Here is a 57,671-nt window from a genome sequence, read left to right on the forward strand (position 1 = left end):
TTTGCTTTGTCATTTCTTTCCTCGATAGGTGAATTATCCACCTATCTTGGTGTCCGTTTTTATTAGACCACTACAATACTCCGGTCGGGGCTAAAGCTAAAAAGCCTCGGTAGTCCTCCACGGAGTTCCCTCCTAGTTCCGCTCTGGACTTGGTTAAGCCTTATCAGATCAGGGCAAGCAAGGCTTTTCAAAAAATGCTTGCGCGGAACACGAGTTCCGCCCGGATCATCTATCACATACGGCACAAGCCGGACCAAGGTGGGCAACGCTTGTAGCGTCGCTTGCCATAATTTGTGATGGAAAACTCATGACTACTCATACACTCAAGAAGGCGGAAGTTCTGCCAAAATTGAATTCGACCTGCAGTATTTCGGATGACTCGACACTTATCCTCCGCCAGCTAGGTAAGGCTCTCCAAATTCTTCGCATGAAGCAACTGGTTCAGCGCACGCAATTGTCGCGCGCTACCCTGTACGTGCTGATGTCGACAGACAAAACTTTCCCGCAGAAAATCAAATTGTCGGCGCGCACGGTGGGCTATCTCGAATCTGATGTCGATGCATGGATCGCTGCGCGTGCAGAATCGTGCCTCAACGTGCAGTAAGGGGAGCGAGATGAACAAAAATGCAAAATTTCAGTTTACCTCCCTTACGAGCACAATTGGCGATTCGACGCGTTTTCCATTGGTCAAGCTGACAGTGCCACAAAAGCTCGCGCTTTTGGTTGCCATTTCAGCTACCTTTGCTTCACTCGGCATCGCCACCTACACTGGTTGGCAGTCAGGCGGCTTTCTCATTGAGAGGCTCATACGCATTGCGCTGATCGGCGTTGCCGTTTTGTTCGTGCATTGGCTGCCAGCGGGTGCTCATGAACTACGCGGCTTAGTTCGAGTTGCCGCTTTCACGTTGTGGCTTGTCGCGACCTTGGTCGTGTTGCACGGACAAATCACATTCTTTATGTTTTCGCAACGACATGCTGGCGATTTGCGCGTAGCGATGGTCCAGACACCCTCAGTGCCTTTAATGACCAGTTCTCCCTCTGGGCGCTCACGAGCTGATATTGCTAAAGAGAAAACGAAGGTCATCGCTGATCTAGCTCGCGCCCAAGTACAACGTTGTTTAGGCGATTGTCCAACCCTCAACGTTCGTCGGGCACGTTTGACCGCAGAGACCATGGCATTAGATGCAGAAGCTGACGAGGCGAAGCGCTATGAGGCAATGGACGACAGGCGCAATTCGCAGGTCGATCGCGTTGACGAGTTGCGCGCGTCATTACGTGCCGACCCAGTCGCTTTCTCGGTCGCGACTTGGATCGGAGTTACCGAACAATGTCTTGTAATGATGATAGGTCTCGCCTACGCGGTCGTGCTCGAAGGTACTGCAGTTTTGGGGTGGATTATGGTACCAGTGGCCTTGGGTCGTGCTGCAGGTCGCAATGAAGTCATATCCGACAGCACACTCGGGGTACTTGAACACGAGCCTGCTGCAGAGATTGATTCAAATCGCGGGGTTATATCTAACGATGACAAACTTGTCGAACGAGTGCGTGCGGCAGTTGTAGCTGGTGATCTTCAACCAACGCAATATTCAATTCGCGAGTTTCTGGGTTGCGGACAGCCTAAAGCAGGGAGGGTGAATCGTCTCTATGTCGCCCGATACTGCTCGGTGAATGTTTAAGGAGAATCGATCGTGCCAATTATTGAATATGAAAACGGATCTGCCGCTTATCAACCGCCGGCCTACCAAGGTATCTATCCGACAGACTCATTTCCGGCCTTGCTTCGCGAGCCTATCCTTGAAACCAGCGCGATTCACCGGACGCCAGTTGAATTGGCCGCACATGCCGCTCTTGGGGTTGCGTCGCTAGCATGTCAACATTTTGTCAACGTCCAGTGCCCATCCTACGATCCTGCGCCGGTGTCGCTTTTTTTGATGGGGGTTAGCAAGACCAGTGGCGGAAAGTCCGTCGTAGAACAACGCTATTTGAGAGGAGTATTGGCTTTTGAACGCAAGCAAAAAGCAGAGGTCGCAGTCATGATGTCAAAGTTCCGCGCCGAAATGAAAATTTGGGAAGATGATGGCCGCCGGTTGGCTAGAGAGTACCGTGATGCGACTCCAGATTCGGTCGGCTCAGTGGCTATCCGAGCGAAGCGCCTACAGCACGAAAAAGAATGTCCAATAGAGCCAAAAGAATGGGAATTACGCTACGGAGATATGACTCCACAAGGGCTGCGGGACGCGTTGGTCGCGAACCATGCAGTTGGCATCTTGTCACCGGAAGCGGGGCCAGCGCTACTTGGTTTGCCCCTTAGCCAGCCTGCTATCCTTAGCGGCTATTGGAGTGGAGAGGATCGACCGGCCGGTCTGGTTGGCGGTAACCGCCGTCCTGTCGATCCGCGTTTAACTATGTCACTTACGACCCAAGACAAACAATTCACTCTCTACATGAAAAACCGCGGCGCTGACGCGTTTAGTACGGGTCTGTTAGCACGTTTCCTGGTAGCATTCCCTAAAACCTTTGAACGGTTTGATCAACAGACGCAGATCGATGATTTGCCGGAGCCTATGCTTGATAAGTTCAATCTAAGGGTGGCGGAAATTTTGAATCAGCCTTTGTTGGCACCAGATAAACGCACCACTTTAAAACTTTCGAGCACCGCAAAGCAGTATTGGAAGTCGTTCAAAGAGGCAGTGCAAAAAAATCTGATTTGTGGAAGTTTCTCAGAAGATTTGAAGTCTTTCTTCCGTAAAATTGGACAACAAGCGGCGCGACTTGCTGCATTATTCCATTATTTCGATGGTGCGGTAGGAGATATTTCATCGGATGCTATGAGGGGTGCGATCGCTTTATGCGAGTGGTATCTGTGGGAGTGTATTCGTATTTTCGCGCCGTATGCGCCATCGGAACAGCAACAAGATGCCGAAGCTGAAAAAAAATTACTGCAATGGCTACAAGAAGCAACGGTTGAGCCATGGCGATATTTAAAGCTAACTCGTGGTCGATATACGGAGCGCGATTTGCGCAATTATGCAAATTTTCGCGGAAATACTAAGGTACTGGAAAAAGCCATTACGACACTGACAAGGCAGGGAAGCATTGCCGTACGGATAGGTCCAAAAGGTGGTCGGACAATTTTTTATCCTGCTTGGACGGCACCCAATCCGGCCTATGTTAAGCCTGCATTCGATAGCCCGCCAATACATTCAAATTTTAATGTGCCATTTAATGGCGTTGCCAATATGACAGAACATAATACAATTTTTCCATCACCATCTTCGCGGTTGCACTTTGCCGTCCCCCTTCACGGTACTTTAAACCAATGTGTGCAGGAAGTTCCACATCCGGTAAATACCACCAATCCAACATCAAGTTCGAAAGCTATCGACTGCGATTCAGAACAAATGCGTGCGGTTAAGCAGCACATTGAGAAAATCGCCACCGAAGCGGGTATAGGCCCCACAGAGTTCACCGTACGATTTAGCAGTAGCTGATTGCGGTTTCCGCGCATTATTGATCCGATGTGTCTGACACCACACACTTTCTTCGATTTGGCTTACCAGCCTATGTCCAAACTCTTCCTATTTGTGCGAGACAAGTCGGCTGCGTCGGATCGAGCGCGGCACCCGCTTTTTTAACAAAAATGTAATAGAAATTGGTTCAGGGATAGGTCAATTTTTTCCGATTCGGTACTGCTACATTGCTACCGTAGCATTTGTAGCGACGTAGCGCCGGAGGACTTCTACCTGTTAAAAGATAACTGTGACGTTTTGTTCAGCATGTTGGTGCTGGAGCAGGATACTGCCAAAGCAAACGCGCTGACGCCGCTGGCCGCGCAGTGTTTATGTCCGATTATGAAATATGAGTTGCCAACTAGAGGTGAAAAGTTTAAGACATCGTTGGTTGAGCACAACCAGCATCGGCGTTGATGTTTGTTATCAATTTTTTTGCACCCTAGTGCGCTCTATTTTTTACTCACCGCGCTTGAGAAGACTACTATTCATGCCACAAGAAACATAAATAGCTCTGTTATATAACGCTAAAGTTAAATTTTGTCTTTAGCTCACTATGGCAGTGGGCAGAATCCGCATACTCCCGCAAGTCAGCCTTAGAATGCCAAGCATTTGTTTTTCTTCAGCAGACAATTTTTTGACATACAAGAATCCAAGATGTTTTTCTGACACACGTTCTATGCCTCGGTCTTGGTTGCCGCGATGATTAACGTTTGTCAGATGTTTTGATTCTTCTAATGTGGAGCTTTGTCTCCCGACGAATGTGGCATCGGGTTGCGTGAGACCTTTTTTCAAGGCGATCCAATTTTTTTCACCATTGTCTTTTTGCCTCCCCCAATTCTAGGTCACAAGGATCGCACCGTAAAATGTTGGTTAGGCGGTCGATCAATGCGATCTTCTGACCGATCAGAGAACATAGCTAGCTCATTCGATTGTTGAGTTTTCTCAAAATCGACAATTGGTGCGGGTACTGCAAATTGATACTTTTTTCCCCGACTTCTGATGTAATACATTTTTTGACAAGTGCCAGTTTATGGTCTTTACATAATTCTTTTAGCAAATCCAGAATGTATTCAAGATAGATGGCGTCATTGATATACTCCCTTTTGATCAGATGATTCTTGCCACGATTGTCGTCATAATTCTCCAGAGTGAACGATTTGCTTTACACCCATGCAAACGATCATTTTTGATGGTTAATTGCGCTATTTCAGAGAAGATGAGTTTCGGTATTGGTAGTATACTTTATATAAAGTATTGCTCTATCGATACGCTTGGTACATGTTTTTATATACGAAGAATTTATCTCTAATCCAATGAGTGAGTAACACTTTCTCAATAACTGTTTGATCGTTAAGCAATGTAAGTTATCGATCGGATATGCAGCTACTTAAACAGAACAATAGGTCTGACAACTTATGTTTAGCTAGCCAGTTAGCCATAAACTGATAACAGCATTAGCTTGATTGCTAATCGGCCTATTCCTACGTTTTACTTGAATGGTAAATTAGGCCAAATCTCCTTTATATAATTCTCTCAAGGCATCTAAGTCTTTATTTGAGATTCATAGCGAGGTATTTCCAACCCAACTCAGTTGAGCTAGTAACTCGATCATGAGATACCACACAATCGTGAACTATTTCGCCTACCAATAGGCGCTACACCTCAAAGGTAAAAAAATACTCCAGATCATACCTATATGAGTCTCACTACTGGAGTATAGAAATGATCCGTCATCCTTTGAATTCAAACCTCTCTCTTCACCACGACAACCACTTTCTCGGTTTACCAGTACAAATAGATAAAGGGCCTTTGATAATTGAATATCTTGATCGACTTTATCAAACGATGTCTCGTACACTTGGCCAATATCGACGTGTATTCGCATTCAGATTTGATCTGCGTCTACCCGCCACTTTAAACTTATACGACCTCTCTTATGAGAATGAATTTATTGATCGCTTCATTGAATCATTTAAAGCAAAGATCAGACACAACCGTCAAATGGCGTTCAGAGAAAATAAGTATGCACATGACAGCGTCGTGAGGTATGTTTGGACAAGAGAGGTTGGGCAGCATGGGCGCCCTCATTACCATTTTGTAATCTTTCTAAATTACGATGCATTTTGCTCACTTGGCAAATATTCTTCAGGGAGGAATAACATGTATAACCGACTTCAAGATGCTTGGGCAAGTGCGTTACGATTGACAACCAATGATAGCAAGGGTTTGGTAGAGATTCCGTTGAATCCTTATTACCATATGCAGCGTGATGAGCACCAGACCATCGCAAAGTTTTTCTATCGAGCGAGTTATCTTTGTAAGGCAGCCACAAAGTCTTTCGGAAATGGTGCCCATGGATTTGGTGCAAGCAGAATTTAAATACCTACAGTCACTTCGACCGCTTTTTGTAGTTAATCAATAACGATCCAATTTCCGGACTACGTAAAGATTTTACTGCCAATGTGTTTGCAGCATAATTCTCGATCCATCGCGCTAAAGGCTGTTTTACTCGGAAAGTGAAAGTAGTCAATCTGAAGGAGAGCTTTGATGCTTTCAATACTGAGGCAGATGACGGGGCGCGGACAATAACTTGAATTGCTTGTCAGAAAATAAAATTTTCAAAAAGATTAAAGTTAAAACTCAGTTATGACTATTACCGCAGCCTATATAGATTCCTCGTAAGCAATGATTTTTTCTACATCTTTAGGATGTAGCAACACGGATATGGTTGCCAGCAAGATCAGTTAACAACAGTTTGTATATGTGCTAGAGAAACTAACAAGAGGAATATGTCACAGTAGGTCGCTTGGCTAACAATGCTCGTGACGTAAAAACATCATGATGTCCTGTTGTTTTAAAGATACATAACGTTGATAGCAAAATTAGCCATGGCGATACCGAGAGAGGGAAGCCTCTCATGTGCTAGGACCGAGATGCGATCTATGCGAGATGTAGCGTGATTGATACTGCAGTGAGACATAATGTATCTTCTGAGAATTGCTGATTAAGATAATATTTATGGGACTTCTAGCTCGGCCTTGCTGCTACTAATCCATCAAGGAAATCTGCCCATGCTTGCATCATTCGGCGCCTTTCTGGTAAATGTTCAGCGTAGTTATATGCAGCCCTAATGGAATCTCGCTCTGCATGAGCAAGTTGGCGCTCGATAGCGTCTCGATTCCATCCTTGTTCATTCAACAGTGTGGATGCCATACTACGAAATCCATGTCCTGTCATTTCGTCATTGGAATATCCTAAGCGTCGAAGTCCGGCATTGACCGTGTTTTCACTCATTGGACGTCCGTTGGTTCTTGCTCCAGGGAAAACATATTTTCCATGCCCGGTTAAATTGTGTAACTCCTTTAAGTACACTAACGCTTGCGCCGATAGTGGGACAATGTGTTTTTCGCGCATTTTCATTCGCTCTGCAGGGATGCGCCATTCCGCTTCATCAAAGTTGAATTCGCACCATTCAGCCTTTCTTAGCTCGCCTGGCCGAACAAAAGTTAGAGGGGCTATCTGCAGTGCGCATTTTGTTACGAGAGAGCCTTCGTAGCCTTTTATTGCGCGAAGTAGTGCACCGATCAATTTGGGATCGGTAATCGATGCGTGATGCTTTGCTTTGGCTGGTGGTAGGGCACCCCGTAAATCTGCAGCTGGATCTCGAGTTGCACGTCCTGTAGCGATTGAGTATCTAAATATTTGACTACAATTTTGCAGAGCTCTATGGGCCGTTTCTAGTGCACCACGTTCCTCGACTCTGCGCATTACTACGAGAATTTCTGGAGCTGTGATTTCCTCAATAGGGCGTTTTCCTATCCAAGGAAAAACATCTCTTTCAAGGCGACGAATGATTTTGTCAGAGTGGGTAGCAACCCAATTTGGTGCAAATTTTATAAACCATTCGCGGGCTATTGACTCAAACCCACTACTTCCATCTTCAACATTAGCTAATTTGACCGCCTTCCGATGTTCTCCTGGATCAATGTCACTTGCAAGCTGTTTTCTGGCGATATCGCGTTTCTCACGTGCTTCTTTCAGAGAAACTTCGGGATAAACCCCAAGGGAAATTCTTTTTTCTTTCCCAGTTATTCGGTATTTAAGGCGCCACCATTTACCACCCGATGGTGCGATTTCTAGGTATAAGCCTCCAGCGTCGTATAGCCGGATAGGTCTTTCGCCAGGCTTGGCATTTCGTATTGTTGTGTCAGATAAGGGCATGGGGGCAACTGATTTAGAGTCTGAGTAACTTGCCCCCAATGTTGCCCCCGTTTGATGCTGGATGTCAATGGTGTTAATTGGACGTCATAAAACAAAAAAGCCCCAACCTCGTATATGAAGTCAGGGCTTTTTGGACATCTTTGGAACTCTTAAAACATGTTAATGGTGGAGACGGCGGGAATCGAACCCGCGTCCAGAAGCACTCTACAGACAGTTCTACATACTTAGTGCTGCCATTTAATTTAATCCATACGACGCGGACGCACACGCTTCGGCTGGACGAGTTACCTATTATTTAGCTATTAGCCAAGTAACCCGGCTTATAGCGATTCCCTATGAATGACTCTACTGCTGTTGCCAGCCCGCCCTAGGGAAGAGACGGTGTAGAGTTAGCAAGCAATTAAGCTGCTAATGCGTACGAGTTATCGTTTGCAGTTATATAGTTCTGATTGTATTTACGAGGTAGTCAGGCCTCGGTATGCCCTGCGCTGCTTTGCAACCCCTGTCGAAGCCAGGTCGTCCCCAAACAGGTTAATATTGTAACGCGTAACTAGCTTATGCGGTGATAATGCGTAATTTAACTCACTGTTTGAGCATGCTTGGCACGAATCAGCTCTAATAATTCTAGAGGGGAATCGACTATGCCACCAGCTTTCCAGTGAGTAGGTTCTATTGCGCCACAATATCCCCACGCAGCCGCAACTGTGTACATACCTGCGGCGTTTCCTGCTTGGATATCACGCAAATCGTCCCCAACGTACCAACAATTCTGAGGCTTGATATTGATGCGACGCGCAGCCTCAAAAAGTGGGGCGGGGTGTGGTTTGGGGTGCGCTGTGGTATCTCCAGAAATGATGCACGCTGCATTTTGTAAGCCAATCAACGGGATTAGCAAATCGGTAAGCCGAGCTGCTTTATTCGTCACAACTCCCCAAACGATACCTAACTCTTCTAATCCTTTTAACAAATTTTGGACGTTTGGAAAAAGCTTGCTTTGATCAGCGATGTTATTTGCGTAGTTTTCTAAAAACTCTACACGCATTGCGTCGTACTCTGGGTGGTCTGGAATCACGTCAAATCCGGCTTTGAGGAGACCGCGTGCTCCGGCCGAGGCAAAAGGGCGCAGGCTTACGTATGGACTTGGTAATAATTGACGTTTACTGCGCATTATATTGACTGCTGCCGCTAGATCGGGAGCTGTATCAGCTAATGTACCATCGAGGTCGAACAAAACTGCCAGGGGAGTTTGCATAGATTAATTTACTGTTATATCCGTCACATTGTATTAATTTGCTGTCGAGGATCGTAAGTCTGGACTTGATAGCCGGAAGTGACCATCCGCTAAGCAGGACGAGTGCAGGCTACGAGATAGTTGACGCTAGTGTCAAGATTAAGGGAGTAAATTTTTGTCAGCGGGTTGTAACCCATGCCTCTGAATGTATCGACTTGCAGGCCAGCGTTGCGAATGGCTTGCGACAGCTCTGCCGGAGTAATAAACTTGGCATAGTCATGCGTTCCTTTTGGAAGCAGCTGCAATAAATATTCTGCACCGATGATCGCAAACAGATACGATTTAAGATTGCGGTTAAGTGTGGAGAAGAAAACTTGCCCACCTGGTTTTACTAACGCAGTACAAGCTTGGATGACGGATGCAGGATTAGGGACATGTTCCAGCATTTCCATACAGGTGACTACATCATATTGTGCAGGTTCACGAGCAGCAATGTCTTCCGCAGCAATCTTCTCATAACGTACGCTGACGCCAGATTCTAGTCCGTGCAAGTCTGCGACCTTTAATGCTTTCTCAGACAAATCGATGCCTGTTACGTTAGCACCTTTTTTAGCCATCGATTCCGCTAATATTCCACCGCCACAGCCGATATCAATGACTTTTTTTCCGATGAGCGGGATTCGATTATTAATCCATTCAAGACGAAGTGGATTTATTTCATGCAAAGGACGAAATTCAGATGTGGGATCCCACCAGCGATGAGCTAAGTCACTAAATTTTTGAATTTCTGCTGGATCGACGTTTTGAGTTGACATAATATTGGGCAAATGACTTTGCCACCTTACTTATAAAAGCACTATTGTAGGGCATATTTCGTCAGCGCATATAAGCTGCAGCAGCAATGAAAAAACCCTGCCTAAGCAGGGTTTTGAGTAATTAGCCGACCTGAGGGCAAACAAATTATTTTACGTTACGTGTACCAACAACTTCGATTTCTACGCGACGATTTTGTGCACGGCCTTCAGCTGTTTTGTTGTCAGCAACAGGTTGTTTTTTGCCTTTGCCTTCAGTGTAAACACGATTAGCTTCAATACCTTTGCTCACCAAATAAGCTTTGACAGCTTCTGCGCGTCTTACCGACAGTTTTTGGTTGTATGCATCGGAACCAACAGAGTCAGTGTGACCAACAGCAATAACTACTTCGAGGTTAATACCTTGAAGCTTCGATGCCATGTCATCCAATTTTGTTTTTGCTTCAGATTTCAACACTGCTTTGTCGAAATCAAAGAACGCATCAGCCGCGAAAGTGACTTTCTCAGAAGTTGGTGCAGGTGGCACGGCTACTGCAGGAGCAGGCGCTGCTACTGCCGCAGGAGTTGGTGCTGCTGCAATCGCTGGTGCTGGTTTGACTAGAGGTGCATCGCAACCTGGAACAGCATCTGCTGGTGTCCAGTAACCTGTACGCCAGCACAAACCAAATGGATCCCGAACAATAACACCACGACCATCTTGAACATAAGCACTGTTTGGTGTACTTGCTTTGATGTCCGTCATATCTTGCGCGGATGCTGAAAAAGCGGCTACTGAGGAAGCTGCGATAACGAGTTTTACTAAATTTTTCATATTTCTCCTCTCGGGTGAGATTTCTATCGCAGAATTAACTGCGCGAATTGCTGCATAAAATCGGATACTACCACGTGCTTGATTACAATACTATTTCAGTATCAATTTCTGACAATGAATTCATACTCTTACTTTGATTATTCTGCCACAAGACAGGTTGGCGAGCCAAAATTGTTAAATTAAGAAAGTAACATTTTGTTTGCGTGTCGTCTTTTAACAACCGACCTCGCCGCACGAATACGCTTAGACTTCATATCATTCATTATTTTAACACCTAGATGCTTGTCTTGAAATCGCTTGATCTTGGATGCTTAGCTTAAGCGCAAAATTAAGTCGTGGTAAATATTTATACATATTCATAGCGCAAATAAGTTCAAGTGGAGTCGTTACTATTTTTGTATTATTCATTGATGATGCTTAGAAAGTGTTCAATGTATAAAAAAGCACTCTAAGCGATTCGCTAATGCTCATGTAATATGGAATCTTGCGTATGGGCTTGCTTAGCAACTATCAATATTTACTGTGACATAACTGATTATCACCTTGTTAGCTCAGTTCAAAAACCACATGAATAGCAGGATTGGCATGTTAAAATCGGTAGTTAAGCATTGAAAATAGATGGCTAAATTTTCATATTCGAAGGTCTTTTAAGTTGTAGTTTTTAGGCGCGAGTTTGATTGCAAGTCATTTTCAACCCATCGTTATTTAACCAAGCTCTAAATTGCCGGCCCGCCAATGGATCAATTCGCTAAAGAAACACTCCCGATTTCCCTTGAAGAAGAAATGCGCAAGAGCTACCTCGATTACGCCATGAGCGTGATTGTTGGTCGTGCCTTGCCGGATGTACGTGATGGTTTGAAGCCTGTGCACAGACGCGTGTTATTCGCCATGCACGAAATGAACAACGTTTATAACCGTCCATTTGTAAAATGTGCACGTGTAGTCGGTGAAGTCATGGGTAAGTATCACCCCCACGGCGATGCATCGATTTACGATACCTTGGTGCGGATGGCACAGGACTTTTCCTTGCGCTACACTTTAGTGGATGGTCAGGGTAACTTTGGCTCGGTGGATGGCGATAATGCTGCTGCGATGCGTTATACCGAGTGCCGGCTAGATAAAATTGCTAATGAAATTCTGGCTGATATCGAAAAAGAAACCGTCGATTTTGTTCCTAACTATGATGGTAAAGAGCGCGAGCCGTCAGTATTGCCGACGCGTATTCCTAACTTGCTGATCAATGGTGCTTCCGGTATTGCGGTTGGTATGGCGACCAATATTCCGCCGCATAATATTACTGAAATCATTAATGGTGCCTTGCATGTGTTGCGCAATGCGGATTGCACAATTGACGAGCTGATCGAAATTATTCCTGCGCCAGATTTCCCTACTGGAGGAATTATTTATGGCGTCTCTGGCGTGCGTGATGGTTACCGCACGGGACGAGGACGAGTAGTAATGCGTGCTAAAACGCATTTTGAAGAATTTGGTAAAGAAAATCGTACTGCTCTGATCGTCGATGAGTTGCCTTACCAAGTAAATAAAAAATCTTTGCTAGAACGAATCGCTGAGTTGGTAAGGGATAAAAAACTCGACGGCATCTCTGATATTCGTGATGAGTCAGATAAATCCGGTATGCGCGTTGTCGTTGAATTGAAGCGCGGTGAAGTGCCGGAAGTTGTGCTCAATAATTTGTACAAGCAAACCCAATTACAAGATACCTTCGGTATGAACATGGTGTCTTTGGTAAATGGTCAGCCAAAGTTATTGAACTTGAAGCAGATGCTGGATTGCTTCCTGTCACATCGTCGTGAAGTTGTAACGCGTCGCACTGTATTTGAGCTTCGTAAAGCTCGTGAGCGCGGCCATGTGCTGGAAGGTCTGGCAGTTGCGTTAGCAAATATCGATGACTTCATTGCCATCATCAAAGCTGCGCCGACACCGCCATTGGCTAAGTTGGAATTGATGAATCGTGCTTGGGATAGCTCTATGGTGCGCGAGATGTTGATACGCACCGCTGCTGACAATCCTGCCGGTATCGACGCATTCCGTCCAGAGAATTTACCTAAACATTACGGTATTCAAAAAGACGGTTTGTATAAACTGTCCGATGATCAAGCGCAAGAAATTTTACAAATGCGTTTGCAACGCTTGACTGGTCTGGAACAAGATAAGATCGTTAACGAATACAAAGACGTTATGTCTGTAATCGCTGACTTGCTGGATATTTTGTCCAAGCCCGAGCGCGTTACCGTCATCATCACTGATGAGTTGACGGCAGCACGTAATGAATACGGCGAAGGCAACAAAGACGTACGCCGCTCCGAGATTACACACAATGCCACTGATTTAGAAACAGAAGATCTGATCACGCCAGTCGATATGGTGGTCACGCTCTCACACACCGGTTACATGAAGTCGCAGCCATTATCGGAATATCGTGCGCAAAAACGCGGTGGTCGTGGCAAGCAAGCGACAGCGACAAAAGATGATGACTGGATCGAACAATTGTTCGTGGCAAACACGCATGATTACATCTTGTGCTTCTCGAACCGCGGCCGTCTCTATTGGTTAAAAGTATGGGAAGTGCCGCAAGGTTCTCGCAACTCACGCGGTAAGCCTATTGTGAACATGTTCCCATTGCAGGACGGCGAAAAAATTACAGTGATCTTGCCACTATCCGGTGACAACCGCAGCTTCCCTGAAGATCACTACATTTTCATGGCGACCAGTCTTGGTACCGTGAAAAAGACACCGCTGAACGATTTTAGTAATCCGCGTAAAGCAGGCATTATTGCAGTCGATTTGGATGAAGGCGATTTCCTGATCGGTGCTGCACTGACTGACGGCAAGCACGATGTGATGCTATTTTCAGATTCCGGTAAAGCGGTGCGCTTTGACGAGAACGACGTACGTCCTATGGGTCGCACTGCACGTGGTGTGCGTGGTATGAATTTGGAAGAGGGTCAACAAGTCATCGCATTGTTAGTTGCTGAGAATGAGCAACAGTCAGTCTTGACGGCTACTGAAAACGGCTTTGGTAAACGCACACCAATCTTGGAATACACCCGTCATGGTCGCGGCACTAAAGGCATGATTGCGATTCAAACTTCTGAACGTAACGGTAAAGTTGTGGCAGCAACCTTGGTCGACACTAATGACGAAATCATGTTGATCACTACGGGCGGCGTATTGATCCGTACACGGGTATCTGAAATCCGTGAAATGGGACGTGCAACGCAAGGTGTTACTTTGATCGCTGTTGAAGATGGTACCAAGCTGTCTGGTTTGCAACGCATTGTTGAAACTGATGTCGATGTCGATGTCGATGCGATTATTGAGTCAGATATAGACAATGGCGCCGAAGGTGAACAAGCCGCAACGGAATAAGTTTTGACGACGATGATTGCCAGTTCTACTTCCAAAGTGATTGATAAAGTGACCGAAAACGTGAACAACATCGTGACAGCGATTTACAATTTTTCTGCCGGACCTGCCGTATTACCTATAGAGGTGTTGCAGCAGGCAGCAGCAGAAATGTTGAACTGGCATGGTAGCGGCATGTCGGTCATGGAAATGAGTCATCGCGGACCAGAATTTATGTCGATTATTGCAGCAGCGCAAAGTGATCTGCGCGAGCTGCTGGCAGTGCCGAATAATTACAAAATTCTGTTTCTGCAAGGTGGTGGTTTAGGTGAAAACGCGATTGTCCCCATGAATCTGATGGGGCGAAAGCCGCAGCCGGCAACTGCGGATTTTATTCACACGGGCTCATGGACCGCGAAGTCGATCAAAGAAGCGCATAAGTACGGTAATGTGAACGTTGCCGCTTCAGCAGAAGACAATGGACATACTGCAATCCCGGCACGTGAAAGCTGGAAGTTGTCTCAAGACGCAGCTTACGTGCATATCTGTACCAACGAAACGATCGATGGCGTTGAATACCAGTTCGCACCGGATGTGAATGCCGACACGGGCGGCGCGCCGATTGTGGCTGATATGTCCTCACATATTCTGTCGCGCGTGATTGATGTTGCTAAATATGGTGTGATTTTTGGCGGCGCACAAAAAAATATTGGCCCCGCCGGTTTGACGATTGTTATTGTGCGTGACGATTTACTTGGCGATGCGTTACCAATTTGCCCGTCAGCATTTAACTGGAAAATTGTTGCAGACAATGATTCCATGTACAACACGCCGCCCACGTATGCGATCTATATTGCAGGCTTGGTATTCCAGTGGCTAAAACGCCAGGGTGGTGTCGCAGCGATGGAGCAAAAAAATATCGCCAAAGCGCAACTGTTGTACGACTATCTGGACGATTCAGATTTTTACGTCAATCGGGTTGCCAAGGATTGCCGTTCACGTATGAACGTGCCGTTCTTTTTGAATGACGAAAGTTTAAATACAGAGTTTTTAGCGCAAGCCAAGCAACACGGGTTGTTGCAATTAAAAGGACATAAATCAGTCGGCGGTATGCGCGCCTCGATTTATAACGCGATGCCGATAGAAGGCGTACAAGCCTTGGTCAGTTTTATGAAAGAATTTGCCCGCGCTCATGCATGAGCGGTGAGCAACCAGATAGCTTCTTCTCTTTAGCCCTTTCTTTGCATGGCACTCACCATCACCTGGAAACCGTGGCGCTAAGGACAACGACCAAAAGTCGGAAGAGAGGCGAGCATCATTGCCATCACGCTACGCTAACCAGCGAGAATGGCGTGAGTGTGACTCGTACAAGTGTGAAGTATACAGCGACGTTTTCAACAACTCGCTAAACGGTTTTTAGGTTTCTTATGAGCGATAACAAATTATTCCCTCTGCGTCAGAAAATTGACGCCATCGATACACAAATCCTCTCGTTATTAAATGAGCGCGCACGTGTTGCGGAAGAGGTCGGTCATGTTAAGGCAGAGACCAATGCCCCCGTGTTCCGGCCAGAGCGCGAGGCGCAAGTTTTACGCAGCGTCGCTGAACGTAATCCCGGCCCTTTAGCGAGTCAGGATATTCAACTGATTTTCCGTGAAATTATGTCGGCTTGCCGGGCACTGGAACGTCGCGTAGTGGTGGCATTTTTGGGGCCGGTCGGTACTTTTAGTGAGCAAGCGGTGTATCAGCAATTTGGGCATGCGATTCAAGCTTTACCCTGCGTATCGATTGACGAAGTGTTCCGTGCAACCGAGGCGGGTACCGCAGATTTCGGCGTCGTGCCGATTGAAAATTCAACGGAGGGCGCGATCAACCGCACCCTCGATTTACTACTCCAGACCAGCCTTGCAATCAGTGGTGAACTAGCAATTCCGGTACAGCATAGTTTGATGACTAAAACGGGCACGATGGATGGTGTGACGCGGATTTGCGCGCACTCGCAAGCGTTAGCGCAGTGTCAGGCCTGGTTGAATCAGCATTATCCTCATATCGAACGTCAAGCCATGGCATCCAATGCAGAAGCCGCCCGTATGGCCAGCGGTGACGCGACGATGGCAGCGATTGCCAGTGAAATCGCGGGACAGCAATATCAGCTTGGCGTAGTTAGTGCGCACATTCAGGATGATCCTCATAACCGTACGCGTTTTGCTGTGATTGGCCGTTTACAAACAACGCCGAGCGGTAAGGATCAGACCTCCTTGGTATTGGCCGTACCAAATAAAGCCGGCGCAGTTTACAACTTGCTTGCCCCATTATCCAAGCATGGCGTGTCAATGACGCGCTTCGAGTCGCGGCCAGCGCGCACTGGCAATTGGGAATATTATTTTTACGTCGATGTAGAAGGCCATGTAATGGATGAGAAGGTGGCTAAAGCCATGACGGATTTGAATAACAATGCGGCCTTCTTTAAGATACTAGGTTCTTATCCTTGCACTGTTTGATGAAATAAAGCTCGGTAAAAAGTTTTTTAGAATCTCTATTGTTAGATGTCCAGTATAAATAAGCCTCTCAAGCCAAAAGTGCTCCAAGAGCCGCACAAACAATGGACGACTAATTTTGAAGGATTTCTAAAATCTCATTCTTGAGCGAATCGAGGCGCAGCTATTGCTTGCAAAACTATAAAGTCTTGCAACGCCGAAGTAGTGCTGTGCTGAGTTAGCAAACACGGTCTGGCGATGTATCTCGATTAAAGATTTTTTAGAAGTCCCTTTTTTGTAAATCCAGCCTGACGCTGGACAATTTCTGGAGCAGCTATGTCTACACAATTTGGTCCCGCCTATGTTCGTGCAATTGCCCCTTACCAAGGCGGCAAGCCTATCTCTGAAGTGGCGCGTGAATTTGGTCTAGACGAATCAAAAATCGTCAAACTGGCATCGAATGAAAATCCGCTCGGTGTACCGCAATCTGCGCAAGCAGCAATGCTGAAAGCTGCTGCTGATCTGGGGCGCTATCCTGATGCAAATGGCTTTGAATTAAAAGCCGCGATCATGGCGAAATACAATGTGCCGCAAGATTGGATTACCTTAGGCAATGGCAGTAACGACATTTTGGAATTGGCTGCACATTCTTTTGTGGAGCCAGGCCAGTCAGTCGTTTTTGCACAATATTCATTTGCCGTGTATCCATTGGCGACGCAAGCTGTTGGCGGACGCGCGATTGTGGTCGCGGCGAAAGATTTTGGACATGACCTGCCCGCAATGGCGGCAGCAATTACTGCGGATACTAAATTAGTTTTCATCGCCAATCCGAACAATCCGACAGGAACGTTTTTGCCGGCGGCGGAGATCGAAGCCTTCCTGAAAAAAGTGCCTGCCGGTGTCGTCGTCGTTCTCGATGAAGCGTACAACGAATTCCTCGCCGCCGACTTGCAATATGACTCTATCGCCTGGGTTAGACAGTACCCTAATTTGCTGGTATCGCGCACCATGTCCAAGGCGTACGGCCTGGCTGGCTTGCGTATTGGTTTTGGGATTGCACAACCGGGCATCACTGATTTATTGAACCGTGTACGCCAGCCGTTTAACGTCAATTCAATGGCACAAGCTGCTGCTGTCGCTGCCTTGAATGATGCAGAGTTTTTGCAAAAAAGTGCAAAACTGAATGCGGATGGTTACGTCCAGCTGACCAGCGCGTTTAAAGAGTTGAGTCTCGATTTTGTGCCGTCTTTTGGCAACTTTGTGTTAGTCAAAGTCGGTAATGAAGACAGCGCGGGCGCACGTATCAATCTGGAATTACTGAAGCGTGGGGTCATCGTGCGTCCAGTCGGCAATTACGGCTTGCCGCAGTTCCTGCGTATTTCTATTGGTTTGCCAGAAGAGAATGCGGCATTTATCACCGCTTTAAAAGAGATACTGGCTGCCTGAAACATGATGACGAGTGACGACAAGTTGAAGTCGATAGCACAGCAAGACCAGCAACAGCACCGGCTAAAGCGGGTCGCCATCTTTGGCGTTGGACTGATTGGTGGCTCATTTGCTCTAGCCTTAAAAAAGGCGGGCGCAGTTGAGCACGTAGTGGGCGTCGGTCGTAGCTTGGCATCCTTGCAACGTGCGCAGCAACTCGGCATCATTGATGAGATTGCTGATTCCGCTGCCGCCGCGGTGCGGAATGCCGATTTGGTATTGATCGCTGCGCCAGTCGCACAGACGGCAGCGATCTTGTCCTCGATTCAGCCTTACTTACAGCCCAATACTATTGTGACTGATGCCGGTAGCACTAAGTCGGATGTCGTTGCCGCAGCACGGCAAGTGATGGGCAATCAGCTTGCGCAATTTGTGCCCGCGCACCCGATTGCAGGACGTGAACAAAATGGCCCAGACGCTGCGCTGGCCGACTTGTATGTGGGCAAAAAAGTCGTGATCACGCGCTTGCCTGAGAACACGGATGAGGCGGTTGCCAGAGTCGCGTATGCGTGGCAGCAATGCGGCGCTATCATTCATCATCTCAGTCCGGCAGAACACGATGCAGTGTTCGCATCTATCAGTCATTTGCCACATTTGCTGGCGTACGCTCTGGTGGACGACATTGCGCGCAAGCCGCATGCGGATACTTTATTTCAATATGCTGCCAGCGGTTTTCGTGACTTTACGCGGATCGCCGGTTCGTCGCCAGAGATGTGGCGTGATATTACCCTGGCGAATCGAGCTGCCATGTTGCAGGAACTTGATTCCTACACGGCACGACTAGCAATTTTGCGTGAGCATTTAGTGAGCGCCAACGCATCTGGGATCGAATCGATTTACAGTCATGCGCAGGCGGCACGACATAACTGGATTACGGCGATAGAAGCCGCTGAGAAGCAGAACAAAGAGGGTGGGGATTGAGCTTCAGATGTTATGGCTTAGGTGCTGTGATTACCTGATTGATTTAATATACTCCCCTTATTTTTTTATAAAATAGCCTTATTGTCCAATAACTCTATGGACAATTTAAATATACCCTGGTGGAGTATTAATTTAGCGGTAAAAGTATTTATTGTCAGTATTTGCGCAAAACTGCTTTGGCTGCGTTGCCGATTTTGGTCGCTAGTCCTTGCCTGAGAAATTTGCCTAAGCCTTAATTACTTTTCACCAAAATTTAAAAAATAGCAGTTTCCTACCAGTTCTCGTTATCACCTAACATCTGTATGAGTCCATCAGCCAAATGAGTCAAGCCGCTAAACATTATCCACATTACCTCGATTTGCACCCTGTAATGCAGGCACAAGGCACAGTGCGTTTGCCAGGTTCTAAAAGTATTTCAAACCGCACCTTGCTGCTGGCCGCGCTAGCACAAGGCACTACGCAGATTGTGGAGTTGCTGGCGTCTGACGACACCTTAGTCATGCTGACGGCGTTGCAAAAGCTTGGCGTACATTGGACACAGGACGGTGCAACCCAGAATTACACCGTGACTGGCGTGGATGGTGTATTGCCGCAGCATCAGGCTGATTTATTTATGGGTAATGCAGGTACTGCGATCCGTCCGCTGGTCGCTGCTCTGGCAGTGATTGGAGGCGACTACACCTTGCACGGCGTCTCACGTATGCATGAGCGGCCGATCGGTGATCTGGTCGATGCGTTAAACCAAGTTGGTGTGCAGATTGAGTACACCGGTAATCCTGGCTTCCCACCGCTGCACATTCGTCGCGGTCACATTCATGCGCATCGTTTGCAAGTCAAAGGCAATGTCTCCAGTCAATTTTTGACCGCATTGCTAATGGCAGCGCCGCTGATGGCGCGTGATCATGATGTAACGATTGAAGTGATTGGTGAGTTGATTTCTAAACCCTATATCGAAATCACCTTGAATTTAATGCAGCGTTTTGGCGTAACTGTGCAACGCGATGGCTGGCAGGTATTTACGATTGCAACAGGTCAGCGATATGTGTCGCCAGAGGTGATTCATGTTGAAGGTGACGCATCGTCAGCATCTTATTTTCTCGCAGCAGGCGCGATTGCTGGCGGGCCAGTACGGGTCGAAGGCGTTGGTTTGCATAGTATCCAAGGCGATGTGCGGTTTGCAGAAGCTTTGGAGAAAATGGGCGCGACAATCACACGTGGTGACAACTGGATAGAGGCTAAATCGAACGGCGTATTGCAAGCGATCGATATGGATTTCAACCATATCCCCGATGCAGCAATGACGATTGCGGTTGCCGCTTTGTATGCCAATGGCACTACGACTTTGCGCAATATTGCCAGCTGGCGCGTGAAGGAAACAGATCGCATCGCCGCCATGGCGACAGAGCTGCGTAAGCTCGGTGCGCTGGTCGAAGAGGGCGCAGATTATATGACCGTTACCCCGCCTGCCAAGATTTTGCCTGCTACTATTGATACTTACGACGATCACCGCATGGCAATGTGTTTCTCGCTTGCTACTTTGGATGGCGCTGCTCGTCGCGGCGCTGCAATGCGTATCAATGATCCTAAATGCGTAGCGAAAACTTTCCCCGATTATTTCGAGGCGTTTGCCAAAATTAACCACAAGGAATTGTTTTGATGATGTCGACAGTGCCAGTGATCACGATTGATGGACCAACTGCCTCCGGCAAAGGTACGGTGGCACATCGTGTTGCAAAGCAGTTAGGATTCCACTACCTGGATTCTGGTGCCTTATATCGCTTAACGGCTTTGTCCGCGCAGCAAAAACATATTGCCTTAGATGATGAAATTAGTCTGGCCGCATTAGCACGCGAGCTGCCGTGTCGTTTTGTGCATGGCCATGTGTTGCTTGATGATAAAGATGTGACTGATGCCGTCAGGGCAGAAGCTATCGGTGTCGCGGCTTCAAAAATCGCAGTATTGCCAGAGCTCAGAAAAGCCTTGGTCGATTTGCAAGTGGCATTCCGTTATGCGCCTGGATTAGTGGCAGATGGACGTGATATGGGAACGGTGATTTTTCCTGACGCAACCCAGAAAATTTATCTTACGGCAAGTGTTGATGCCCGCGCGTCAAGACGATATAAGCAATTGATTGAAAAGGGTTTTTCTGCTAATATGGAAGACTTGATAAAGGATTTGACGGAACGCGATGCGAGAGATAGTGCCCGCACCGCAGCGCCTCTCAAGCCAGCATCAGGGGCATATATCCTCGACACATCAGCAATGGGAGTCGAGCAGGCGGTGCAAACCGTACTGGATTTATATGCTGCAACATGCAAATTAGCAAGCCAATAAATGTTCTAAAAAGCCTGCAAATGAATTTGATTTTCAATCAGTTTATCTTTTGAAAATCAATGTTGAAGTGCCTAAACTGATGCAAAGTCAGTGCGGGTTTGTTTAACCTAACCCAGTGTACACAGCGCTTTTGCCGTGTTCTGGATAACTCGAGTACCCTATGTCTACTGTTTTTATGTCCCAAGATTTTGCTACCGGTGCAGATAGCTTCGCAGCTTTATTCGAAGAATCCCTGTCACGTCAGGATATGCGTTCCGGTGAAGTAATCTCTGCTGAAGTCGTTCGCATCGACCACAATTTCGTGATCGTGAACGCTGGCCTCAAATCTGAAGCCTTTATCCCTGTTGAAGAATTCAAAAACGACCAAGGTGAGCTGGAAGTTAACATCGGCGATTTCGTTTCCGTAGCGATTGATTCGCTGGAAAACGGTTTCGGCGACACCATTTTGTCCCGCGACAAAGCAAAACGTCTGGCCTCATGGCTCGCGCTGGAAAAAGCGCTGGAGTCTGGCGAGATTGTTACTGGTACCGTTAATGGCAAAGTTAAAGGTGGTTTGACTGTTCTCACGAACGGCATCCGCGCTTTCTTGCCAGGTTCTTTGGTTGATACACGCCCAGTTAAGGATACAACTCCTTACGAAGGCAAGACCATGGAATTCAAGGTTATCAAGCTGGATCGTAAGCGTAACAACGTCGTTCTGTCCCGCCGCGCTGTAGTTGAAGCGTCTATGGGCGAAGAGCGTCAAAAGCTGATGGAAACCTTGAAAGAAGGCACAGTTGTTACTGGTATCGTTAAAAATATCACTGACTACGGCGCATTCGTGGATCTGGGCGGCATTGACGGTCTGTTGCACATTACTGATCTGGCATGGCGTCGTGTACGTCACCCTTCAGAGGTGTTGACAGTTGGTCAAGAAATCACTGCAAAAATCCTGAAATTTGATCAAGAGAAAAATCGCGTTTCTCTGGGCGTAAAACAATTGGGCGATGATCCATGGACTGGTCTGTCACGTCGTTACCCACAACACACACGTCTGTTTGGTAAAGTCACTAATCTGACTGACTACGGCGCGTTTGTTGAAGTCGAGCAAGGTATTGAAGGTTTGGTTCACGTTTCCGAAATGGATTGGACTAACAAAAACGTAGCACCAAATAAAGTTGTTCAATTGGGCGACGAAGTTGAAGTCATGGTTCTGGAAATCGACGAAGATCGTCGTCGTATCAGCCTGGGCATGAAACAATGCAAAGCCAATCCTTGGGATGATTTTGCGATCAACCACAAGAAAGGTGACAAAGTTCGCGGCGCGATCAAGTCCATCACTGATTTCGGCGTGTTCATTGGTTTGTCTGGCAATATCGACGGTTTGGTGCATTTGTCTGATTTGTCCTGGAACGAAACTGGCGAAGAAGCAGTTCGCGGCTTCAAAAAAGGTGACGAACTGGAAGCAATCGTTCTGGCAATCGATGTTGAGCGTGAGCGCGTTTCTTTGGGTGTTAAACAACTCGAAGGCGACCCATTCAATAACTACTGCGCAATGAACGACAAAGGTGCAGTTGTTGTTGGTACAGTTAAATCTGTTGAAGCTAAGGGCGCAGTGATCCAATTGGCTGATGATGTTGAAGGCTACTTGCGTGCTTCCGAAATCTCCCGTGACCGCGTGGAAGATGCAGGTACACACCTGAAAGTTGGCGATAGCGTTGAAGCCTTGGTATTGAACATTGATCGCAAAGCACGTGGCATTCAATTGTCTATCAAAGCAAAAGATAGCGTTGAAACACAAGAAGCAATGCAAAAAATGTCTTCTGACTCGAACTCCAATGCAGCTTCTGGCACTACAAGCTTAGGCGCGTTGTTGAAAGCCAAGTTCGATAATAAGAACTAAGCATCAACTTAGATACTGAGTTTTAGATGACAAAGTCTGAGTTGATTGCTCGCTTGGCAGAGCGATATCCACAGCTGGTTGCAAAAGATGTGGATGTCGCTGTCAAAACCATTCTGGATGCAATGTCCGATGTGCTGGCTAATGGTCAGCGTATCGAAATCCGTGGTTTTGGCAGCTTTGCCTTGAACAGTCGGCCTCCCCGCATTGGACGTAATCCTAAGTCCGGTGACAAGGTGATGGTTCCTGAAAAACGGGTTCCACACTTTAAACCAGGTAAAGAATTGCGTGAAAGAGTGGACGCCATGGTAGGGCAACCGATACAAGACGATTAAGCGAAGGTCGTCATTTCGGTGACCTGCGTCTTACAAAGTATGCAAAAAAATGAAAGCGGTATATCGGTCTGACCGATGTGCCGTTTTTTTTCACGTACAATTTCAAGCCTGAGTTTGTTGAATCATAATTCGCATATTTATTTTTGATTGAGTAGATAGATTCTGCTGCGATACAGCAAATTACTTGTAAACAATCGAGTTTGTGTTACGGTGTCAAAAACTCCATAAGAGCCTAGATAGGATACTGTTATGAAAATTATTTCCAGAATTATTACCCTCATTTTATTCATCGCCTTTTTTGGTTTTGCGATCAAAAATGATCAGATCGTGACCTTGCAATATTTCTTTGGTTACCAACAATCGGCTCCTTTAGTTATTCTGTTGTTAGTCTTCTTCCTCTCTGGCGGAGTGCTAGGTATTTTGGCCATGGTACCCATGGTTTATCGACACAAACGCGATATCTCAAAACATAAAAAAACAATCGCAGAAATTGAAAGTGAAAGATTGGCCGCCCAACGCGCCAGTACCGAAGCACCTCAACCGGATAGTGTTCGTAATATCTAACACCAATATAGCGATAAATAAAAATATGGAATTTGATATCTGGTGGTTGCTTGGCATCCCCCTATTTTTTTCACTTGGCTGGATTGCTGCCCGGGTCGATATTCGCCAGCTTCTTTCAGAGTCCCGTAGTTTGCCTCGCGGTTATTTTAAGGGTCTAAATTTTCTATTAAACGATCAGCACGATAAAGCGATCGATGCCTTTATCGAGATAGTTAAACTTGATCCTGAGACAGTAGAGTTGCACTTTGCGCTAGGTAATTTATTCCGTCGTCGTGGCGAAACAGAACGCGCTATTCGAGTTCATCAAAACTTGTTGTCCCGTCCTGATTTACCACTTGATCAGCAAACACAGGCAATGTTTGAACTAGGTCAGGATTACCTCAAAGCTGGTTTATTAGATCGAGCTGAAGAAACTTTTAATCAGCTAGTTGCTGGTCAATATGCAATACAAGCCAGACGTGCTTTGCTGGAAATTTATCAGCGTGAAAAAGAATGGGCAAGGGCGATTGAGGCAGCTTATGCATTGCAAGAATCTGGTGCAGGCGGCAGGCAAAAAGAAATCGCTCAATTTTATTGTGAGATCGCACAGGACGAATTGGTGCATACGCATTCTGATGCAGCATTAGCGATGTTAGATAAGGCCTTGGCAGCAGATAGACATAATGTGCGTGCCGCAATTCTGATGGGGGATGTACATCTAACTAACGGTGACATAGAAAAGGCCTTGTTGGCCTGGCGCAGAGTAGAACAGCAAAGTGTTCCTCATGTTGCTTTAGTGGCGCAAAGATTGATGGATGGTTATCGCAAGCTTGAGAGACCTCAGGAGGGTTTGAATTTGCTCAGAGGCTATCTTGCCGAAGCATCCTCGATTGACCTGTTGGAGGTCGTATTTAAGGCGACTCTGGAGTTGGATACAGTTAGCGCTGCAAATCAATTAGTCAGCGATGAATTGCGTAGAACGCCGACCTTGTTAGGTTTGGACAAATTGCTTGATGCGCGCTTGATGTCGGCTCCGCCAGACATTAGACCTGAGCTCTCTATGGTTAAAAATCTGGTACATGGTTATGCACAAAAACTAGCGCGCTACCAATGTTCCCATTGTGGTTTTAAAGCGCGTCAATTTTATTGGCAATGTCCGGGATGTAGTCGCTGGGAAACGTATCCGCCACGTCGTACAGAAGAATTAAACGTAATGAATTAATTTTTTATTTTTGTAAAAATAAAAATGTAAAAACTTAAATAGGATTGTGATCACAACATGAAAATTACAATTATTGGTACGGGTTACGTTGGCTTAGTGACTGGTGCCTGTTTGGCAGAACTCGGTAACGATGTATTTTGCCTTGACGTTGATCAGCGCAAAATCGATATTTTAAATAATGGCGGGATTCCTATTCATGAGCCAGGCCTGGAAGAATTAGTGGCGCGTAACCGTGCTGCTGGCCGTATCCAGTTTTCTACGGATATCGAGGCTAGTGTCAGCCATGGTGAGGTACAGTTTATTGCAGTCGGTACTCCACCGGATGAAGACGGTTCTGCCGACTTGCAATATGTCTTGGCCGCTGCGCGCAATATCGGCAAATATATGACTGGCTTTAAAGTCATAGTCGATAAATCTACTGTGCCAGTTGGTACGGCTGATAAGGTTTCTGATGCTTTAAAAACGGAGTTAATTGCACGTAATTCAGATGGTCAATTCTCCGTTGTATCTAATCCAGAATTTTTGAAAGAGGGGGCAGCAGTCGAAGATTTTATGCGCCCTGATCGGATTGTGATTGGTTGCGACGATACGCCACAAGGTAATCAGGCACGCTCACAGATGAAGAAGCTGTACATGCCTTTTAACCGCAATCATGAGCGCACTTATTGGATGGATGTACGTTCTGCTGAATTTACGAAATACGCTGCTAATGCTATGTTGGCGACGCGTATCTCGTTTATGAATGAATTAGCCAATCTGGCAGATCATGTTGGTGCTGATATTGAGGCGGTACGACATGGGATCGGCTCTGATCCGCGTATTGGACATAGTTTCTTGTACGCTGGTTGTGGCTATGGTGGCTCTTGCTTTCCTAAAGACGTACAAGCTCTCGAGCGTACAGCGCAAGACTACGGTTTGGATTTACTTGTTTTACAAGCCGTTGAAGCTGTAAACGAGCAGCAGAAATTGGTACTCGGTAAGAAAATCGTCAAGCGATTTGGTGATGATCTCAGCGGTAGGCATTTTGCGATTTGGGGCCTGGCATTTAAACCGAATACCGATGATATGCGCGCTGCCTCTTCCCGCGTTTTGTTGGCGGAATTATTGCGTAAAGGCGCTACTGTTGCGGTTTATGATCCAGTTTCTATGCCTGAAGCCAAGCGGGTTTTTGCACTAGATTTTGCTGATACTCCAGAATTATTAGAGAAAATTCGCTTTGCCAGTAATCCTATGGATGCCTTGGTAAAAGCAGATGCATTAGCGATTGTGACCGAGTGGAAAGCATTTCGTAGCCCAGATTTTGACCAAGTTAAATCGCTTCTGACGCAGCCTGTCATTTTTGATGGACGTAATTTATTTGAGCCTGCTGTGATGACCGAAATCGGTATCGAATACCATGGCATCGGTCGCTCAGTGTTGACGCGCGGATGATCAGTATGTTGGAATCTAAGCGTATTTTGGTTGCTGGCGACGTCATGTTGGATCGCTATTGGTTTGGCGACGTCAACCGGATTTCTCCTGAGGCACCTGTGCCTATCGTTCGTGTTGAAAGACGCGAGGAGCGTCTTGGTGGTGCCGCTAATGTGGCGCGCAATACGGTGGCGTTGGGTTTGCAGGCGGGTTTGTTAGGTGTGATTGGTGAGGACGAGGCGGGTCATATCGTTGAGCGCTTATTGACTCAGTCTGGCATTACTAGTTATTTAAGCCGTGATACAAGCATTTCTACCATCATTAAGTTACGCGTCATCGGTCGCCAGCAACAACTACTGCGAATTGACTTTGAAGAAAAACCTACTGAGCATGTACTCAAAGATAAACTATCCCGTTTTAACGCTCTGATTGCCGATTACGATTTAATTGTCTTGTCCGATTATGCCAAAGGTAGTCTGGTCAATGTGGCGGCGATGATTTCTGCTGCCCGTCTTGCTGGTAAGCCAGTATTGGTAGATCCGAAAGGAAGTGATTTTCTACGCTACGCTGGCGCTACAATGCTGACGCCTAATAAGTCTGAATTGCGCCAAGTCATTGGTGAGTGGGCAAATGAGGCAGAGTTGACAGAGAAAGTCCAGGCACTACGTCAGAAATTAGATTTACATGCATTGCTGCTCACTCGCTCTGAAGAGGGAATGAGTTTATACACAGCAACAGAGGTAACGCATGTGCCCGCTATGGCGCGTGAGGTGTATGACGTTTCAGGTGCAGGTGATACCGTGATTGCAACTATGGCAGCAAGTATCGCGTCTGGTATGAGCTTACAAGATGCCGTAATGCTTGCCAATCGTGCTGGCGGTATTGTGGTAGGTAAGCTAGGTACTGCTACGGTTTCTAAAGAAGAGTTATTTGCGTCTGTTAATTAATGTTAATTTAATGTTAATATTCTTTTGACTGTCAACCTGTATGGCCGTAAGTCGTTAATTGATACAGAACGAGATACATCGTTCTATCTGGTCTGGCAGTTAAATAGACGTAGTTAATTTACTTAATTCGGGAGTACTCATATGTTCAAGAAATTATTATTAGCAGTCGCAGCAATGGTCGTCTCCATGGGATTTGCCTTTGCTGATGTTGATGTAAATAAAGGCGATCAAGCTGCTTTGGATGGTATCAAAGGTATTGGTCCTGCCAAATCTAAAGCGATTATTGACGAGCGTACTAAAGGTGGCAATTTCAAAGATTGGGCGGATTTTGAAACTCGCGTTAAAGGCGTTGGCGCAAAAAGTGCAGTCAAATTGTCTGAGGCCGGTTTGACCGTTAACGGTCAGGCTAAGACTGGTGCGCCAGCAAAGCCAGCAGCAGAAAAAGTCGCTAAACCGATGAAAGCGGATAAAGCAGCGACTGCATCTGCGGCTGCCTCGGTTGCGGTACCTGCTGCGTCTGCTAAGGCATCTGCATCGAAGTAAATTTGGTTTTATGCTTCCGTTTTATGTTGTCGGTATGTGAGCGCATTAAAGGTTTAAAAAACAAAAACATCTCTTGCTTGCAGGAGATGTTTTTTTATTGCCGCAAATTCTCCTGACAACAATGCCGTGTGGTGAGCAGCAAGCTGCTACAGCGTTTAGAATGATGTTTTATATTAAATTGCTTACTAGCGACTATGCCTTATCTGACGATTGAAGACACTATAGGAAATACCCCGCTCGTTATGTTGCAACGTATTCCCAGTGCGGAAATTAAACGACGTAATAATATTATTTTAGGTAAGTTAGAAGGTAATAATCCAGCAGGATCCGTTAAAGATAGGCCTGCATTGTCTATGATCAAGCGTGCAGAAGAGCGTGGTCGAATTAAACCCGGTGATACCTTGATTGAAGCCACTAGCGGCAACACCGGCATTGCGTTAGCCATGGCTGCTGCCATGCGCGGATACAAAATGGTACTGTTGATGCCGGAGAATTTGAGTATAGAACGTCGTCAAAGCATGGCAGCATACGGTGCACAGATTATATTGACCCCTAAAACAGGTGGTATGGAATACGCCAGAGATCTTGCAGAGCAAATGCAAAAAGAAGCTAAGGGCGTGATTCTGGATCAATTTGCTAATCCTGATAATCCTTTGGCTCATTACGAAACTACAGGGCCAGAAATTTGGCGTGATACTGAAGGTCGGGTAACCCATTTCGTCAGTGCTATGGGAACTACCGGCACCATAATGGGCGTATCTGCCTATCTGAAAGAGCAAAACCAAGCCATACGCATTATCGGTGCACAGCCAGAGGAGGGATCCTCGATTCCAGGAATTCGGAAATGGCCAGAAGCTTATTTGCCTAAAATTTATGACAAGGCCAGAGTTGACCAAGAGGAGTCAGTGAGTCAGTCTGATGCCGAGCACATGGCTCGTCGCATGGCTGCAGAAGAAGGTATATTTTGTGGGATTTCAGCAGCTGGTGCTTGTGAAGTCGCTTTGCGTATAGCGCATACAGTTGAGAACGCAACTATAGTGTTTATCGTGTGTGATCGTGGCGACCGTTATTTGTCTACTGGGGTTTTCCCAGCTTAAATTACAGCAGTTTGTCGATATGACAGACGAAAAAATACCGTAGATGTACTTGGGTACATCTACGGTATTCTCATATTGGCTAACGACACTTATGATGTCGTACCAAATTAACTATTATCCGCAGCGTCTTTTGGTTTGAATTGCTTGTCGCTGATACGGAATTTTGCGCGGCGATCACCCATCAACTCGCGTAAATCTTTGATGCTGACATCGCTAATTTCATGCATACGAATTAACAGTGATGCACCTACAGGCAAACGACGGTGACGGATTTTACTAATAACTGGTGGTGCTACTTCTAACGCTCTGGACAAAGCTGCGTCGTTTTTCAAGTGCAATTGTTTAATCAACGTATCCAGAAGATTATTCGGATCGTAGTCAATCTCATCGGATTCAAGCTGTGTCAGATTTGCCATAATTACCTCGCTATTTAGCTTATTTAAAGCAAAAAAAGTTGCCTCAATAAAAAATTAATCAAACGGTAATATTGTATCTTTAAAATGCTTTTTCTTGCTAGAAAAATAGCAAAACATTGTTAAATCTCTTGACACATTGTCTTTTTACACATAAATGTATCATTCGATAATGTTACTGTAGTTTAAAACATACTATTTAGCAATATTAATCGGCGAAAATCTTATCGAGCTATAAAAAATTCTGAAAAGCAAGATTTTCCTTCTTGTTTATTTATTTCGTGCTGCTGCAATCACTTTCCCTAAATCGATCACAGACATAGCGTAAAAGTAGCTCCGATTGTATTGCGTAATGGCAAAAAAATTATCCGTCGCTAACCAATATTCGGTCGGTTCATTTCCATTTTGCAAATTGACTAATCCATATAGCAAAGATTCGGGTGCATCTTGACTTGCCGTCGTTGCTACCGTCTTCAGTTCATCTAGCTTGTAACTCGCTCTTAATCCTTGCCCTAAAAAGCTGTCTAATAAACTGATTTGCTCGTCTCCGATCGCTAAGCTTGCAGGGAATACGGTAGGAACATTTTTTTTCCAGCCATGCAGCGATAAGTAATTGGCGACGCTGCCAATCGCATCTGTTGGCGAACCTGACAGATCGATTTTTCCATCACCATCGAAATCAACAGCAAATTTACGGATACTGCTCGGCATAAATTGTGACCAGCCAATTGCGCCAGCATAAGATCCTTTAAAACTGAAGGGATCAACCTGTGATTCACGGGAGAGTAACAACATATTCTCTAATTCTGACCGGAAGAACTCCATACGCGCAGTACGTGTTGGTGTATCAGGATAAGCAAAAGCCAGTGTAGTCAATGCATCCATGACGCGGAAGTTGCCGGTATTCCGGCCAAATACCGTTTCTACCCCAATCAAGCCTACGATGATATCTGGCGGTACGCCGTATTGAGCCTCGGCACGATTTAGAGCATTGGCATACCTATCCCAGAATGCGATGCCAGCATCAATCCTGTGCGCATCCACAAACCGTGCACGGTAAGCTTTCCAGTTTTTGGGACGTCCACCTGGCGCTGGCTTCATTAACTGGATAGCTGATTCTATATAGCGGGTTTTATCAAAATTATTGACTAGCTCGGCTTTATCAAAATCATGTTTAATAACCATCTGGTCAATAAACTCACTCACCTCTTTCCATTGAGCAAAGTGCACAAACTCAGCACTATTAGCTGATTGCTCTTGGTCCTTGGATAGTTTTTTGCGTGCCGCATCGGCGTTGGGTGCAACAGTCAATAGGCTAGTGATAGTGATAATTACGGCTAATAAAAGCTGATTAGGAAGTTTGTTCAGTTTAGTACGTAAATTAGTCATAGAAATATAATGGAAGACATTCAGATTCGTCTGGTCAGCGACATTGCGCTAAGAGAGTTTTAAGTTGAGCCAGTACACTAGACATTGGCTGTTTCGAGTCGCCATATTTGGTTGCTGCGTATAAAGCTAAAAAGCTTTGGACGGGTATAAATAGCGCTTCCGGTAGTTTGCTTTTCAGACGACTCGTATATGCAGTCGGCCCTTCGTGCAACAAACGTGGATATTTTTTATCTGCCAGCTTTTTACATAAAGAAAAGTATAACTTATCGAGGGGCGCGAGTTTAGGTCGATGGTACAAAAGCGGCAATGCAATTAGTCCAATAAGCACTGTCCCGATGGCGAAAAAAACTAGCATCAATTTAGGCCAGTCTAATTCTCCTAAGCCTAACGTACGTAAAAAATCCACTTGTTTTGCGGGGTTGTAATTTAACACCCATTGGTTCCACGAGTTGTTGACAGCATCTAATTGCATGCGCATCCGGGATAGTAAAGATTTACTCTCTGCGCCAAGATTCATAAATTCGCTGAATCCACGACGATTCAAAATAGAACTTAAATTTAAGTTGATACGTTCAGGTGCGACCGCTGCGGTAGGGTCAACTCTGACCCAGCCTTGGTCTTGCAACCAAACTTCTGCCCAGGCATGTGCATCGGATTGACGCACTTCCATAAAGCCATCAACTAAATTCATCTCACCGCCCTGGTAACCAGTGACTACCCTCGCTGGTATGTCAACAGCTCGCATCAATACTACAAATGCGCTGGCATAGTGCTCACAAAATCCTGCGCGTGAATTGAATAAAAAATCATCTACACTATTTTTTCCTAACAGCGGAGGTTCTAATGTGTAGCTAAATTTTTCTGTCCTAAAAAAGTGTAGCACTGCCTGAATCAGACTTTTATCATCTGATGCACGTTGGCGTAAATCTGCCGCAAAAGCCAGGGTGCGAGGATTAAAACCCGCTGGCAATGCAACTTCTGTTTGCAGATCCCTGAGACTTAATTCTGGTTGCCATCTGTATTGGGGTTGCGATGTTACTTCATATCGCATACGGCGATTGATCGCTTGGGTTGCGCTGAGTTCGCCTTGTGTATTGAGCGAACTGCCAAGGTCATTGATTGAGGCTGATTCATTGGGTAAATCCAGTCCAAATAGCCAGCGTTGCCCTTGCGATTCCATGATGATTTCTTGACGTATTTTGGCTCCGCTGAAACTAATGGTGTTATCTCTACTACGATATTTGGGGGACTCGGCATGGGTCCAGCTGCTGCCGTCAAAATGGCTAAGGACGATTCCACGCCAATATAGAAGTGATTTTTGAGGAGCAGTATTGATTGCCAAATCGGGGAATTTAACTCGGAAAGCAATATCCTCAGAAAGCGCTAACTTACTGATATTTCCAGGCGTCATAGAGTCCGATAATCCACTGCGTCCGGTATTGGCATCACTAGGCAAACTCCAAAGCGGACCCTGTAATCGGGGGAATAAATAAAACGCAACAATGGTTAACGGAATCGCCAAAGCCAGTATCAATAATCCTAATTTAATACGTTGCATCAAAGGTGGCACAACGCCCGTATAGTTAAACGACAATTGCGCTGTTAGCAGCGCAATCACGGCACACAAGGCAAATGCAGCACTTCCTATGGTTTGGGTATCTAAAAACTGTGTCAGCAACAGAAAAAAACTCAGATACAGCACCACAAATAAATCACGTTTGGCATGCATCTCTAATAGCTTGCAAGCCAGCAGCATCATCAGCATCGTGACACCGGCATCACGTCCAAAAAAGGTATGAAAATGTAAGAACACGCCACCCATCATCAAGCTGGCAATGGGTACCAACACCCAAGAGGGTGGCATGCGTCTGCCAGTCAGCGTGAGCCAGCCACGCCAGGCTAATAAGCAAAGGCAGCTAACAGAAACCCACCGTTCCGCTTGACTGATATGGGGTAATAAAACCAACAAGCAGGCAAAAATCAGCAATAAGGTATCGGCCTTATCACGGGCAAGCGGGAGTTTTCTCCAACTTTTATGTAATGTAGAAATAGCCTTCGCCCCAGATTTGATTTTGGAATCTGGTAGGTCAGGTAATGGAGCGGATATCGTCATCGCCTCGATCTCATGTTAAGCCACATACTAGAGCTCATAAAGCGCTAAAGCGCGTAAGCAATCTAGCCGGTGCGCCTGTCCCGTGGCGGGGGCATAATGATTGCCGCCAAGTCGAAAACCATACGGTTGTGCGTTGGCATCTGCTTCTAATACCCAACTGGTCATGCGTGCTAATTTCAGTTCCACGTCCATGTTCTTTGGCAAACTAGAAAAATCAAGCATGATGTCGCTGGCAGAGCCGCCAGAAAATTGTTTCGTCACAAGCTGACCACCAGCGGCCACATCAACTTTGGCAATATGCTTCCAAGCCAGATGCTTAAGCGCGTCACCTGTTTGATATGCTCTGACGCCAGAAAAATCTTCACTGCCTGCATGGCCTCGCCCATCATTTTTTTCTGAGCCTTGATATGGCAGGGGTGGCGCATTTAGTTCTGGTCGCGGATACACCAGTGCTTGTACGTCGGGTAACCAGGTACTCCAGGCGCGCAGCAAACCAAGAGGGAACCAGGTCTGTAACCTGACTCTGGGAATGGGCAAATAACCGCGCGTTTCGCTAGAGCAGCTTAGCTGGATACTAGTGCGGCTAAATGCCGCGATATCGACCGCATGTTGTGCTGCATCTTTGCTGGAAAAACTCACCCAGACGGCATAGCGCGCATATTTGCGGCGATTGATTAAGTGCAGCGTAAATTGCGCATCTTCACCGGCAAATACGGGTTGTGCTGTGCCAGCGAGCAAATGCAAATGCGCTAGATTACGGAAGCCTAAAAACACGCTCACCCAGGCACAGGACATTAGTACAAATGTCAGCGCCAGACCCAAGCTTAAATTGTAGTTGGTGGCAGCAATAAACAAAGTGATCAGCAGTAGCAAAAACATCCAGCCAGGCTTGCTTGGCAACGTGAATACTCTGCGCTGGTTAAGAAATACCTCACCAGTTTCAGGCTTGTTTTCTAAAAACACCATTTTCCGAAAACGAGTTTGTAGGTTCGTGAATAAGCTCATTGTTACTGATTAAAAAAGTTAACTAAGCAGGACTTATGCACAGTTGTCCCAGCAAGGCGCTGCAACGCAGTTGGCGTGGGTTTGCGTGAGCCCTACTAAACTAATATTAGTTGGCATCTATACCGCAATCCGCAACATCATTTGCTGTAGCAATTCACTGCTGGCATTGGTTTTGCCGCTGACCGATTTTAAAGGCCGCAAACGATGTGCGATGACCGGTATCAGTATCGCTTGCACATCCTCTGGCAGGACATGATCGCGTCCCTCTAATGCCGCCCATGCACGTGCTGCTTGCAGCAATGCGATAGAGGCTCGCGGGCTCATGCCATCAGCAAAAACATCATCCTGGCGAGTGGCATGTGCCAGTGCTTGTACATAATCGATTAAAGACGGTGAGGTATGAATATGTTTCAGTAATTTTTGCGCCTCAACTAATTCATTAGCTTGCATTGCTGCGGTCAGGCTTTGTAGAAGACTACGGCGATCTTCGCCAAGCAACAGTGCGCGCTCTGCCGCTGCGTCGGGATAGCCTAGAGAAAGACACATCAGAAAGCGATCAAGCTGCGATTCTGGCAAAGAAAATGTGCCGACTTGGTGAGTAGGATTTTGTGTCGCAATGACAAAAAAGGGATGAGGCAGCGCACGGGTTTTGCCCTCCACACTGACCTGACGTTCTTCCATCGCCTCTAGCAAAGCAGATTGAGTTTTCGGTGTAGCACGATTGATTTCATCTGCCAGCAAGACCTGCGTAAATACGGGGCCAGGATGAAAAATAAACTGATTTTTTTCACGTTCAAAAATAGAAATTCCAACCACATCTGCGGGTAGTAAATCACTGGTAAATTGCAGACGATTAAATTGTAAGCCAAGTGAAATCGCCAAGGCATGCGCCAAGGTAGTTTTGCCGACGCCTGGCACATCCTCAATCAGTAAATGACCGCCCGCCAGCAGGCACACCAAGGCCTGACGAATTTGTGTGTCTTTGCCGATAATGACTTGATTAACTTGTTTTGCAACTGCGTGAACTTTTGAAAACATAGTGAGCACTAAGCCTTATGAAATGAATTTGCGTCAGTCTTATTAGTAGGACTTACGCAAAACCGCCCCAGCTGCGTTGCAGCTCCTAGCCTAAAGTACTGTCGTCGTCGCTACGCCTTGCTGGGACAATTTTGCGTAAGTCCTAATTAGGTAAGTTTTACTACAGTAACTCGAGTGTAAACTGATTTAAAGCAATCACCATACAAGATATACAGGATGTCGCATCATGAACCGTTTTAAAATGAGCGATGCTTAGCCTGGAACCGGAAATTGGTAAGCGGTGGCAATAAGCTGGCAATAAGGCCGTTTGCAAAATGCCGCAAATAGGTTGACACTAACGCCAAGAGACATATCAATCTACGAAGATCAAAAGAGCAAACAATGACGACCGCGTTTTATACCCACGCCGATTGCAAGCGGCATGAAATGGGATCATGGCATCCAGAATCTCCCGATAGATTACAAGCCATCGAAGATCAATTGATCGCCAGTCGTATTGACAGCTTGTTGGAATATCGTGAAGCGCCAGCGGCAGAAGAGGCTGACTTAGCGCGCGCGCATACCGCCAGTGCCATTTACCGGATTCGAGAAAACTGTCCCACGGCGCACTCAGAACATCAGCACTTTCCGCTAGATGCAGATACTTTACTCAATGCCTTCACCTGGCGTGCCTCGTTGCGTGCCGCAGGTGCTGCGATTGCCGCCACTAACGCGGTGATTGCTGGCGAGCTGGACAATGCATTTTGCTCTGTGCGCCCACCGGGGCATCATGCGACTTCTAGCGAGGCGATGGGTTTTTGTATGTTTAATAATGTCGCCGTGGCTGCCAAATATGCGATGGAAGTGCATGGGCTAGAGCGTATCGCGGTAGTCGATTTTGATGTCCATCATGGCAACGGCACGGAAGAGATTTTTCATAACGATCCCCGGGTGTTGATGGTGAGTTTTTTTCAGCATCCGTTTTATCCCTACTCAGGCACCGAGCATCCGGCGCCCAATATGCATAACATTCCAGTGCCAGCGCATACCTATGGCGATGTTGTACGCCAATTAGTGCTGGAGCAGTGGCTTCCCGCCTTGCATCAACATCGCCCGCAAATGATCTTTATTTCTGCCGGATTTGATGCACATAAAGAAGATGATATGGGCCAGATGGGCTTAGTCGAGGCGGACTACAGTTGGATGACCCGCAAAATTATGGAAGTCGCCAAAGAGCATGCGGGTGGCAAAATCGTTAGCTGCCTTGAAGGTGGCTATAACTTGTCGGCTCTGGGTCGTAGCGTGGTTGCTCATATTAAAGTGCTAGCCGAGCTAGATTGATGATCAGATTCTTGCGCCAGATGTCTCAAAAACATCAAACCTCAGCATAAAAATGATGGGAATGGAGCTGATGACGAGCGTAGCTAGAATTTTTGTAACGCTGAGTTTTTTGCTTTTTTTGTATTGATGTTTGCCTTTTTCGGCAGAGTAAAACGCTATCCTTTTGCCTGGCATTAAATTAATACTGCTATATAGTATATTTTATTGTCCATACGCTAATTGGCTTTGAGGTGCATTTTATGCCTATACTCCCATTAAAATGCCAATTTTTGATGATCTGGGCGACTGCTATACCCCGTAGCTAATTTCCTCGCCAAAAACTAAACAGGAATTCTTGTGCGCAAGTCCGTAAAATAGCGGTTTGAATTTAGCAAATAGAAGAATAAGCATGTCCATACAATGGTTCCCCGGTCACATGAACGCTGCCCGCAAAAAAGCGGCAGAAACCATGGAAAACACCGATCTGGTGATAGAAGTTTTAGATGCCCGCATTCCGCAAGCCAGTTGTAATCCTATGGTCGAACAACTGCGCACGTTTCGTCAGCGTCCTTGTCTAAAAATACTCAATAAAAGCGATTTAGCTGATCCGCATGCCACTAAGTTTTGGCTGGATTTTTATAACAGCCAAAAAGGTGTACACGCAGTCGCATTGTGTTGTAAAAAACCGTCCGACGTTGCCAAAATCCCTGGTATTGCGCTTAGCATCGCACCGCATCGCGGCGTACCAACCAAGCCCTTGCGCATGATGATTATGGGGATTCCCAACGTAGGTAAATCTACTTTGATGAACGCGTTGCTTAATCGCCGTGTCGCCAATGTCGGTGATGAACCTGCCGTCACCAAAGTACAGCAGCGTTTGTATCTCGGTAAAAATATGATTTTGGTCGATACTCCCGGTATGCTCTGGCCAAAAATCGCCCATCCGACCGATGGCTTGATGTTAGCCGCCAGCCATGCAGTTGGTGTAAAAGCTCTGATTGAAGAAGAAGTCGCTACCTTTTTAGCCGAACAATTATTACAAAATTACCCTAAGTTTTTGACAGCCCGTTATGGCATCGTCACAGAGGGGATTGATGGCGTGAGTGTGATCGAGGGCGTTGCCAAAAAACGTGCTTACCGCCTCAAAGGTGGTGACTGGGATTTAGAAAAAGCGGCTCACACTTTGCTGTTAGATTATCGCAGTGGTGCTTTAGGACGAGTCAGTCTGGAGACGCCCGCCAGCCGCGAACATTTGCTCGCAACCTATGTGCCACCAGTGTTGCTGGGGCAAGGTAAAACGACCGACGTATCACAGGGCGAGCAGGGCGAGTTGGACGAATTGCCGAGGCAGTAAAACTGAATCTATCCGATGGAAAAATAGATGTTATCTTTCCTCTTGCGATTTGTCCTTTGTGTTTTTCTTAGCTATAAAGCTTGGGATATTGCTGAGCTATATGGAGCAGGGTATGGCCCCATTGTTTTAGTCGTTGTTGCTGTTGCCTGGGGTATTTTCTTCGCCCCGTTTATTGTTGACCTTATTCCTGCCGTCCGATATTGGGCCAGATATTCTGTTTTAAACCGATGGCAAGGAAGATACTATTCGTTTGATCATTATCATCTTCGCTTTTACATGGTGGACGATGTTATCTGGTTACCTATAAAAGATATCCAAAACTTGATCGTGCCGAGATTGGCCGAACGTGAATTACGCTTACTCGGTGACGATTACAAAATCATTCCTGGCCATAAGCAAATCGGTGTCACAGAGGCTGGTTTGCTACGTTTGTTGGCAACGCGCACAGAACATCGTCGCGCTAATATTAAGATGCTACGATTTAAACTATGGTTAACAACTAGTGCCCTGCCAAATGTTAAACGTTTGCCTAAGTCGCGAGCGAACATCTTATAAATGGTGGACTACTTATCGTCTGGCTTACGACGTATTCTGTGACTAGCCATTGATAATCTTACGGGCAAACGATTCCAGATAATCCATTAAGGAGTCGGTTGCTTTTAAGGCTTGCTCTTCATTGCCTTTTGCGATCGCTTTCGCTAGCATCAGATGGCAACGTGCGCCTTCTTCTATATCGCCTTCATGCTGAAACGCATACCAAAAGCGACGGCATTTGATCACCAGTGGCACGACCGCCGCTACCGCAGACGGATTGCGGCAGGCTTCGTGTATCACGTGATCTAAGGCTTGGTCGGCGGCCATATATGCACCTAGATCAGCGAATTTAGCCGCGACCAACATTTGATCTGCGCATTCCACCATGTCTTTGCGGTGTTGCGGTGTGCTGCGACGGGCTGCGCTGGTGGCGATCAGACGTTCTATTACGCGCCTGGTTTCGATCAGCGTCATGTGTTCTGCGGCTTCAATGTCACTGACGATCAAACCGCGTCTTGGTAGTTGCAGAATCAGTCCATTGGATGACATCCGCATCAAGGCTTCACGCAAGGGGGTGCGTCCCAAACCTGTGATTTCAATTAATTCTGACTCTACAATCGGAGAGCCTGGCTTAAGTTGTAGGGTGACAATCATGCTTTCGATCGCGTCATAAGCGATATCCACCGCACGCAACTTGGGTGGTGGAGATTTTTGCGGTAGCGCTGTCGCCATCGCTGATTTGCTTGCTGTGGCTAGCATGAGGTTTTCCGAGTCAATATTTTATTTCTATAATAGCGACATTTCGCCGAATTTTACTCAGTAATATTCATTTTTTTCGAAATTATTGCGTATTTATATAGGCGCACGATTGGGCAAACTGAGCATGCTTTGCTGGAAGTTTGCCCCATAGTTACATCTGTACGCGAACTTTTTTAGAAAAGTCGGTTAAAGGTAGATCGAGACATCCGGTCTAGTTGCTAAGGCTTTTTGTACGATAGTCGTCACGCGTTCACGTTCTGCACCAACAAGCGGCTGGCGCGGACGGCGTACGTTTTCATTGCCAACGCCGACCAGGGTTTCGACCAGCTTCAGGTTTTGTACCAACTTGTTGGATACGTCTAAATGCAACAGCGGCATAAACCATTGATATAGCTTGAGTGCATCGTCATAAAGTCTGGCTTGCATCATGTTATAGAGCGCTACCGTTTCTTTCGGAAAGGCGACGACCAAGCCTGCTAGTAAGCCATCTGCGCCGACTGCTAATCCTTCAAATGACAGATCATCCACGCCCATAAATAATTGATAGCGATCGCCCAACACATTGCGCAGATCCGTAATGCGGCGAATGTTGTCAGTTGATTCTTTAATTGCCACCAGCCATTCACAATCAGCCAAATCCAAAAAATCTTCTGGTGTTAGATCAACTTTGTACGTCACAGGATTGTTATAGACCATGATCGGCAATTGTGCCGCTTTGGCGATGGCACGCAGATTGTCTTTTGCTTCGCGGGCGTCGGCGGCATACAAGACCGATGGCATTACCATAAGACCTTGCACACCCATATCCGCGGCTTGCTCCACAAACCGTAAGGCATTGCTGGTGCGGGTCTCCGACACATTGACTAAGACCGGCAGGCGCTTATCCGCAACCTGCAAGGCAATCTTGGTGACTTCCAGTTTCTCATAAAACGAGAGGGTGCTGGCTTCGCCCAAAGAGCCGCAAGTGACCAAGCCATGGACTCCGCTATCGATCTGAAAAGCATAATGCTTTTCCATTTCAGCATAGTCCAAATCTTCATTATCTTTAAACTTGGTAGTTACTGCCGGAAAAACGCCACGCCATTTATTTGTGCTCATGCTTATATTCCTTCGCTGACTTAGTTAGTAGAACTTGATTGAACTTGGTGGATTGAGCTCGCTTGATCAAAAAAGAGTTTAGTACATGTTAATATTATTTAAAAATATTTTAAATATATTTAAATAACAGATAAAAAATTGTAAAAGTTAGTGATTGTTTATTTAGTTATTGCTGTTTCATGTAAAATGAATAATATTATTTAGTCATTCATTCTTATTAATTACCGGTATTTCTTATGATCATCGATCCTATGCCTATCATCTCCACTGAAGAAGCACAGAAAAATCGTCATCAATTGGCAGGTCAGATTAGTGATATTTTTTTCACCGAAGCTTTATTTGATGCGATGCCAGATGTAGTTTTTTTCGTCAAAGATCTGGCTGGTCGTTATATTGTGGTAAATCAGACACTCGCCACACGAGCTGGTTATAAAGATAAAGCTGCCTTAATTGGTCATACGGCCACTGAAGTTTTCTCGGCTTCTTTAGCTGTTAATTATGATGAACAAGATCAAATGGTACTGAGCGGCAATCATGCCTTAAACGATCAATTAGAACTTCATCTGTATCCCAACCTCGATCCTGGCTGGTGCCTCACCCAAAAAATCCCACTGCGCGACACCAATAATAAAGTCATCGGTCTCACCGGTATTTCTCGTGATTTAGCGATGCCGGATCAACGCCATCCGATTTATCACCAGATCGCCGCTGCTGTCCGGCATTTGCATAGTCATTATTTTCAGACAGTACAAATGGCAGATTTGGCGCAACTAACCGGTTTGTCGATTACCCAGATTGAGCGTTATTTCCAAAAGATTTTCTCACTGACGCCACGTCAGATGATGATTAAAATCCGTTTAGATGCAGCATCCCAGATGTTGGCTGATCCTAGCAAGAGCATCACTGACATTGCAGCAGATTGCGGCTACCAGGATCACAGCGCTTTTTCTCGTATTTTTAAAGCCACTGTCGGCATGACCCCGAGTGAATACCGCGAAGTCTTACAACGTCAGTCTATTCTCGAAGCCAGAGCCTGATAGAAACGCTTTCCTTAGCGCATCCCCCAAACAAAGGGATCTCTCTCATCCAATAATAAAGTCGCCTCAGCATTCACAAATGCCTTGCTGCGAATACTCGGTAAGATTTTTTCTGCACTAGTTGCGTCGCCGGAATCATCTGCTTTCATCGCTCGATAAGACGCTTCAAACACGCTGCCGATAATACTTTCCTGCCGCCATATTTCACCCTCTGTCAATTCGCCATCTGCCGCCAGGCAAGCCAGTTTGGCGCTGGTGCCGGTGCCGCAAGGTGAGCGGTCGTAGGCTTTGCCCGGGCATAGTACAAAGTTTTTGCTGTGATTATTGGCTGAATCTGGAGTGCCAAATAATTCGATATGATCTATCAACGCGCCGTGCTCACCGGTAATCTCATTTGCCTCCAAGGCTTGTCTTACCCCCCAGCAAAAATCGGTAAGCGCATCAATATTTATTGATTCTAACTCCTGCCCATGATTAGCGATCAGGAAAAACCAATTGCCACCCCATGCCACGTCGCCTGTTACAAGACCGTGGCCAGCGACTTCAATCACGACTTCTTTGCGGTAGCGCCATGCCGCAACGTTATGCACAGTCACGCTATCGTTAGCATGGAGTTCAACCTGCACAACGCCAACAGGCGTGTCAATTTGATGTTGCCCAACGCTGATCTTGCCTTGGTAAGCCAGACTCACCACAAAGCCAATCATGCCGTGACCACACATGCCAAGATAACCCACGTTATTAAAAAAAATCACGCCGGCAGTGCATACAGGGTTGTGCGGTAGGCAGGCCAAAGCACCAACCATCACATCGGAGCCTCGCGGTTCGCAGGTGGTCGCAGTGCGGTAATGATCAAATTCAGTTTTAAAGCGATTGACGCGGTCAGCTAAAGTGCCCTTGCCCAGATCAGGGCCACCAGCCACGATTAACCGGGTGGGCTCACCACCGGTATGCGAATCAATAATGGATATTTTTTTCATGTGCACAGAATAATCAGATGTTGGCGCGTTGTCTTGACGGATTGGCTCTTGCTTATTGTTGAAATCAGCATAGTCAGCGTTATTTTGACTCTAAGATAGTTTAAATAATTATGACAGTCGTGATAACGTCGGGCGACATGTAACTTTATTTTAAGTAAGCTGTTCGTCTTTAATTTAATATACTCCCCATAAAATTTATTAAAAATGACCTATGGTTCAATAATTAATTGGACGTTTACAATATACATATAAGGAGTATATGTTTTATGTCATGCCGTCCATTCTCCGTCATCTGAGATCAACGCTCGCTAGTGAAGATGGCTCAAAGGTAACCCCGGATCATTTCCGTCACTATTAACTCGTCGTTTTTCATAAAACTGTACAAAAAATAATCATGTAAAAATGGGATAGGATGCAGCAAAATTGCCATGCGATAATGCGAACTGCTTATTTGAAACCACCGCCCAAAACCGCATGAATTTAGTCACTCGACAGCGCGAAACCCCCAAGCCTGATCCCGTCAAAAAACGGTTGATTGCTGGCGTGATGATTTCTCTATTGATTCATGCATTGATATTGTGTGTACAGTTTGGCGTGCCCGGTCTGGGTTCTCCAGGAGCGGCAGCGCCGGAGCAAAATAATTTTGCCCTTGCAACTGAATCAGAATTGACGATCCAGATTGCAAATCCAGAACTTAATACCAGCGCCGCAATCCCGCCGTTGCAGGTGCCACAGCCACCTGTGTCAACACCGCCGGTAGCCTTGGCAGCAGAGACTGGCATACGTTTGATAGCGACTGCGGTTGCAACGCCAGCAGCACCAGTGCCCACATCATCCAAGCCAGCGTTAGCCGAGGCCAAAGCAAAAAATGGCCCCAAAAAAATCGTAGCACGCGCTATTCCGGTGATGCCTAAAGCTGAGCAGGAACAATCGCCAGAAGATCCGGTACGTGTTATTGCCCAAAATGAGATGCGGGATGACAGCTTTGTCGTGCCGCTCCCCAGCCCAGAAGACCCGGAGCACAAGCCCGATCCAGAGTCCCGGCAAAAAATTACTAAATCTGTCGCCCCCATCGCACCTGATCCTATGCTGGATGTCGCCAGTGTAGCTAGTGTATCTGAGCAGCCAGACCCAGCGATACAACAAGCCGCAGCGCGGGCAGAGGCGGCCGAGTTAGCAAAGTTGGCAGAAGAGACCAAGCGGACACAGCTAGCCAAGCAACAAATCCGGCAACAAAAGCAATTGAAAGAAGAGCAGGCGCGCTTGCAATCAGAAGCACAGCTTGCAGTCCAGACTCCGCAAAATGTGGCGATCCAAAAACTACAAGAAGACAATCGTAAACAAGCGGATGTCAGCGGGGCGGCAGAGATAGCATCCAAGTTAGAAGAGCAAAAATTAGCCGAGCTTAAGCAAGCCGAACTAAAGAAAATTGAACAAAAAAATATCGAACAGCAGCAAGCCGTCCAGCAATTAGCGCAGCAAGTAGCACAGAAAATAAGCCAGGACGAAGCCAAACGCACCCAACAAGAGCTAGCACGTCTGGAGCAAGTGCGCCAACGAGAACAAGCGATTCAGCAAGAGCGTCAGCAAAAGCAAGTAGCAGAATTACAAGCCCAACAGCAGGCCATTGTGCAAGCCAACAAGCAAGCCGCCGAGCAAGCCGCCGAGCAGACGGCCAGGCAAGAAGCACAGCGCATCGCACAGCAAACCGCACAGCGAGAACAAGAAAGCAAACAAGCTCTAACCGCTCAGGCCAGCACAAAATTTGAGCCGCGTACCTTGCCTGCGATCGGCAATAACAACAATCACGGCGAAAGCATTGCCAGCCGTGCAGACAGTGGTGATCGTAGTGGTGATAAATCAGGCGAAGGCAACGGCATCAAAGACGGCGACCGCAATGGTAACGGCAGCGAAAAAGGTTTCGTCCTGCCTAAAAATTTATTCAGCAGCGATCTCGCCAACAAAGCGCTGGAGCAATCACGCGGCTTAGGTCTGTTACGTGGCCGGCCACCAGTCCCCATCTTTGGCGACGACGACAAATCACGTCGCCGCGCAGTCGGTAGTGAATACAGCAAAGATGTTCCATTACGTATGTATGTAGAAAGCTGGCGACAAAAAATCGAGCGCAACGGTAGCCTTAATTATTCACAAATTTCCAAAGACAAAGCCCGTGGTTACCCCGTCGTATCGGTCATCATACGCAGCGACGGCAGCGTAGAAGACATCGTCCTCATCAGTTCTAGTGGTCGTGCAGACCTGGACGAAGCAGTGCGCCGCATCGTCAGAGTCAACGCCCGCTATGCATCTTTCCCCGCCAACGTGGCAGAAAAATATGACACTATTGAAATACGCCGGGTCTGGAATTTTGAAGAGGCGCTAAGGATTACTGAGGAATTGCGGTAGTTTTGCGAGATAAGAGCTAACCATAGAAGAGGCAATCACGATGCGTATTTTGATCACGGGTGGTACCGGTGTAATCGGGCAGCGCTTATGTCCAGCGTTGTTGGCAGCGGGGCATGAGTTGACTGTATTAAGTCGCCGCCCGGCACAGGTGCAGCGTTTGTGCGGTGCTGCGGTAAAGCCGATGGCGTCTTTGCAGGAGTGGTTGCCGGCGATCCATTTTGATATTGTCATCAATCTTGCCGGCGAGCCGATTATTGATGCGCGCTGGACCGAAAAACGTAAGCAGTTATTGTTAGATAGCCGGGTCGCCTTGACCCGCGAGTTGGTCGCTTGCATGCAGCGTGCCGCACAAAAGCCGACACTGTTTTTGAGCGGATCAGCGATTGGTTATTACGGCGATACGGGCGATCGTATCATTGATGAAACGGCTGAGCTCGCTCAAGATTTTGGTGCCCAGCTGTGTAGTGCATGGGAGCATGAAGCCAATCAAGCCAGCGCGGTGGGGATTAGAACGATACTGTTGCGTACCGGTCTGGTGTTCGACGCGCGCGGCGGCATGCTGCAAAAAATGCTGCTGCCGTTTAAGCTGGGTTTTGCGACACGATTAGGGCAGGGTCAGCAATGGATGAGCTGGATACATATCGCCGATTACGTCGATGCTGTTTTGTTTTTGCTGGCCCATCCTGATGCTGAGGGCGCGTTTAATATGGTGGCTCCGAATGCAGTGAGGAATGCCGAATTTACACAAACGCTCGCCAGCGTATTGCATCGTCCGGCAATCTTTGCTGCGCCTGCATGGTTGCTCAATGCCGCCATGGGTGAGATGTCCTTGCTGCTGTTGGGTGGTCAGCATGTCGTGCCAAAAAAGTTGCAAGCACTTGGGTTTACGTTTAACTATCCAAGCTTAGATCATGCATTACAAGCCTTGGTGACTGAGGGTTGAGCGGTAAAAAAGTGTATTTGAAAATAGTCAAAAATTTGATAAAAATAAAATGAATGTAGCGACTAAATCTGGTACGGGGTTAAGTATCCAGCAGGGTACAACCCATACTGCAAAGCGTAGCAGTTGTACGCGTTGTCTGCGTCCGCAAAGCACTTGTATTTGCCATTGGATTATCGCTATTAATCCGCAAGTTGAGGTCGTGATTTTTCAGCATCCGCTAGAGGTAAAAAATACAAAAGGTAGCGCACGCTTGCTACATTTAAGTTTGACCGGAAGTCAAATTTGTATCGGTGAGAAATTTGAAGAATCTTTGCTTAAATCCTTACTGGATGTACCCGGAAAAAATAGCATATTGCTGTACCCGGAAACGCCGCAAGATCAGGGAATAGGTGTGATGCCTGCGCCTGTTTTTGATGTTAGATTATTGGCGCAGCCTGACAAAATACGTTTGATCGTGCTGGATGGCACCTGGCGTAAAAGTCGAAAAATGTTGTACCTTAATCCGCTGCTGCAAACATTGCCTCGTCTCCCTTTGCGGGACACGGCAACGTCGTTATACCGGATTCGCAAAGCACATAAGCCGGATCAGCTTTCTAGTTTGGAAGCGACTTGTTATGCATTGATGATGTTGGAGAGTACATCGGAAAAGTACCAGCCTTTGCTCGATGCATTTGATGGATTTGTAGGGCAGCAAGAAGCGCTTAAGACATCGCACTATTCTGATTTCGATGCTGTTTTGATTTAAGTTTTTAGCTAATTTAATCCCTCTGACGCCTCACCTCTGCGCACACAATATTTGCCGCCTTGCTTGCCGGCATACATCGCGGCATCGGCACGTTTGAGTAAGCTGATCGGGTCATGCCCATCTTGTGGTGCCAGCGCGTAGCCTATGGTTAAGCCGACGCTGCAAGTTTGCTCACTTAAGACAAACGGGCTGTCAAAAGCATCCAGTAATTTAAGTCCCAGATCGTTTGCTTGCTGTACGTTATTGAGCCCACTCGACATGACCACAAATTCATCCCCACCGAGTCGTGAGACAAGATCTGAGGTGCGCAAATTAGCTTGCAAGCGTTTGGCGACAGCGATTAGTAGTTCATCGCCAATGTCGTGACCGTATTGATCATTGACTTGTTTAAAGCCATCCAGATCGAGCATATATACGGCGAGAATTTTTTCTGCGGATGCTTGTGGCAATAGGTTGCCCAGGCTGGTATTTAAGCCACGTCGGTTAGGTAGTCCTGTTAATGGATCGGTATGTGCTAACGAATGCATGGTGTCACGTTCTTTACTCACGTTTTGGGCTTCCATATGGATCGCTTTGGTACGTAAGCCAAGTACGCGCATAAAAATCAACATGTCAAAAGTTGCGCCAAACTGGAATGAGTGCATGGTCCAAAAGTTAGCCGGAATTTGTCCTTGAATAACCCCGATGAGGATCGCGGTGGTGATGAAATAAACCGCCCAGCCGCTTAAGAAATACATCCCGACTTTATCGCCTCTGCGGGCACGGGTGATTGCGCCCGGTATGCCAAGTACAGCGGGCGCTAAGCCTAAAGTGCTGATGATGGCTGTGACCGTGTAAATATTGATCAGATCAAACGTGTAAAGCACGGCAAAAAAGACGGTCAGGCACGCGCCTGTTTTCATTAAAAAACCAAAGTGCCGATAGCGATCTTTACTCTGTAAAGCCTGCTCGATAAATAGAAACGATCCACAGGCAGCGATCAATGCAGACAGGCCGCCTGCATGGAGTTCCATCCAGACATTGTCGGTCCAGACGTACTGCGCGCCCACACCAAATTGCAGTAACGAAAATAGTAAGCTGCCTGAGATCAGCAGCGCGTATTTAATAAACAGATACTCGTGCAGACTAAACCATTGAGCAACACTATAGAGCAACAGACAAAGTGCGATACCAGTCAAAATGCCTTGCAGCATTTGCTCGTCCATCGCGCGTGCATGGAAGGTGGAGGGCTTGCTCAGGGTGATCGGCAAGATCATCGGACCTATCGTTTCTACCCGCATAAACATCACGTAGTCCAAGCCTGGTTTTAGCCGTAAACCGGAGGCGTGAGAGCGGCTGGTGATCGGGCGTTGGGAATAGGGTTGCATATTTCCTAGCAGCCGATGTTGCACCATATCTTGGCCTTGCATCAGATAGACATCAATTTTGTTCAGAACTGGATAGTCAATGTCTAAAGCCCATAAGCCATCACCATTGGCGGCAACAGTTAAGGGCAGGCGTAACCAAACTACATCTTTGCGCAAGCCCAGGGTATCCGTTGCTGTCAGAGGGATGGTGAACTGATTGCTGAGCGCGATGACGTCATTCAGACTCAGTTTGCCGCTGGCATCTGGCAAGAAGGTGATTGCAGACCAAGCATGGATCAGTGGGGTGCTATCGATTAGCAGTAGCGGTGCTGTTTGCTGGGTTGTTTGCTGATTGCTAATGGCTTTTCCGAGTTTGCCTGAAGTACTTGCCGGACTCTGTGCAAACGCGGAATTTGTTGCGCCTGCTGAACTTATATTGGCATCGTCACCAACATAGCCCAAGCTGAGTGCAGCAAGCAAAATGAATGAAATACAGTGTCGCAGCACCTGAAATTGGTGCATGGGAGGATGCCGGTGCTTAGGCAATAAGGACTTAGCAAATCTATGCAATTTACTTGTCATGAGTTGCAGATGGATGCGGCAAAAAAGCCTGTGAGAACAAGTACGTCAGTTCAGCGAAAAACCAAATTAAGAGTATCGTGTCGCTGAGGTTTTTCTGTCAAGCAGCATTTTTTCCAACATCGCGGCGAATACTGCCGTGTGAACTACTCGCCATCCCAAATATATTGTCGATAAAATAAGTCTATTCCATTGCTTGCCGCTGGGTCTCTATTAAATAAAATCGCTGCCGCAAGCTTGTCCGGGATGGCTCAATGAACATGGGTACAAGTTGCGCATAAAATAGATACTTTGGGTGAGTATATTTATACTGCCCATACAATCATTGGACTATAAGGTATTTTTCATAAAAAATCGTGGGAGTATATAAATAATTACTACTGTTAGCATATGGGAATGGGCGAAATCTAGCTACTTGATTTCGCCCATCTCGCCCAGACTTGCATTGTTCTGCATTCCCTTTTTTTTACCCTCTTCGTGTCTCCCTAGAATTGCCCCTCTGTTTATGCAAAGCCTGACTTAACTTGCTGTGGAAGGGAGCTGATCTTTGTCGACGGCATCTGTTGTTGCAAGCTTATTTGCAGGCTTAGTTTCTGGCTGATCTTCTGCCTTAGTATCTACCTTAGTGTCTTACTTAGTTGCGGGTTGACTCAAACGCGCTTCTAAAGCGTTCATCCATGCAGGTGCTTTGGGGTCGGTTTGCCAGTCTGCCATCGTTGAATTTACCGAATATAAAAGATGCTCAGGCAGTTTTAAAGGACGAGTCTGATCCATCAGAATTTTGCTCATCAATTGCTTGCCCAGCAGGCGAGTAATCAAGCGTGAGATTGAGAACTCTGGCAATAACAGCCGCACCACGGTATCGGTCATCCTGATCAGTAACATACCCAAACTAAACACCATGCGCGACAGCAAAGACACCCGGCCATCAATACCAATATCTTTTGCTGTTCTGGTGCCGCATAAATAGCGTGTCATTAACACCGGAAAAGGTTTAATCAAGCGGATAGGGATGATTGCTTCCATCGTATTCATCAATGCCATACCAAGGCCGGGGCGAGGATCGGGGTCAATCGGATCTGCGCGACCACGGGCTTGCATCTGATTGAACAGGGCTTCGGCTTGTTCCATAGTCTCAGCCATTAATTCGCGTCGAATCCCTAAAATATGGCCTACCACATTCCATGTATGCAAATAGGCCAGCTCGTCTTCTTGAGCTAATCCTAAGCCCAGTGTGCGCAGGCTACGCAAAAATACATAACCAAAGGTGAGCAGGGTGTAAGCCAACTCTTCCTGATTACAAGGCAGACCGTCTTCGCCTAACTTCCAGCCATGCGAGAACAGTGCCTGGTACATATTGTTGGAGGTCTCTGGCAATGCGCCCGCGGCTAGTGGCGGTATGACGCCGGCATCATTTTGATTTTGATGATTGCCCAACGCCAGCACCAGATCGGCGGGATTGCCATGCAAAATCAAGTTACGTATGGTGGCGTGAATCAGGCGTACTTTAAGGATCTGTGCGACGCCGCTGCCGTCTGGTTTGGTCAACCCACCCGCCAACATGACAGGGAAGATCATCGCCGCAGTGGAGCGTACCCGGTACTCAGTGTGTTTCTCTAATTGTCCTGCGATATGCAACACCGCCGACAGGTCGGGTATGACATAGCATTGCGGTAGGCTAGAGCAAAAAAGCAAAGAGCACGACAACATGCCGTAGTCGATAAACAAGGTCTCGGCACGATGTATTTGCGCCAGATCTGCCCATGGTGGTAGCGCACGCCCTTCGTGCAGATAGCTTTGTAAGTTGGCGCTGATATCGGCAGGCGTGGCTGGGTTGGCAGGTGTCCAGTGATAGATGGCGGCGTTGGATTGCCATTGCTCAAATTGTTGATTGATGATGCCAATTTTTTGCCAGTGCATGGCATGTACCCGCAAAAAATCGATTTCTGTGGCCACATCCCAAGGGCCGAGAATCGCGGCAATGGTATTGTCTGCTAAGGGGTCAGCCTGATATTGGGCTTGGTCTAATTCTTCATCGCTGACTTTACTTTCCGACGGCGGCACTGGTTCTATCGTCCATTGCCACCAGCCAGCAAAGGCGCACAGCAAAGGTATGCCCATTACAAACACGGTCATGCTACGGATTTCTACAGGGTAGCCTAGCAATAACTGGAAGATCATCCCACTGGCGTATAAACCCATCGGCAACAGTGCCTCTTGTTTGCTAAACGCCACACCGGGTTTTTTAATCGCATCCCGGGTGGACAGGCGGAAGGTCAGTAAAATCATCGACGATACAAAGACCCAGCCAAAAAATCCCTGAATGGTTTCGCCAAACCACCAGCCATCAGTTTTGGTCATGATCCAGGCTTTGAGTACGAATACCATATACGGGTCTGCGCCCAGATCAAATGCAGTCACCAGCATCGCTGCTAAAAACGACATGAACAATATATTGCCGGAAGCGGAGGAAGTGTCCAGCGGTGTACGCCAGACAATCAGGTTGCTGATCACATAGCAAGAGTAGGTTAGCGCAAACCACATTAGCGGGATCACCATCGGCACATCACCTAAGCGCCAGCCCAGCACCTCGGTGTAGGTGTAGCTACCAAAAAACCAGCCATGTGATGCCCCCATTTGCTCGGCAAACCAGCCAAAACTTAGGGCAATCGCGACAAACTTGAGTGCTGCTTTGCCACCAAGCAAATGGATGGCATTGGCCCAACATATTGCAAACATGAGAACAGAGCTACAAACAATCGCAATCGTAGTGTCGTTGTGGGTGCGTAAAGCGGTAGCAATTAAAAAACCTGCGAATAGAAAGTAACTAATAGCGGGTAGATGTGCTGACAGTAATTTCATGATGGCTTTATGGTCTTTTAAGTCGGTATTGAAATAATGTCAGGACTTGTAGCAAACTGCTTTTGCGTCACTCGGTTAGCAACTTTGCTTAAGCCCTACATCTGAACACGGATGAGAATGCATTAGAGAAATCTTACGTTGTACAAGTATAAATTTCTCTGTTAAGAATATTGCTCTAAGAACATTATTTATTTTCAACAGATTGACGTTGTATTTACATAGATGGGTTGTTTTGCCTAAATAGTTTTATCCTCTTTCGATTTGCCTGGCACGGTATGGAATATCCTAAAATAAATATACTCCCCATTAATTTATAAAAAATATGCTTATTGTCCAATGATTATATGGACAATTTAAATATACCTACTATGAGTATATTTATTATTAGGTTGCTGTTGTATGGCTTCGTACCATCCTCCAACTCTGTACACAGTTAATCTTACAAAATAAAAAAAGCTCCACAGTTTTCACTGTGAAGCTTTTTTGCTTAGCTTTTGCTTAACTGATGTGGCGTATTGCACGCCACGTTCAGCGATGTTATTCCTTGCGGAATTACATCATGCCGTCCATACCACCCATGCCGCCCATACCGCCCATGCCGCCGCCCATGCCGCCAGATTTGTCATCTGGTAATTCGGCAACCAAAGCATCAGTTGTCAAGATCAGGCCAGCAACAGACGCTGCATTTTGCAAAGCAGAGCGTGTTACTTTTGCTGGATCCAGAATACCCATTTCAATCATGTCGCCATAAGTATCGTTAGCAGCGTTGAAACCGAAGTTACCTGTGCCGTTGATGATGGCGTTGACAACAACGCTTGGCTCGCCACCGGCGTTAGCAACGATTTCACGCAATGGCGCTTCGATCGCTTTCAACACCAGTTTGATACCGGCTTCTTGATCTGGATTGTCACCTTTGATGACGCCAGCAGCTTGACGTGCGCGCAACAGAGCAACACCACCGCCAGGAACAACGCCTTCTTCTACCGCTGCGCGAGTCGCGTGCAGAGCATCTTCAACGCGGGCTTTTTTCTCTTTCATTTCAACTTCAGTTGCAGCGCCAACCTTGATCACAGCAACGCCGCCTGCCAACTTGGCAACGCGTTCTTGCAGTTTTTCACGGTCGTAGTCAGAAGTTGCTTCTTCGATTTGCGCGCGGATTTGTTTTACACGTGCTTCGATACCAACAGCTTGACCAGCACCATCAATCACGGTGGTGTTTTCTTTGCCGATTTCGATACGTTTAGCTTGACCCAGATCAGCCAAAGTCGCTTTTTCTAATGTCAGACCAACTTCTTCGGCAATCACTTGGCCGCCAGTCAGGATAGCAATATCTTCCAACATCGCTTTACGACGATCACCAAAACCTGGCGCTTTAACTGCAGCAGTTTTCAGGATGCCACGGATGTTGTTGACAACCAGAGTGGCCAATGCTTCGCCATCGACGTCTTCTGCGATGATCAGCAATGGACGACCGGATTTAGCGACTTGTTCCAAGATCGGGAGCAGATCGCGGATGTTCGAGATTTTTTTGTCGAACAACAGGATGAACGGATTTTCCAGAATCACGGATTGTTTTTCTGGGTTGTTGATGAAGTACGGTGACAGGTAGCCACGGTCAAACTGCATACCTTCAACGATGTCCAGCTCATTGTCCAAAGATTTGCCATCTTCAACAGTGATCACGCCTTCTTTGCCGACTTTGTCCATTGCTTTTGCAATGATGTCGCCGATGTTTGCATCGGAGTTAGCAGAGATCGAACCAACTTGAGCGATTTCTTTGTTGGTTGTAGTTGGCTTGGACAACACTTTGATTTCAGCAACGATGGCTGTAACCGCTTTGTCGATACCGCGCTTCAGATCAGTTGGGTTGAAACCAGCAGCGACGTATTTGAAACCTTCGCGAACAATCGCTTGTGCCAATACAGTTGCTGTTGTTGTACCGTCACCAGCGTTGTCAGAAGTGCGTGAAGCAACTTCTTTCACGAGCTGCGCGCCCATGTTTTCTAATCTGTCTTTGAGTTCGATTTCTTTAGCGACTGAAACACCATCTTTAGTCACTGTAGGTGCGCCGAAAGAGCGTTCCAGGACAACGTTACGACCTTTAGGGCCCAGTGTTACTTTAACTGCGTTAGCGAGGATGTTAACGCCATTGACGATCTTAGCGCGTGCATCATCGCCGAAAATTACTTGTTTAGCTGCCATGTTAAATCTCCAGAATCTTGAATGGAATATTGTTTTCAGCCTGCATTACATCGTAAATAACAGACTGAATCACAAAAAATGAATTACTTCTGAACGACTGCGAAAACGTCTTCTTCGCGCATTACCAGAACTTCATTGCCGTCAACTTTAACTGCTTGACCAGAATATTTGCCAAACAGGACGCGGTCGCCCACTTTGACTTCTAATGGACGTACTTTGCCGTCGTCGAGTTGTTTGCCGTTACCAACCGCCAAAACTTCACCTTGATCTGGTTTTTCAGCCGCCGCGTCAGGCAATACGATGCCAGATGCTGTTTTTGTTTCTTGATCCAGACGCTTGACGATAATGCGGTCGTGCAGGGGACGAAGGTTCATACAAACTCCTTGTGATTAGCTAAAAATAGCAATGGTTTTACAAAATAATGTAAGACACTGTGCTGCGATGCTCTGCAACGTTGCCGGTGTCTCACGGACAAAGATGATATTTAAATAATAGTTGCTACAAAAATAAGTACAGGCCAGAGATTGTTAGCACTCTCTCCCGACGAGTGCTAATTATATGGGCGGAAGACACCTATTTCAAGGCTGATTGAGGTGAAATATTAAAAATACTTTAATAATCAGATGCTTATCGATGATGAAGTTATGTTGAATTTTCTTTTAATTTTGATTTGGAATCAAAAAGTCATCAAAAATATCCGTTTAGCGCGACTCTACATGGTGCAAAAAGAAAATCGACAACGATGAAAAAAATCGGGATAGCGAATCTATTCGATTACGCTACCCCGATTATATTTATGCTGTGATTACCGCAGGATGATTACGCTAATTTAAACGGCAATTCGCGTAAGCGTTTGCCAGTCGCTTTAGCAATCGCATTTGCAAAAGCCGGCGCCAGCGGAGGCAATCCAGGTTCCCCCATACCGGTCGGCGCATCTGCACTTGGTACGATATGGACGCTGACTTTTGGCATTTCTGTAATTCGTGGTACGACATAATCACCGAAATTACTTTGTTCCACCACGCCATCTTTTAGAGTGATCGCCGCACCCGGCAAGCACATCGATAAACCCATCAATGCACCGCCTTGGACCTGAGCTTCGATACTCTTAGGATTAACGGCAAGATTGCAATGGATGCCTGCTGTGACGCTATGTAGTGTTGGTGTGCCATCTTTAACCGAGGCTTCTACGACATAGGCCACGACCGTCTGGAAGGATTCATGCACGGCAACGCCCCAGGCATGGCCTTTGGCTAAGGTTTTTTTACCATAGCCCGACTGAGCGACGGCTAATTGTAAGGCGGCTTTATGACGCGGATGCTGATCGCCGATCAGGCTTAAACGATAAGCGACCGGATCTTGCTTGGTCATTGTTGCAATCTCGTCGAGCAAGGTCTCCATCACGAAAGCGGTATGAGTAGAGCCGACGCTGCGCCACCACAATACCGGCACATTGACTTTGGGATGATGTACTGACAGACGCATAGGAATTTCGTATGGCTCTTTCATCCCTTCCAGTGCGGTGGAGTCAATCCCGTCTTTGACCATCATGGCTTCAAACGGTGTGCCTGCCAGAATCGATTGTCCTACGACCACATGATCCCAACCGGCGATTTTACCCTTGGCATCAAAACCGATTTGTGCCCGATGCACATGCATAGGCCGGTAGTAACCGCCTTTGACATCATCTTCACGACTCCACAACGTGCGAACCGGCGCGGTCAATCCTGCGGTCTTGGCGGCTTTGGCAACTGTGCATGCTTCCGCCACAAAATCGCTGGTTGGCACGGCGCGGCGACCAAATCCACCACCTGCCATTTGTACATTGACCTTGAGGTTTTGCGGTGGGATTCCCAAGACTTTTGACGCTGCAAGACCGTCTATGCCTGGCATTTGTGTTCCTACCCATAGTTCCGCTTTATCACAATTGATCGCGACGGTGCAATTGAGTGGCTCCATCGGCGTGTGTGCTAAAAATGGGAAGACGAATTCAGCATCGATCTTCATAGGCGCTGCCGCCATACTTGAAATATCGTCGTTAAATTTCAGCTTACCAGTTTGTTTCGACAGCTCTTTGTAGCTCACCAATAATTGCGCACTATCTGCTTTTTCAACAGCTGAGTTATCCCATTGGATTTTGAGCGCGTCACGGGCTTGCTTGGCAGACCAGTAGCCATCGGCAATCACGGCAATACCTTCGCCGCCGCGATCAACCGGGATGCGGATAACGGCCTTCACGCCGCGCATTGCTTTGGCGGCGGTATCGTCAACACTGGCAATTTTGGCGCCGAATACTGGAGGACGGGCAACCACCGCTGTCAACATGCCGGGCAGATGGGTGTCGATCCCGTATTGTTGCGAACCGGTCGACTTCGCTCTGGCATCGAGGCGACCTGTAGGTTTACCGATCAGGCGAAAATTCTTCGGATCTTTGAGCGTCACATTTTCTGGTACAGGCTGGCTCATTGCTGCTTCTGCCAGTTCACCGTAACTTAGCTTTTTACCGCCCGGACCGATCACGATGCCGTTTTGTGTTTTTAAACTGCTGGCATCTACATTCCATTGCTTCGCTGCTGCAGCGACCAGCATGGCGCGTGTCCGCGCGCCTAGTTCGCGGTACTGTGTGTAAGAATTTTTGATCGAACTGGAGCCGCCCGTTAAATGAATCCCAAACACAGGATCAACATAAGCGGGGTTGCTATCGCCATGCACACTCTTGACTTTGCTCCAGTCGGCATCCAGCTCTTCTGCCAGTATCAGCGGTAAACCAGTCTGCACACCTTGTTCAAAATCGAGCCGATTGATGGTGATCGTAGTCGTACCATCTTTATCAATCCGGACAAACGCCGCTGGTTGTTCGATTGCTTTCAGTCCGCTGGCTTTCGCTGCAGCCGGATCTTGGCTGTTTTGTGCGTTGCCGATGAGCGGATAGACGCCGAGAGCAAAACCACTGATCGTGGCAACTTTTAAAAAGCGGCGACGTGGCAGATCAGCGTGTGCGCTGATCGCATTGTTTGCGCCGGACTCTTGCTCGAACATAGCTTGCAATTGTTTTGGTAATTCATTACTGATATCAAAATGCATGATCGTCTCCTGGTTCAGGCAAGGTGGGTGGCTGCATCATGGATTGCAGCGCGGATACGGACATAGGTTCCGCAACGGCAGATATTGCCCGCCATTGCGGCATCAATATCGGCATCGCTCGGTTTTTTATTCGACTTCAGAAGCGCCGTCGCGCTCATGATCTGTCCGCTTTGGCAGTAGCCACACTGCGCTACGTCGTGCTTGACCCAGGCGTCTTGCACTACCTTGCCAACTTTGTCGCCGGACATGGCTTCGATCGTCGTGATCTTTTGTCCTGCCACGGCAGAAATCGGCGTGACGCAAGAACGCGTAGCTTGCCCGTTGATATGCACGGTGCAGGCGCCGCACAAAGCCTGACCGCAGCCAAACTTGGTACCAGTCAGACCCAACGAATCGCGTAAGGCCCACAACACCGGCGTACTGGGATCGGCATCGAGAGTATGTTCTTTGTTATTGATATTGAGAGAGGTCATGGCTTGCTTCTCCATTAGGTTGATATCGGGGGAGTTGTACGGAGGCGACAGATAAAAGGCACGCTGCCAAGTACAAAAGGCTGGCTACGTCGTTGATGAACCGACGCTTATTTTGAGCTAGTTTAGGAATCTTTGCTGATGATATTAAGAAAGTTGATACTACGTGACTTACGGACTTGCCTTCGTGCTGATCTGACCCAAAAACGTTCCTGCTAATTTGTAACAAATGAAGACTTCCGTAAGCAGGCTTGACGAGTTTTATCGCATATTTGTTATTTCTTCTTAACATAATCAAGCAATCACCGATGAGAGTGCATTTGCGCTTGTCTAGCAGTTACTAAAAACGGTGTGACATCTACTTACAAAGTGCGAATAGGCAATTAGGTTCAAGTTATCTATTGTTTCAATGTGTGAAAACAAGATCGAAACTAATAGAACGTTTAGAAAACAGCCCATCGCAACGGAGGCAGTACATGTCAGAGAACACGAGTTTGGCGGATACATCCGCGCCGATCGCATCAAACAACCCTCCTCAGTCAACAGACGATAATAATAAAGCCAGGATAAATTTATCTAGTACGACTCTTGCTAATGGCGTACTTGCAGGATTGTCAGCATTATCAGCCTTATCACTAAGCGCTTGCGGTGGCGGTGGCTCAGATGCTGTCGCAACATCTGCTGGCACGAGTTCTGGGCCCGTCACTCCGCCTGTTACTCCTCCAGTAACGCCGCCGGTCACACCACCCGTCGGCATTACTGCCGCCCAGGCTGCGCGCTTTTTAGTGCAGGCGTCGATGGGTGCGAACAGAGCGCAAATAGCGCAGGTACAGCTACTTGGTTATTCTGGCTGGCTGGATGCACAATTCGCC

Annotated in this window: 46 protein-coding genes and 1 other RNA gene (1 of these 47 running past the window's edge); 27 read left to right on the forward strand and 20 right to left on the reverse strand. The window is 46.8% G+C overall.

The features are described 5' to 3' along the window. The first annotated feature begins 307 nt into the window (after window positions 1-307). Genes QN395_RS09920 through QN395_RS09930 form a run of 3 tightly spaced genes read left to right on the forward strand, consistent with a single transcriptional unit; the run spans window position 308 to window position 3,491 of the window. Window positions 308-604, forward strand: coding sequence for an AlpA family transcriptional regulator (locus tag QN395_RS09920; protein ID WP_323491925.1), 297 nt, complete (start codon window positions 308-310; stop codon window positions 602-604). Between the two features lie 10 nt (window positions 605-614). After that, on the forward strand, window positions 615-1,676 hold the full coding sequence (locus QN395_RS09925; RefSeq protein WP_323491926.1) for a hypothetical protein: 1,062 nt from the start codon (window positions 615-617) through the stop codon (window positions 1,674-1,676). A gap of 12 nt (window positions 1,677-1,688) precedes the next feature. Continuing rightward, window positions 1,689-3,491 (forward strand): DUF3987 domain-containing protein, encoded by a 1,803-nt coding sequence (locus tag QN395_RS09930; RefSeq protein ID WP_323491927.1) that lies wholly within the window; start codon window positions 1,689-1,691, stop codon window positions 3,489-3,491. Window positions 3,492-4,055: 564 nt separating this feature from the next. On the opposite strand, the gene QN395_RS09935 is transcribed toward QN395_RS09930, so the two are convergent. Beyond that, complete coding sequence (locus QN395_RS09935; RefSeq protein ID WP_323491928.1) at window positions 4,056-4,304, reverse strand: hypothetical protein; 249 nt, start codon at window positions 4,302-4,304, stop codon at window positions 4,056-4,058. A 930-nt stretch (window positions 4,305-5,234) separates the two neighbouring features. Here QN395_RS09935 and QN395_RS09940 point away from each other — a divergent pair. After that, window positions 5,235-5,891, forward strand: a complete 657-nt coding sequence (locus QN395_RS09940) for an inovirus Gp2 family protein (RefSeq protein ID WP_323491929.1) — start codon at window positions 5,235-5,237, stop codon at window positions 5,889-5,891. Window positions 5,892-6,539: 648 nt separating this feature from the next. Here the strand turns inward: QN395_RS09940 and QN395_RS09945 are convergent. The 5 genes from QN395_RS09945 to ompA all read right to left on the reverse strand — a co-directional run bounded on the left by QN395_RS09945 (window position 6,540) and on the right by ompA (window position 10,587). Beyond that, complete coding sequence (locus QN395_RS09945; RefSeq protein WP_323491930.1) at window positions 6,540-7,733, reverse strand: tyrosine-type recombinase/integrase; 1,194 nt, start codon at window positions 7,731-7,733, stop codon at window positions 6,540-6,542. Window positions 7,734-7,896: 163 nt separating this feature from the next. Then, window positions 7,897-8,257: a transfer-messenger RNA gene (gene ssrA, locus QN395_RS09950) on the reverse strand. A gap of 53 nt (window positions 8,258-8,310) precedes the next feature. Further along, window positions 8,311-8,985, reverse strand: coding sequence for an HAD-IA family hydrolase (locus QN395_RS09955; protein ID WP_322119726.1), 675 nt, complete (start codon window positions 8,983-8,985; stop codon window positions 8,311-8,313). A gap of 89 nt (window positions 8,986-9,074) precedes the next feature. Continuing rightward, window positions 9,075-9,779, reverse strand: a complete 705-nt coding sequence (gene ubiG / locus QN395_RS09960) for a bifunctional 2-polyprenyl-6-hydroxyphenol methylase/3-demethylubiquinol 3-O-methyltransferase UbiG (protein ID WP_322119725.1) — start codon at window positions 9,777-9,779, stop codon at window positions 9,075-9,077. A gap of 145 nt (window positions 9,780-9,924) precedes the next feature. Next, the gene (ompA, locus tag QN395_RS09965) at window positions 9,925-10,587 is read right to left on the reverse strand and encodes an outer membrane protein OmpA (RefSeq protein WP_323491931.1); all 663 of its coding nucleotides are present in this window, start codon (window positions 10,585-10,587) and stop codon (window positions 9,925-9,927) included. Between the two features lie 735 nt (window positions 10,588-11,322). Between ompA and gyrA the strand changes: the two genes are divergently transcribed. The 15 genes from gyrA (at window position 11,323) to cysM (ending at window position 29,146) form a co-directional block, all read left to right on the forward strand. After that, on the forward strand, window positions 11,323-13,977 hold the full coding sequence (gene gyrA, locus QN395_RS09970) for a DNA gyrase subunit A (protein WP_322119723.1): 2,655 nt from the start codon (window positions 11,323-11,325) through the stop codon (window positions 13,975-13,977). A 72-nt stretch (window positions 13,978-14,049) separates the two neighbouring features. Further along, window positions 14,050-15,153, forward strand: coding sequence for a 3-phosphoserine/phosphohydroxythreonine transaminase (serC, locus tag QN395_RS09975; protein ID WP_322121622.1), 1,104 nt, complete (start codon window positions 14,050-14,052; stop codon window positions 15,151-15,153). 227 nt (window positions 15,154-15,380) lie between these two features. Then, complete coding sequence (gene pheA / locus QN395_RS09980; RefSeq protein WP_295748241.1) at window positions 15,381-16,454, forward strand: prephenate dehydratase; 1,074 nt, start codon at window positions 15,381-15,383, stop codon at window positions 16,452-16,454. A gap of 312 nt (window positions 16,455-16,766) precedes the next feature. Beyond that, window positions 16,767-17,876 carry a histidinol-phosphate transaminase gene (gene hisC, locus QN395_RS09985; RefSeq protein WP_322119722.1) on the forward strand — a complete coding sequence of 370 codons (1,110 nt, stop codon included), beginning with the start codon at window positions 16,767-16,769 and terminating at the stop codon, window positions 17,874-17,876. A gap of 6 nt (window positions 17,877-17,882) precedes the next feature. Further along, a complete protein-coding gene (locus QN395_RS09990) occupies window positions 17,883-18,836 on the forward strand; it encodes a prephenate dehydrogenase (RefSeq protein WP_322119721.1) in 954 nt (317 codons plus the stop codon). Window positions 18,837-19,155: 319 nt separating this feature from the next. Further along, on the forward strand, window positions 19,156-20,493 hold the full coding sequence (aroA, locus tag QN395_RS09995) for a 3-phosphoshikimate 1-carboxyvinyltransferase (RefSeq protein ID WP_322119720.1): 1,338 nt from the start codon (window positions 19,156-19,158) through the stop codon (window positions 20,491-20,493). Next, window positions 20,493-21,170: a (d)CMP kinase gene (gene cmk / locus QN395_RS10000; protein WP_322121621.1), complete on the forward strand. Its 678-nt coding sequence runs from the start codon at window positions 20,493-20,495 to the stop codon at window positions 21,168-21,170. Before aroA ends, cmk begins: the two co-directional genes overlap by 1 nt. Before the next feature lie 160 nt (window positions 21,171-21,330). After that, window positions 21,331-23,052, forward strand: a complete 1,722-nt coding sequence (gene rpsA / locus QN395_RS10005; protein WP_322119719.1) for a 30S ribosomal protein S1 — start codon at window positions 21,331-21,333, stop codon at window positions 23,050-23,052. A gap of 26 nt (window positions 23,053-23,078) precedes the next feature. Continuing rightward, window positions 23,079-23,384: an integration host factor subunit beta gene (locus tag QN395_RS10010; protein ID WP_322119718.1), complete on the forward strand. Its 306-nt coding sequence runs from the start codon at window positions 23,079-23,081 to the stop codon at window positions 23,382-23,384. Between the two features lie 249 nt (window positions 23,385-23,633). After that, window positions 23,634-23,948, forward strand: coding sequence for a LapA family protein (locus QN395_RS10015; protein ID WP_322119717.1), 315 nt, complete (start codon window positions 23,634-23,636; stop codon window positions 23,946-23,948). A gap of 25 nt (window positions 23,949-23,973) precedes the next feature. Next, window positions 23,974-25,149 (forward strand): lipopolysaccharide assembly protein LapB, encoded by a 1,176-nt coding sequence (lapB, locus tag QN395_RS10020; protein ID WP_322119716.1) that lies wholly within the window; start codon window positions 23,974-23,976, stop codon window positions 25,147-25,149. Between the two features lie 57 nt (window positions 25,150-25,206). Beyond that, window positions 25,207-26,580, forward strand: a complete 1,374-nt coding sequence (locus tag QN395_RS10025; protein WP_322119715.1) for a UDP-glucose/GDP-mannose dehydrogenase family protein — start codon at window positions 25,207-25,209, stop codon at window positions 26,578-26,580. Window positions 26,581-26,585: 5 nt separating this feature from the next. Continuing rightward, on the forward strand, window positions 26,586-27,506 hold the full coding sequence (rfaE1, locus tag QN395_RS10030; RefSeq protein WP_323491932.1) for a D-glycero-beta-D-manno-heptose-7-phosphate kinase: 921 nt from the start codon (window positions 26,586-26,588) through the stop codon (window positions 27,504-27,506). Between the two features lie 141 nt (window positions 27,507-27,647). Beyond that, on the forward strand, window positions 27,648-28,049 hold the full coding sequence (locus QN395_RS10035; protein ID WP_322119713.1) for a ComEA family DNA-binding protein: 402 nt from the start codon (window positions 27,648-27,650) through the stop codon (window positions 28,047-28,049). Window positions 28,050-28,243: 194 nt separating this feature from the next. Beyond that, complete coding sequence (gene cysM, locus QN395_RS10040; RefSeq protein WP_322119712.1) at window positions 28,244-29,146, forward strand: cysteine synthase CysM; 903 nt, start codon at window positions 28,244-28,246, stop codon at window positions 29,144-29,146. Window positions 29,147-29,253: 107 nt separating this feature from the next. On the opposite strand, the gene QN395_RS10045 is transcribed toward cysM, so the two are convergent. The 5 genes from QN395_RS10045 to QN395_RS10065 all read right to left on the reverse strand — a co-directional run bounded on the left by QN395_RS10045 (window position 29,254) and on the right by QN395_RS10065 (window position 35,104). Then, on the reverse strand, window positions 29,254-29,562 hold the full coding sequence (locus QN395_RS10045; protein ID WP_322119711.1) for a hypothetical protein: 309 nt from the start codon (window positions 29,560-29,562) through the stop codon (window positions 29,254-29,256). Window positions 29,563-29,829: 267 nt separating this feature from the next. Next, the gene (mltB, locus tag QN395_RS10050) at window positions 29,830-30,948 is read right to left on the reverse strand and encodes a lytic murein transglycosylase B (protein ID WP_322119710.1); all 1,119 of its coding nucleotides are present in this window, start codon (window positions 30,946-30,948) and stop codon (window positions 29,830-29,832) included. A 34-nt stretch (window positions 30,949-30,982) separates the two neighbouring features. Continuing rightward, window positions 30,983-33,061 (reverse strand): DUF3488 and transglutaminase-like domain-containing protein, encoded by a 2,079-nt coding sequence (locus QN395_RS10055; RefSeq protein WP_322119709.1) that lies wholly within the window; start codon window positions 33,059-33,061, stop codon window positions 30,983-30,985. Between the two features lie 27 nt (window positions 33,062-33,088). Beyond that, window positions 33,089-34,066 (reverse strand): DUF58 domain-containing protein, encoded by a 978-nt coding sequence (locus QN395_RS10060; RefSeq protein ID WP_322119708.1) that lies wholly within the window; start codon window positions 34,064-34,066, stop codon window positions 33,089-33,091. A gap of 117 nt (window positions 34,067-34,183) precedes the next feature. Beyond that, a complete protein-coding gene (locus QN395_RS10065; protein WP_322119707.1) occupies window positions 34,184-35,104 on the reverse strand; it encodes a MoxR family ATPase in 921 nt (306 codons plus the stop codon). Between the two features lie 381 nt (window positions 35,105-35,485). Here QN395_RS10065 and QN395_RS10070 point away from each other — a divergent pair, with 381 nt between their 5' ends. From QN395_RS10070 to QN395_RS10080, 3 genes are all read left to right on the forward strand, one after another. Continuing rightward, window positions 35,486-36,424, forward strand: a complete 939-nt coding sequence (locus QN395_RS10070) for a histone deacetylase family protein (RefSeq protein ID WP_322119706.1) — start codon at window positions 35,486-35,488, stop codon at window positions 36,422-36,424. Between the two features lie 388 nt (window positions 36,425-36,812). Then, complete coding sequence (ylqF, locus tag QN395_RS10075) at window positions 36,813-37,757, forward strand: ribosome biogenesis GTPase YlqF (protein WP_322119705.1); 945 nt, start codon at window positions 36,813-36,815, stop codon at window positions 37,755-37,757. A gap of 27 nt (window positions 37,758-37,784) precedes the next feature. After that, a complete protein-coding gene (locus QN395_RS10080) occupies window positions 37,785-38,312 on the forward strand; it encodes a hypothetical protein (protein ID WP_322119704.1) in 528 nt (175 codons plus the stop codon). Window positions 38,313-38,354: 42 nt separating this feature from the next. Here the strand turns inward: QN395_RS10080 and QN395_RS10085 are convergent, their stop codons facing one another. Together QN395_RS10085 and QN395_RS10090 are read right to left on the reverse strand one after the other, a co-directional pair. Then, a complete protein-coding gene (locus QN395_RS10085) occupies window positions 38,355-39,050 on the reverse strand; it encodes a GntR family transcriptional regulator (RefSeq protein ID WP_322119703.1) in 696 nt (231 codons plus the stop codon). Window positions 39,051-39,236: 186 nt separating this feature from the next. Beyond that, window positions 39,237-40,148 carry a dihydrodipicolinate synthase family protein gene (locus tag QN395_RS10090; protein WP_322119702.1) on the reverse strand — a complete coding sequence of 304 codons (912 nt, stop codon included), beginning with the start codon at window positions 40,146-40,148 and terminating at the stop codon, window positions 39,237-39,239. A 236-nt stretch (window positions 40,149-40,384) separates the two neighbouring features. On the opposite strand from QN395_RS10090, the gene QN395_RS10095 reads away from it, so the two are divergent. Beyond that, window positions 40,385-41,185 carry an AraC family transcriptional regulator gene (locus QN395_RS10095; RefSeq protein WP_323491933.1) on the forward strand — a complete coding sequence of 267 codons (801 nt, stop codon included), beginning with the start codon at window positions 40,385-40,387 and terminating at the stop codon, window positions 41,183-41,185. A gap of 14 nt (window positions 41,186-41,199) precedes the next feature. On the opposite strand, the gene QN395_RS10100 is transcribed toward QN395_RS10095, so the two are convergent. Beyond that, window positions 41,200-42,165 carry a proline racemase family protein gene (locus QN395_RS10100; protein ID WP_322119700.1) on the reverse strand — a complete coding sequence of 322 codons (966 nt, stop codon included), beginning with the start codon at window positions 42,163-42,165 and terminating at the stop codon, window positions 41,200-41,202. Window positions 42,166-42,639: 474 nt separating this feature from the next. On the opposite strand from QN395_RS10100, the gene QN395_RS10105 reads away from it, so the two are divergent. The 3 genes from QN395_RS10105 to QN395_RS10115 are packed head-to-tail and all read left to right on the forward strand — an operon-like array spanning window position 42,640 to window position 46,256. Beyond that, window positions 42,640-44,568 (forward strand): TonB family protein, encoded by a 1,929-nt coding sequence (locus QN395_RS10105; protein ID WP_322119699.1) that lies wholly within the window; start codon window positions 42,640-42,642, stop codon window positions 44,566-44,568. A gap of 40 nt (window positions 44,569-44,608) precedes the next feature. Then, entirely contained in the window at window positions 44,609-45,511 is a 903-nt protein-coding gene (locus tag QN395_RS10110; RefSeq protein WP_322119698.1) for a TIGR01777 family oxidoreductase, read from the forward strand. A 49-nt stretch (window positions 45,512-45,560) separates the two neighbouring features. Beyond that, window positions 45,561-46,256, forward strand: a complete 696-nt coding sequence (locus tag QN395_RS10115; protein WP_322119697.1) for a tRNA-uridine aminocarboxypropyltransferase — start codon at window positions 45,561-45,563, stop codon at window positions 46,254-46,256. An 8-nt stretch (window positions 46,257-46,264) separates the two neighbouring features. Here the strand turns inward: QN395_RS10115 and QN395_RS10120 are convergent, their stop codons facing one another. The 6 genes from QN395_RS10120 to QN395_RS10145 form a co-directional block, all read right to left on the reverse strand. Then, window positions 46,265-48,124, reverse strand: a complete 1,860-nt coding sequence (locus tag QN395_RS10120; RefSeq protein WP_322119696.1) for a diguanylate cyclase — start codon at window positions 48,122-48,124, stop codon at window positions 46,265-46,267. A 687-nt stretch (window positions 48,125-48,811) separates the two neighbouring features. Then, window positions 48,812-51,043 (reverse strand): carotenoid biosynthesis protein, encoded by a 2,232-nt coding sequence (locus tag QN395_RS10125; RefSeq protein ID WP_322119695.1) that lies wholly within the window; start codon window positions 51,041-51,043, stop codon window positions 48,812-48,814. A 552-nt stretch (window positions 51,044-51,595) separates the two neighbouring features. Next, on the reverse strand, window positions 51,596-53,245 hold the full coding sequence (gene groL, locus QN395_RS10130; protein ID WP_322119694.1) for a chaperonin GroEL: 1,650 nt from the start codon (window positions 53,243-53,245) through the stop codon (window positions 51,596-51,598). Between the two features lie 83 nt (window positions 53,246-53,328). Then, complete coding sequence (groES, locus tag QN395_RS10135) at window positions 53,329-53,619, reverse strand: co-chaperone GroES (protein ID WP_322119693.1); 291 nt, start codon at window positions 53,617-53,619, stop codon at window positions 53,329-53,331. A gap of 445 nt (window positions 53,620-54,064) precedes the next feature. Beyond that, complete coding sequence (locus tag QN395_RS10140; protein WP_323491934.1) at window positions 54,065-56,329, reverse strand: xanthine dehydrogenase family protein molybdopterin-binding subunit; 2,265 nt, start codon at window positions 56,327-56,329, stop codon at window positions 54,065-54,067. A 14-nt stretch (window positions 56,330-56,343) separates the two neighbouring features. After that, on the reverse strand, window positions 56,344-56,802 hold the full coding sequence (locus QN395_RS10145) for a (2Fe-2S)-binding protein (protein WP_322119691.1): 459 nt from the start codon (window positions 56,800-56,802) through the stop codon (window positions 56,344-56,346). A 473-nt stretch (window positions 56,803-57,275) separates the two neighbouring features. Here QN395_RS10145 and QN395_RS10150 point away from each other — a divergent pair, with 473 nt between their 5' ends. Next, a protein-coding gene (locus tag QN395_RS10150) for a DUF1800 domain-containing protein (protein ID WP_322119690.1) crosses the window boundary here: on the forward strand, window positions 57,276-57,671 show its 5' portion. The gene runs 1,410 nt beyond the window's last position; 396 of the gene's 1,806 nt are visible here — the first part of the coding sequence; it begins with the start codon at window positions 57,276-57,278; the stop codon falls past the right edge of the window.

Origin of the sequence: Undibacterium sp. RTI2.2, assembly GCF_035018705.1 — a bacterium.
GTDB lineage: Bacteria > Pseudomonadota > Gammaproteobacteria > Burkholderiales > Burkholderiaceae_D > Undibacterium.

Excerpts from the sequence above, each read along its gene's own strand:
- QN395_RS10090 (WP_322119702.1), bottom strand. The coding sequence starts at position 40,148 with ATGAGCACAAATAAATGGCGTGGCGTTTTTCCGGCAGTAACTACCAAG.
- QN395_RS09925 (WP_323491926.1), top strand. The coding sequence starts at position 615 with ATGAACAAAAATGCAAAATTTCAGTTTACCTCCCTTACGAGCACAATT.
- rpsA (WP_322119719.1), top strand. The coding sequence starts at position 21,331 with ATGTCTACTGTTTTTATGTCCCAAGATTTTGCTACCGGTGCAGATAGC.
- QN395_RS09990 (WP_322119721.1), top strand. The coding sequence starts at position 17,883 with ATGACGAGTGACGACAAGTTGAAGTCGATAGCACAGCAAGACCAGCAA.
- lapB (WP_322119716.1), top strand. The coding sequence starts at position 23,974 with ATGGAATTTGATATCTGGTGGTTGCTTGGCATCCCCCTATTTTTTTCA.
- cmk (WP_322121621.1), top strand. The coding sequence starts at position 20,493 with ATGATGTCGACAGTGCCAGTGATCACGATTGATGGACCAACTGCCTCC.
- gyrA (WP_322119723.1), top strand. The coding sequence starts at position 11,323 with ATGGATCAATTCGCTAAAGAAACACTCCCGATTTCCCTTGAAGAAGAA.
- mltB (WP_322119710.1), bottom strand. The coding sequence starts at position 30,948 with ATGACTAATTTACGTACTAAACTGAACAAACTTCCTAATCAGCTTTTA.
- QN395_RS10065 (WP_322119707.1), bottom strand. The coding sequence starts at position 35,104 with ATGTTTTCAAAAGTTCACGCAGTTGCAAAACAAGTTAATCAAGTCATT.
- QN395_RS10120 (WP_322119696.1), bottom strand. The coding sequence starts at position 48,124 with ATGCACCAATTTCAGGTGCTGCGACACTGTATTTCATTCATTTTGCTT.
- QN395_RS10010 (WP_322119718.1), top strand. The coding sequence starts at position 23,079 with ATGACAAAGTCTGAGTTGATTGCTCGCTTGGCAGAGCGATATCCACAG.
- QN395_RS10140 (WP_323491934.1), bottom strand. The coding sequence starts at position 56,329 with ATGCATTTTGATATCAGTAATGAATTACCAAAACAATTGCAAGCTATG.
- ubiG (WP_322119725.1), bottom strand. The coding sequence starts at position 9,779 with ATGTCAACTCAAAACGTCGATCCAGCAGAAATTCAAAAATTTAGTGAC.
- QN395_RS09940 (WP_323491929.1), top strand. The coding sequence starts at position 5,235 with ATGATCCGTCATCCTTTGAATTCAAACCTCTCTCTTCACCACGACAAC.
- QN395_RS10115 (WP_322119697.1), top strand. The coding sequence starts at position 45,561 with ATGAATGTAGCGACTAAATCTGGTACGGGGTTAAGTATCCAGCAGGGT.
- aroA (WP_322119720.1), top strand. The coding sequence starts at position 19,156 with ATGAGTCAAGCCGCTAAACATTATCCACATTACCTCGATTTGCACCCT.
- rfaE1 (WP_323491932.1), top strand. The coding sequence starts at position 26,586 with ATGTTGGAATCTAAGCGTATTTTGGTTGCTGGCGACGTCATGTTGGAT.
- QN395_RS10125 (WP_322119695.1), bottom strand. The coding sequence starts at position 51,043 with ATGAAATTACTGTCAGCACATCTACCCGCTATTAGTTACTTTCTATTC.
- QN395_RS10105 (WP_322119699.1), top strand. The coding sequence starts at position 42,640 with ATGAATTTAGTCACTCGACAGCGCGAAACCCCCAAGCCTGATCCCGTC.
- QN395_RS10015 (WP_322119717.1), top strand. The coding sequence starts at position 23,634 with ATGAAAATTATTTCCAGAATTATTACCCTCATTTTATTCATCGCCTTT.
- groL (WP_322119694.1), bottom strand. The coding sequence starts at position 53,245 with ATGGCAGCTAAACAAGTAATTTTCGGCGATGATGCACGCGCTAAGATC.
- QN395_RS09920 (WP_323491925.1), top strand. The coding sequence starts at position 308 with ATGACTACTCATACACTCAAGAAGGCGGAAGTTCTGCCAAAATTGAAT.
- pheA (WP_295748241.1), top strand. The coding sequence starts at position 15,381 with ATGAGCGATAACAAATTATTCCCTCTGCGTCAGAAAATTGACGCCATC.
- ylqF (WP_322119705.1), top strand. The coding sequence starts at position 36,813 with ATGTCCATACAATGGTTCCCCGGTCACATGAACGCTGCCCGCAAAAAA.
- QN395_RS10045 (WP_322119711.1), bottom strand. The coding sequence starts at position 29,562 with ATGGCAAATCTGACACAGCTTGAATCCGATGAGATTGACTACGATCCG.
- QN395_RS10080 (WP_322119704.1), top strand. The coding sequence starts at position 37,785 with ATGTTATCTTTCCTCTTGCGATTTGTCCTTTGTGTTTTTCTTAGCTAT.
- QN395_RS10035 (WP_322119713.1), top strand. The coding sequence starts at position 27,648 with ATGTTCAAGAAATTATTATTAGCAGTCGCAGCAATGGTCGTCTCCATG.
- QN395_RS10110 (WP_322119698.1), top strand. The coding sequence starts at position 44,609 with ATGCGTATTTTGATCACGGGTGGTACCGGTGTAATCGGGCAGCGCTTA.
- QN395_RS10070 (WP_322119706.1), top strand. The coding sequence starts at position 35,486 with ATGACGACCGCGTTTTATACCCACGCCGATTGCAAGCGGCATGAAATG.
- QN395_RS10060 (WP_322119708.1), bottom strand. The coding sequence starts at position 34,066 with ATGAGCTTATTCACGAACCTACAAACTCGTTTTCGGAAAATGGTGTTT.
- QN395_RS09955 (WP_322119726.1), bottom strand. The coding sequence starts at position 8,985 with ATGCAAACTCCCCTGGCAGTTTTGTTCGACCTCGATGGTACATTAGCT.
- ompA (WP_323491931.1), bottom strand. The coding sequence starts at position 10,587 with ATGAAAAATTTAGTAAAACTCGTTATCGCAGCTTCCTCAGTAGCCGCT.
- QN395_RS09945 (WP_323491930.1), bottom strand. The coding sequence starts at position 7,733 with ATGCCCTTATCTGACACAACAATACGAAATGCCAAGCCTGGCGAAAGA.
- QN395_RS10145 (WP_322119691.1), bottom strand. The coding sequence starts at position 56,802 with ATGACCTCTCTCAATATCAATAACAAAGAACATACTCTCGATGCCGAT.
- cysM (WP_322119712.1), top strand. The coding sequence starts at position 28,244 with ATGCCTTATCTGACGATTGAAGACACTATAGGAAATACCCCGCTCGTT.
- QN395_RS10100 (WP_322119700.1), bottom strand. The coding sequence starts at position 42,165 with ATGAAAAAAATATCCATTATTGATTCGCATACCGGTGGTGAGCCCACC.
- QN395_RS10055 (WP_322119709.1), bottom strand. The coding sequence starts at position 33,061 with ATGACGATATCCGCTCCATTACCTGACCTACCAGATTCCAAAATCAAA.
- groES (WP_322119693.1), bottom strand. The coding sequence starts at position 53,619 with ATGAACCTTCGTCCCCTGCACGACCGCATTATCGTCAAGCGTCTGGAT.
- QN395_RS10085 (WP_322119703.1), bottom strand. The coding sequence starts at position 39,050 with ATGCTAGCCACAGCAAGCAAATCAGCGATGGCGACAGCGCTACCGCAA.
- QN395_RS10095 (WP_323491933.1), top strand. The coding sequence starts at position 40,385 with ATGATCATCGATCCTATGCCTATCATCTCCACTGAAGAAGCACAGAAA.
- QN395_RS10025 (WP_322119715.1), top strand. The coding sequence starts at position 25,207 with ATGAAAATTACAATTATTGGTACGGGTTACGTTGGCTTAGTGACTGGT.
- hisC (WP_322119722.1), top strand. The coding sequence starts at position 16,767 with ATGTCTACACAATTTGGTCCCGCCTATGTTCGTGCAATTGCCCCTTAC.